The organism is Promicromonospora sp. NPDC057488 (assembly GCF_042802395.1).
In the GTDB taxonomy this organism is placed as follows: domain Bacteria; phylum Actinomycetota; class Actinomycetes; order Actinomycetales; family Cellulomonadaceae; genus Promicromonospora.
Map to the genome: position 1 here is coordinate 1 of NZ_JBHVEG010000033.1, position 45,764 is coordinate 45,764.

General features: G+C 73.1%; 42 protein-coding genes, 3 tRNA genes and 2 pseudogenes. 30 read left to right on the forward strand and 17 right to left on the reverse strand.

What is annotated here, in order from left to right; translation table 11 throughout:
- Positions 1-76 precede the first annotated feature (76 nt).
- Both ACFU5G_RS09425 and ACFU5G_RS09430 read right to left on the reverse strand, forming a co-directional pair.
- Complete coding sequence (locus ACFU5G_RS09425) at positions 77-703, reverse strand: lytic polysaccharide monooxygenase auxiliary activity family 9 protein (protein ID WP_377242998.1); 627 nt, start codon at positions 701-703, stop codon at positions 77-79.
- Positions 704-1,019: 316 nt separating this feature from the next.
- Positions 1,020-2,063 (reverse strand): 3-methyladenine DNA glycosylase, encoded by a 1,044-nt coding sequence (locus ACFU5G_RS09430; RefSeq protein ID WP_377243000.1) that lies wholly within the window; start codon positions 2,061-2,063, stop codon positions 1,020-1,022.
- A gap of 62 nt (positions 2,064-2,125) precedes the next feature.
- Between ACFU5G_RS09430 and ACFU5G_RS09435 the strand changes: the two genes are divergently transcribed.
- Together ACFU5G_RS09435 and ACFU5G_RS09440 are read left to right on the forward strand one after the other, a co-directional pair.
- The gene (locus tag ACFU5G_RS09435) at positions 2,126-3,115 is read left to right on the forward strand and encodes an aldo/keto reductase (protein WP_377243002.1); all 990 of its coding nucleotides are present in this window, start codon (positions 2,126-2,128) and stop codon (positions 3,113-3,115) included.
- Positions 3,116-3,254: 139 nt separating this feature from the next.
- Positions 3,255-4,151, forward strand: a complete 897-nt coding sequence (locus tag ACFU5G_RS09440) for a PhzF family phenazine biosynthesis protein (protein ID WP_377243004.1) — start codon at positions 3,255-3,257, stop codon at positions 4,149-4,151.
- A gap of 56 nt (positions 4,152-4,207) precedes the next feature.
- Here ACFU5G_RS09440 and ACFU5G_RS09445 read toward each other — a convergent pair whose 3' ends face one another.
- On the reverse strand, positions 4,208-5,584 hold the full coding sequence (locus ACFU5G_RS09445) for a heparan-alpha-glucosaminide N-acetyltransferase domain-containing protein (protein ID WP_377243006.1): 1,377 nt from the start codon (positions 5,582-5,584) through the stop codon (positions 4,208-4,210).
- A gap of 463 nt (positions 5,585-6,047) precedes the next feature.
- Between ACFU5G_RS09445 and ACFU5G_RS09450 the strand changes: the two genes are divergently transcribed.
- The 8 genes and pseudogenes from ACFU5G_RS09450 to ACFU5G_RS09485 all read left to right on the forward strand — a co-directional run.
- Positions 6,048-6,818, forward strand: a complete 771-nt coding sequence (locus ACFU5G_RS09450; RefSeq protein ID WP_232216046.1) for a class I SAM-dependent methyltransferase — start codon at positions 6,048-6,050, stop codon at positions 6,816-6,818.
- 90 nt (positions 6,819-6,908) lie between these two features.
- Positions 6,909-7,691, forward strand: a complete 783-nt coding sequence (locus ACFU5G_RS09455) for a fumarylacetoacetate hydrolase family protein (protein ID WP_377243008.1) — start codon at positions 6,909-6,911, stop codon at positions 7,689-7,691.
- 1 nt (position 7,692) lies between these two features.
- Positions 7,693-8,592: an NUDIX hydrolase gene (locus tag ACFU5G_RS09460; protein ID WP_377243010.1), complete on the forward strand. Its 900-nt coding sequence runs from the start codon at positions 7,693-7,695 to the stop codon at positions 8,590-8,592.
- Between the two features lie 7 nt (positions 8,593-8,599).
- Entirely contained in the window at positions 8,600-9,511 is a 912-nt protein-coding gene (locus tag ACFU5G_RS09465; RefSeq protein WP_377243012.1) for a GNAT family N-acetyltransferase, read from the forward strand.
- A gap of 228 nt (positions 9,512-9,739) precedes the next feature.
- A complete protein-coding gene (locus tag ACFU5G_RS09470) occupies positions 9,740-10,186 on the forward strand; it encodes a hypothetical protein (RefSeq protein ID WP_377243014.1) in 447 nt (148 codons plus the stop codon).
- A 9-nt stretch (positions 10,187-10,195) separates the two neighbouring features.
- Positions 10,196-11,695 carry a glutamate--tRNA ligase gene (gene gltX / locus ACFU5G_RS09475; RefSeq protein ID WP_377243016.1) on the forward strand — a complete coding sequence of 500 codons (1,500 nt, stop codon included), beginning with the start codon at positions 10,196-10,198 and terminating at the stop codon, positions 11,693-11,695.
- A gap of 53 nt (positions 11,696-11,748) precedes the next feature.
- Positions 11,749-13,116, forward strand: coding sequence for a CPBP family intramembrane glutamic endopeptidase (locus ACFU5G_RS09480; RefSeq protein WP_377243018.1), 1,368 nt, complete (start codon positions 11,749-11,751; stop codon positions 13,114-13,116).
- 2 nt (positions 13,117-13,118) lie between these two features.
- Positions 13,119-13,739, forward strand: a pseudogene (locus tag ACFU5G_RS09485) (HAD family hydrolase); the annotation flags it as partial.
- Positions 13,740-13,826: 87 nt separating this feature from the next.
- Here the strand turns inward: ACFU5G_RS09485 and ACFU5G_RS09490 are convergent.
- Positions 13,827-14,255, reverse strand: a pseudogene (locus ACFU5G_RS09490) (pentapeptide repeat-containing protein); the annotation flags it as partial.
- A 7-nt stretch (positions 14,256-14,262) separates the two neighbouring features.
- Between ACFU5G_RS09490 and ACFU5G_RS09495 the strand changes: the two are divergent.
- The 3 genes from ACFU5G_RS09495 to ACFU5G_RS09505 all read left to right on the forward strand — a co-directional run bounded on the left by ACFU5G_RS09495 (position 14,263) and on the right by ACFU5G_RS09505 (position 14,603).
- Positions 14,263-14,334 (forward strand) — tRNA-Gln (locus ACFU5G_RS09495).
- Positions 14,335-14,422: 88 nt separating this feature from the next.
- Positions 14,423-14,495 (forward strand) — tRNA-Glu (locus tag ACFU5G_RS09500).
- A 35-nt stretch (positions 14,496-14,530) separates the two neighbouring features.
- A tRNA-Glu gene (locus ACFU5G_RS09505) sits at positions 14,531-14,603 on the forward strand.
- A gap of 423 nt (positions 14,604-15,026) precedes the next feature.
- Here the strand turns inward: ACFU5G_RS09505 and ACFU5G_RS09510 are convergent.
- From ACFU5G_RS09510 to ACFU5G_RS09520, 3 genes are all read right to left on the reverse strand, one after another.
- Positions 15,027-16,241, reverse strand: coding sequence for a PH domain-containing protein (locus ACFU5G_RS09510; RefSeq protein ID WP_377243020.1), 1,215 nt, complete (start codon positions 16,239-16,241; stop codon positions 15,027-15,029).
- 158 nt (positions 16,242-16,399) lie between these two features.
- A complete protein-coding gene (locus ACFU5G_RS09515) occupies positions 16,400-16,570 on the reverse strand; it encodes a hypothetical protein (protein WP_020013705.1) in 171 nt (56 codons plus the stop codon).
- Positions 16,571-16,886: 316 nt separating this feature from the next.
- Complete coding sequence (locus ACFU5G_RS09520) at positions 16,887-17,606, reverse strand: IclR family transcriptional regulator (RefSeq protein ID WP_026365378.1); 720 nt, start codon at positions 17,604-17,606, stop codon at positions 16,887-16,889.
- A gap of 139 nt (positions 17,607-17,745) precedes the next feature.
- On the opposite strand from ACFU5G_RS09520, the gene leuC reads away from it, so the two are divergent.
- Together leuC and leuD are read left to right on the forward strand one after the other, a co-directional pair.
- Entirely contained in the window at positions 17,746-19,275 is a 1,530-nt protein-coding gene (gene leuC, locus ACFU5G_RS09525; RefSeq protein ID WP_377243022.1) for a 3-isopropylmalate dehydratase large subunit, read from the forward strand.
- Positions 19,276-19,289: 14 nt separating this feature from the next.
- The gene (leuD, locus tag ACFU5G_RS09530; RefSeq protein ID WP_377243024.1) at positions 19,290-19,925 is read left to right on the forward strand and encodes a 3-isopropylmalate dehydratase small subunit; all 636 of its coding nucleotides are present in this window, start codon (positions 19,290-19,292) and stop codon (positions 19,923-19,925) included.
- Between the two features lie 54 nt (positions 19,926-19,979).
- On the opposite strand, the gene ACFU5G_RS09535 is transcribed toward leuD, so the two are convergent.
- Entirely contained in the window at positions 19,980-22,088 is a 2,109-nt protein-coding gene (locus tag ACFU5G_RS09535) for an acyltransferase family protein (protein WP_377243026.1), read from the reverse strand.
- A 120-nt stretch (positions 22,089-22,208) separates the two neighbouring features.
- Complete coding sequence (locus ACFU5G_RS09540) at positions 22,209-23,063, reverse strand: LLM class flavin-dependent oxidoreductase (RefSeq protein WP_377243028.1); 855 nt, start codon at positions 23,061-23,063, stop codon at positions 22,209-22,211.
- A 117-nt stretch (positions 23,064-23,180) separates the two neighbouring features.
- Here ACFU5G_RS09540 and rnhA point away from each other — a divergent pair, with 117 nt between their 5' ends.
- The 3 genes from rnhA to ACFU5G_RS09555 all read left to right on the forward strand — a co-directional run bounded on the left by rnhA (position 23,181) and on the right by ACFU5G_RS09555 (position 25,662).
- Positions 23,181-23,654, forward strand: coding sequence for a ribonuclease HI (rnhA, locus tag ACFU5G_RS09545; RefSeq protein ID WP_377243030.1), 474 nt, complete (start codon positions 23,181-23,183; stop codon positions 23,652-23,654).
- A gap of 110 nt (positions 23,655-23,764) precedes the next feature.
- Entirely contained in the window at positions 23,765-25,168 is a 1,404-nt protein-coding gene (gene lpdA, locus ACFU5G_RS09550; RefSeq protein WP_377243032.1) for a dihydrolipoyl dehydrogenase, read from the forward strand.
- Between the two features lie 203 nt (positions 25,169-25,371).
- Entirely contained in the window at positions 25,372-25,662 is a 291-nt protein-coding gene (locus ACFU5G_RS09555; protein WP_377243034.1) for a hypothetical protein, read from the forward strand.
- Between the two features lie 24 nt (positions 25,663-25,686).
- Here the strand turns inward: ACFU5G_RS09555 and ACFU5G_RS09560 are convergent, their stop codons facing one another.
- Complete coding sequence (locus ACFU5G_RS09560) at positions 25,687-27,282, reverse strand: SLC13 family permease (protein WP_377243074.1); 1,596 nt, start codon at positions 27,280-27,282, stop codon at positions 25,687-25,689.
- A gap of 85 nt (positions 27,283-27,367) precedes the next feature.
- Here ACFU5G_RS09560 and ACFU5G_RS09565 point away from each other — a divergent pair, with 85 nt between their 5' ends.
- Both ACFU5G_RS09565 and ACFU5G_RS09570 read left to right on the forward strand, forming a co-directional pair.
- A complete protein-coding gene (locus ACFU5G_RS09565) occupies positions 27,368-28,798 on the forward strand; it encodes an FAD-dependent oxidoreductase (protein ID WP_377243036.1) in 1,431 nt (476 codons plus the stop codon).
- Between the two features lie 118 nt (positions 28,799-28,916).
- Positions 28,917-29,276 carry a VOC family protein gene (locus ACFU5G_RS09570; protein WP_377243038.1) on the forward strand — a complete coding sequence of 120 codons (360 nt, stop codon included), beginning with the start codon at positions 28,917-28,919 and terminating at the stop codon, positions 29,274-29,276.
- A gap of 68 nt (positions 29,277-29,344) precedes the next feature.
- Here ACFU5G_RS09570 and ACFU5G_RS09575 read toward each other — a convergent pair whose 3' ends face one another.
- Positions 29,345-30,742: a glycoside hydrolase domain-containing protein gene (locus ACFU5G_RS09575; protein WP_377243040.1), complete on the reverse strand. Its 1,398-nt coding sequence runs from the start codon at positions 30,740-30,742 to the stop codon at positions 29,345-29,347.
- Between the two features lie 198 nt (positions 30,743-30,940).
- Between ACFU5G_RS09575 and ACFU5G_RS09580 the strand changes: the two genes are divergently transcribed.
- From ACFU5G_RS09580 to ACFU5G_RS09595, 4 genes are all read left to right on the forward strand, one after another.
- Positions 30,941-31,381: a hypothetical protein gene (locus ACFU5G_RS09580; RefSeq protein WP_377243042.1), complete on the forward strand. Its 441-nt coding sequence runs from the start codon at positions 30,941-30,943 to the stop codon at positions 31,379-31,381.
- A gap of 1 nt (position 31,382) precedes the next feature.
- Positions 31,383-32,057, forward strand: coding sequence for a chloramphenicol phosphotransferase (locus tag ACFU5G_RS09585; RefSeq protein ID WP_377243044.1), 675 nt, complete (start codon positions 31,383-31,385; stop codon positions 32,055-32,057).
- A gap of 76 nt (positions 32,058-32,133) precedes the next feature.
- Positions 32,134-33,345, forward strand: a complete 1,212-nt coding sequence (locus ACFU5G_RS09590) for an NUDIX domain-containing protein (RefSeq protein ID WP_377243046.1) — start codon at positions 32,134-32,136, stop codon at positions 33,343-33,345.
- 32 nt (positions 33,346-33,377) lie between these two features.
- Positions 33,378-34,244, forward strand: coding sequence for an aminoglycoside phosphotransferase family protein (locus ACFU5G_RS09595; protein WP_377243048.1), 867 nt, complete (start codon positions 33,378-33,380; stop codon positions 34,242-34,244).
- A 17-nt stretch (positions 34,245-34,261) separates the two neighbouring features.
- Here ACFU5G_RS09595 and ACFU5G_RS09600 read toward each other — a convergent pair whose 3' ends face one another.
- Positions 34,262-34,705 (reverse strand): hypothetical protein, encoded by a 444-nt coding sequence (locus ACFU5G_RS09600; protein ID WP_377243050.1) that lies wholly within the window; start codon positions 34,703-34,705, stop codon positions 34,262-34,264.
- Between the two features lie 114 nt (positions 34,706-34,819).
- On the opposite strand from ACFU5G_RS09600, the gene ACFU5G_RS09605 reads away from it, so the two are divergent.
- Positions 34,820-35,164 (forward strand): hypothetical protein, encoded by a 345-nt coding sequence (locus tag ACFU5G_RS09605; protein ID WP_377243052.1) that lies wholly within the window; start codon positions 34,820-34,822, stop codon positions 35,162-35,164.
- A gap of 117 nt (positions 35,165-35,281) precedes the next feature.
- A complete protein-coding gene (locus ACFU5G_RS09610) occupies positions 35,282-36,001 on the forward strand; it encodes a DUF3592 domain-containing protein (RefSeq protein ID WP_377243054.1) in 720 nt (239 codons plus the stop codon).
- Between the two features lie 71 nt (positions 36,002-36,072).
- On the opposite strand, the gene ACFU5G_RS09615 is transcribed toward ACFU5G_RS09610, so the two are convergent.
- A complete protein-coding gene (locus ACFU5G_RS09615) occupies positions 36,073-36,723 on the reverse strand; it encodes a TetR/AcrR family transcriptional regulator C-terminal domain-containing protein (protein WP_377243056.1) in 651 nt (216 codons plus the stop codon).
- A gap of 128 nt (positions 36,724-36,851) precedes the next feature.
- Between ACFU5G_RS09615 and ACFU5G_RS09620 the strand changes: the two genes are divergently transcribed.
- The gene (locus tag ACFU5G_RS09620) at positions 36,852-37,955 is read left to right on the forward strand and encodes a hypothetical protein (protein ID WP_377243058.1); all 1,104 of its coding nucleotides are present in this window, start codon (positions 36,852-36,854) and stop codon (positions 37,953-37,955) included.
- 47 nt (positions 37,956-38,002) lie between these two features.
- Here ACFU5G_RS09620 and ACFU5G_RS09625 read toward each other — a convergent pair whose 3' ends face one another.
- From ACFU5G_RS09625 to ACFU5G_RS09640, 4 genes are all read right to left on the reverse strand, one after another.
- Complete coding sequence (locus ACFU5G_RS09625) at positions 38,003-39,229, reverse strand: hypothetical protein (protein ID WP_377243060.1); 1,227 nt, start codon at positions 39,227-39,229, stop codon at positions 38,003-38,005.
- A gap of 113 nt (positions 39,230-39,342) precedes the next feature.
- Positions 39,343-40,089: a sulfite exporter TauE/SafE family protein gene (locus tag ACFU5G_RS09630; RefSeq protein WP_377243062.1), complete on the reverse strand. Its 747-nt coding sequence runs from the start codon at positions 40,087-40,089 to the stop codon at positions 39,343-39,345.
- A gap of 145 nt (positions 40,090-40,234) precedes the next feature.
- The gene (locus ACFU5G_RS09635; RefSeq protein ID WP_377243064.1) at positions 40,235-41,545 is read right to left on the reverse strand and encodes a sensor histidine kinase; all 1,311 of its coding nucleotides are present in this window, start codon (positions 41,543-41,545) and stop codon (positions 40,235-40,237) included.
- A gap of 53 nt (positions 41,546-41,598) precedes the next feature.
- Positions 41,599-42,285, reverse strand: coding sequence for a response regulator transcription factor (locus tag ACFU5G_RS09640; protein ID WP_377243066.1), 687 nt, complete (start codon positions 42,283-42,285; stop codon positions 41,599-41,601).
- A gap of 219 nt (positions 42,286-42,504) precedes the next feature.
- On the opposite strand from ACFU5G_RS09640, the gene ACFU5G_RS09645 reads away from it, so the two are divergent.
- From ACFU5G_RS09645 to ACFU5G_RS09655, 3 genes are read left to right on the forward strand one after another with little or no spacing between them, the layout of a single operon-like run.
- Positions 42,505-43,641 (forward strand): outer membrane lipoprotein carrier protein LolA, encoded by a 1,137-nt coding sequence (locus ACFU5G_RS09645; RefSeq protein ID WP_377243068.1) that lies wholly within the window; start codon positions 42,505-42,507, stop codon positions 43,639-43,641.
- Positions 43,638-44,717 carry an ABC transporter ATP-binding protein gene (locus tag ACFU5G_RS09650; RefSeq protein WP_377243070.1) on the forward strand — a complete coding sequence of 360 codons (1,080 nt, stop codon included), beginning with the start codon at positions 43,638-43,640 and terminating at the stop codon, positions 44,715-44,717. The genes ACFU5G_RS09645 and ACFU5G_RS09650 overlap by 4 nt, the downstream gene beginning before the upstream one ends.
- Positions 44,714-45,682, forward strand: a complete 969-nt coding sequence (locus tag ACFU5G_RS09655; RefSeq protein ID WP_377243072.1) for an ABC transporter permease subunit — start codon at positions 44,714-44,716, stop codon at positions 45,680-45,682. Before ACFU5G_RS09650 ends, ACFU5G_RS09655 begins: the two co-directional genes overlap by 4 nt.
- Positions 45,683-45,764: the final 82 nt, after the last annotated feature.

Here is a 45,764-nt window from a genome sequence, read left to right on the forward strand (position 1 = left end):
GTGTCCCGAGGTCGGGACACCGGCCGCTCCGTGCTGCCTCTGCTGTTGTCTCTGCTGTTCGGGCCTCAGCGAGTCGTCACAGCTGCGCGGCGAGCAGGCGTCCTCCGCCCAGCTGCTGGTCGGCGTCGACCGCGGTCTTCGCGGCGCTGGATCCGCCGCCGATGTTCACGTCCATGCAGGCGTAGAACGCCATGGCGGTGTCGTACACGTTCCAGCGGGCGAGGATCGTGTGGTTTCCGCTCGGCAGGCCCGAGAGCGTGTGGGTGACGGTCGCGGGCGGCGTGGCCCCGTTGTCGTTCACGGTCTTGAACAGCCGGCCGTCCACGAAGTACTCCCAGCTGGCCGTGCGGTGGAAGGCGGTCAGCGTCCACTGGAAGGTGTGCGTGCTGCCGATGTTCGTGCGGGGCCAGGCCAGCGAGGCGTTGTCGAGCGTCGTGAAGCGGCTGCCGCCCGAGCAGAGCATCGACCCCTTTGGCGCCTCGACGCTCTGCGGCTCCCATTCGACGCCGTTGCAGGACCAGCTCACCGTCCGCTTGGCGCAGTGGTCCTGACGGCTCGGCGGCGAGACGACCCAGCCGTGGGCCTCGGCCTTGGGGGTCATGGCGTTGGGTGTGGCGACCAGCGCCGTCAGGGTCAGGGCCAGCACGGCGAAGATGCCGAGCACGACTCGGGTGACGGGTGTGTGCGGTGCGGTTGCTCTCATGGCGCTCACCTCGTGATCTGAAGTTGGGAAGTTCCTGGACTACTCCTGAGTGCTTGGGTGCGACGATCTGACGCTAGAAAATGGCGGTACCCGGCGACAAGTAGGGCAACTACGTACTCGGGTGCGGGTACGTGTAAGCAGTTCCGGGCGCGTTTTCGACGGCAGGACGGCAGGACGGCAGGAAAGCAGGACGGCGTGACGGCACAGCGGCGTGACGGGATGGCGGGGCGGCACGACGGGGTGACGGCAGGCCGGCAGGCCGAGGTCGCGGGGCTGATGAGGCCGCGACACCGGTGAGGCGGGGCGCGGGCTACGACTAGCCGGGTCCCGCGCCGAGCACCGCGTCGCAGGCCCGGAGCAGCCGCTGCCGGAGCTCGCCGGATCGCTGCGCGAACTCACGCTGCCGCCGCACGTACTCCGCTTTGCCCTGCGGCGTCTCGATCTCCACGGCCGGGACGCCGTACTCGGAGACGTCGTAGGGGGACGCCGCCATGTCGGTCCACCGGATGTCGCGGGCCAGCTCGAACGCGTCGAGCAGCAGGTCCCCCGGCACGGCCGGGCCCAGCTTGAGGCACCACTTGTAGAGGTCCATGTTGGCGTGCAGGCAGCCCGGCTGCTCCATGCCGACCTGCGCGGCACGGGTGGGCTGGAGCTGGTTGCGCGACGTCGCCTCCGGTGTGAAGAACCGGAACGCGTCGAAGTGCGAGCAGCGCACGGGGTTGGCCTCGACCACGGCGTCGGTGCCCGTGTGCCCGAGCCGGAGCGGCAGCGGGTGCCGCTGGTCCCGGCCCGCCTCCCGGTCGCGATAGACCATCGCCCACTCGTGCAGCCCGAAGCAGCCGAACGTCCCCGGGCGCGACGACGTCGCCGCGAGCAGGTCGCGGACGTACCGCACGGTGTCGCCCCGGTCGGCAAGGAACGCATCGCGGTCGAGCGTGACGTCGCCGTCCGGCCCGGACGTCCGGTGCCACCGCCACGCGGCGCGGTCCTCCGGGTCGGGCGCGCCGGCTCTGTCCGCCGGTTCGGTCGCCCGGTTTCCGGATCCAGTCGGTTCGGTCGTCGGGTTCCAGGATGCAGTCGGTTCGGTCGCTGGATTTCCGGACACAATCGGGTCGGGCGCGTCCCAGCCGTCGGGCAGCACGAGGGCGACGCCCGCACCGGGATGCCAGCGCCGCAGGTGCGCGACACGCGTGGGGTAGTACGTGAACAGGAAGTCCTCGATCGCGTGCTTGCGGCCGACCGCGCGGGCGGCGCGCCAGACCGCGGTGAGCGCGTCGGCACGTTCGGCGTGGGCGGCGGCGAGGGGCAGCCACTCCTCGGGGAGCAGTGCCGCGGTCGGCCCGCCGAGGACTGTGGTCACCGGTCCAGGGTACGGCGGCCGCGGCACCGCCCCGGCCCCGCGCGACGCCGTAGGGTGCGACCATGTCCGACCTTCCCCTGCGCCGCCTCGGGCGCTCCGGCCTGTCCGTTCCCGTCGTCGGTCTGGGGTGCAACAACCTCGGCCGCACCGGCACCGTCACCGAGACCGCGGAGGGCGCCACCGCCCTGATCGACGCCGCCGTCGACGCCGGGGTGACCTTCTTCGACACCGCGGACGCCTACGGTGCCCGTCCCGGGCTGTCCGAGGAGCTGCTCGGCGCCGCGCTGCGGGGCCGTCGCGACGACGTGCTGATCGCGACGAAGTTCGGGCTCGACCTGCACGGCGCGAACGGCCAGGACTTCGGCGCTCGCGGATCGCGCCGGTACATCGTGCGGGCGGCCGAGGCGTCGCTGCGCCGGCTCGGCACCGACTGGATCGACCTCTACCAGCTGCACACCCCCGACCCGGCGACCCCGATCGACGAGACGCTCGCCGCGCTCGACGACCTGGTCCGCGCGGGCAAGGTCCGGTACGTGGGCCACTCCAACTTCCGGGGCTGGCAGGTGGCGGACGCCGAGCACGTGGCCCGCGGGACCGGCGGCGCTGGCGGGATCGGCGGCACGGGCGGCACCCGGTTCGTCTCCGCGCAGAACAAGTACTCGCTGCTGGCCCGCGGCCTGGAGCGTGAGGTGCTGCCCGCGGCGCGGGAGTACGGCATCGGCGTGCTGCCGTACCACCCGCTGGAGAACGGCCTGCTCACCGGCAAGTACACCGGCGGCGCCCGGCCCGACGGCTCCCGTCTGGTCACGACCAAGCAGCAGCTCCTGGACACGGCGCCCTGGGCGGCCCTGGACCGGTTCGGCGAGTTCTGCCGCGAGCGCGGCGTCACCGAGACGGACGTCGCGTTCTCCTGGCTGCTGACCCGGTCCGAGGTGTCGTCGGTGATCGCCGGGGCCACCCGCCCCGACCAGGTGCGCGGGAACGCCCAGGCCTGGACCTGGACGCCGACGGCGGAGGACCTCGCCGAGCTGGACGAGATCTTCCCGGCGTGACGTGACAGCCCCCACCTGACGTCTCAGTCCCACCTGACGTCTCAGTCCCACCTGACCTGTCAGACCTACAGGTCACCCGGGGGACCTGTAGGTCTGACACGACGTTCGCCGGGCGGCGCCGGCTGGGTAGCGTGGTGGCATGAGTCATCCGTTCCGCCAGGTCAACGTCTTCTCCGCGCGTCCGACGGCCGGCAACCCCGTCGCCGTCGTGCACGGAGCCGAAGGCCTCACCGACGAGCAGCTGGCCGCCTTCGCGCGGTGGACCAACCTCTCGGAGACCACGTTCCTGCTCGACCCGACCGAGGCCGGCCGCGCGGCGGGCGCCGACTACCGCGTCCGCATCTGGACCCCCGGCGGCGAGCTGCCGTTCGCCGGGCACCCCACGCTCGGCACCGCGCACGCCTGGCTGGAGGCCGGCGGCGTCCCGCGCGGGCCGGACGTGGTCCAGGAGTGCGGCGTGGGCCTGGTGCGGGTCCGCCGCGCGGACACCGGCTCGGGTCAGCGCCTTGCGTTCGCCGGCCCGCCCCTGATCCGTTCGGGCGCCGTCGACGACGCCGACCTCGCCCAGATCGCGCGCTCGCTGCGCCTCGACGTGTCCGACGTCGTCCGCTCGGCCTGGGTGGACAACGGGCCCGGCTGGGTGGCGGTCCAGCTGCGGGATGCCGACGTCGTGCTCGGTCTGGAGCCGGACCTGGTGGCGATGGGCGACCTCAAGCTGGGCGTCGTCGGCGAGTACGCGCCGGGCCGGGCCACCACCCAGCGGACGGCAGAGCAGGCAGCAGAGCAGAGCGCCCCCGCCGTCGAGGTGCGCGCCTTCGTCCCGTCCATCGGTGTGGGGGAGGACCCGGTGACGGGCAGCCTCAACGCCGGACTCGGCCAGTGGCTCGCCGGCAACGTGCTGCCGTCGTCGTACGTCGCGTCACAGGGGACCGCCATGGGCCGGGCGGGCCGCGTCCACGTCGAGAAGCTGCCCGACGGCGAGGTGTGGGTCGGCGGTGACACCGTCACCACGATCGTCGGCGAGGTGACGCTCTAACTGGTGACGCTCTAGGAGACGACGCTCTAAGAGATGACGCTCTAACTGGTGACGCTCTAAGAGGTGACGCCGGCGCTCTGGACCGTCGGGCGGTCCGGGAAGGCCCGCTTGGCGACCCACCCGAACAGGCGCTCCAGCGGGCCACGGCCCAGCAGCGCCCGCCACGCCGTCGCCAGCACGAGGGTGACCACCACCATCCAGCCCAGGGGCGTGTTGGTCGCGGGGTCGAGGAGGTCCCAGTAGGTGCGCGTCCACCACCAGATGGTGACGATCTGCAGGGAGTAGACGGTCAGCGCCAGCGCGCCGACGGCGGCCAGCGGCGTGGTGACGGTCAGCACGACCCCGCGCGCCGCACGCCGGAGCCCGTTCTCCTGCACACCGTCCTGGTTCTCCTGCACACCGTCCTGCCGAGCGCCCCGGGCCACCGACCCGAGGAGCAGGCACAGCCCGAGCACGCCCAGCGCGAAGCCGCCGGAGCCGAGCGCCTCGAACGTCGTGTCGTCGTGCGGGCCCTCGAGGTACAGCCCGGCCAGGGGCGGCCACGGGTCGGACCAGGCGGGCGCGGGCTGCACGTACTGCGACGACGTCACGGCGACCTGCCCCTCGACGGCGGTCAGCCCGCCGGCGTCGGCCACCATGACCGCCGAGGCGACCGAGGTCAGGGCTGCGAGACCGAACCCGCCCGCCACCAGGCCGAGGTGCAGCGTCGGCGACCGCAGGTCGCAGCGGCCCACCGCGAGCCCGGCGAGCACGTACGCCATCCAGACCAGGGCGGGGTAGTGGCCCGTGAGGAGGAAGTCGGTGGCGCCGCCCGACCCGTCGTGCGGCGCCCGCAGCCCGGCCCGGGCCAGCACCTCGGGCCCGTAGTACACCAGGACGGGCCCGACCACCGCGATGGCCACCGCGATCGCCGCCAGCCGGGCCGGCGGCAGGCGCAGGAACGGCAGCGCGAGCACGAAGTACGCGGCGTAGAAGCCCAGGATGAGCAGCACACGGGTGCCGAACAGGTCGAGCACCGCGACCAGGGCCAGCAGCAGCACGACCCGCACGAGGATCCGGGCGCGCGCCGTGCGCATCGCCTCGCCCGCCAGCGGCCGGGACCCGCCCGTGACCAGTGCCAGCGACAGCCCGGCGACCGTCGCGAACAGGATCGACGACCGCCCGTGCGCCAGGCTCAGCCAGCCCTCGAACGTGGCCAGGTCGTCCGAGGTGACCCCGACGTGCGCCGTGAACATGCCGAGCACCGCGATGCCCCGGGCGATGTCCGCGCCCAGCACCCGGCCCGGGCCGCCGAGCAGGTTGTCGCGCAGGTTGCCGCCCAGCCGGCGACGCCCGCCGCCGGAGGACCCGGCAGGCCGGTCGGACGGCGCCCCGGACGAGGCTCCGGACGACGCCCCGGATGAGGCTCCCGACGGCTGAGCAAGCGTGGACATGCGCGCATCCTTGCGCGTCCCGAGGCGCGACGCTCGTGGGACCCGCCGGGCCAAGCCTGTTGGACAGCCGTCCCGAAGGATGAGAACGCGGATGTGCAGCGTGGCGCGGCACACATACAGTGCGGCCATGACCGGCAGCGCCAACGAGCACGACATCGCTCGCATCGACACGGCCCGAACCGACGCGCCCAGCCACAAGCTCGGCGACTCGTTCGGCGGCAGGTTCCCCTCGAACGAGGGGAGCGGCGGCCCCGCCCGGGACCGCACCAAGCCCGCGGGCACCGACCCGATCGACGCGGTCGACGCCCCCAGCAGCCTGTCGAGTCTGACCCGCGGCGCCGCCGGCACCGCCGGCCCCGGCGGCCCCGGCGACGCCGCCGGGCAGGAGAGCCCCGACAGCCCGGGCGCCGGCACGGACCTCACCAAGGAGTCCGAGTCGTACACGCACGGGCACCACGAGTCCGTGCTGCGCTCGCACCGGCGTCGGACGGCGGCCAACTCCGCCGCGTTCCTGCTGCCCCACCTGCTGTCCGACATGACGCTGCTCGACGTCGGCTGCGGCCCGGGCACCGTCACCGTCGACTTCGCCGAGCGGCTCACGCAGGGCAGCGTCGTGGGCGTCGACGCCTCCGACGACGTGCTGGAGTCCGCCCGCGGCCTCGCGGACGCGCACGGCACCAAGAACATCACCTTCGAGCACGCCAACGCCTACGAGCTGCCGTTCGAGGACGACTCGTTCGACGTCGTCTTCGCCCACCAGCTGCTCCAGCACCTCTCCGACCCGGTGGCGGCCCTGCGCGAGATGAAGCGCGTCGCCAAGCCGGGCGGCTTCGTCGCCGTGCGCGACGCCGACTACGAGGCCATGACCTGGTACCCGGAGTCCGCCGAGCTCACCGAGTGGAACATGCTCTACCACGAGGTCACGCACGCCTACGGCTTCGAGCCCGACGCCGGACGCCGCCTCGCCTCCTGGGTGCGCGACGCCGGGTTCGACCCGGCCACGATCGAACCCGGCGCGAGCGTCTGGTGCTACGCCACCCCCGACGACCGCACCTGGTGGGGCGGCCTGTGGGCCGAGCGCTGCACCGAGTCCAACTTCGCCGTGCAGGCCAAGGACTCGGGTCTCGCGGACGACGTCGCCCTCGAGCAGCTCGCCCAGGGCTGGCGCGAGTGGGCCGCAGCGCCCGACGGCTGGTTCGCGGTGCTCAACGGCGAGGTCCTCGCCCGGGCCTGACCCGCGCCGGCGCCGCGTGCTCCTCGGGAGAACGGACCGCGCGGCGCCCACCGATCCCGGGCAGGGCGGCGTCCGGCATACGCTGAGCCCGTGCGTATCGCGAGATTCACCACCGGAGACGACCCCCGCTTCGCCCTTGTGCAGCAGGAGGGCGACAAGACCTACCTCGCTGTCCTGGGCGGCGACCCCCTCTACATGCCGGCCATGCCGACCGGCGAGCGTATCGAGCTGGGCGACGGCGTCCGGCTGCTCGCCCCGGTGATCCCGCGCTCCAAGATCGTGTGCGTGGGCAAGAACTACGCCGACCACGCCAAGGAGATGGGCGGTGACGTGCCGACGACGCCGCTGCTGTTCTTCAAGCCGAACACCGCCGTGGTCGGCCCGGACGACCCGATCGTGCTGCCCGACTTCACGCAGGAGGTCTCCTACGAGGCCGAGCTGGCCGTCGTGATCTCCAAGGTCTGCAAGGACGTCACGCCCGAGAACGCGCCGTCGTACATCCTCGGCTACACCGTGGCCAACGACGTCACCGCACGGGACGCCCAGCGCACCGACGGGCAGTGGGCGCGCGCCAAGGGCTTCGACACCTCGTGCCCGCTCGGCCCGTGGATCGACACCGACCTGAACCCGGAGGACGTCGCCGTGCGCTCGCGGGTCAACGGCGAGCCGCGCCAGGACGGCCGCACCCGCGACATGGTGTTCGACGTGCCGTTCCTCGTCTCGTACATCTCCGAGGCGATGACGCTGCTGCCGGGCGACGTGATCCTCACCGGCACCCCCGCCGGCGTCGGCCGCATCGACCAGGGCGACCGCGTCGAGGTGGAGGTCGAGGGCGTGGGCGTCCTGGCCAACCCGGTGCTGCGGCGCCGCTGACGTGACGGTCGAGACGGCGAACGAGACGGCGAACGAGCCGGCGAACGAGCCGGCGAACGAGACAGCGGTCGCGACAGCGAACCAGCCTGCGTCCGGCTCCGGTATCGAACCGGGTGCCGACGCGGGCGCATCTCCTGAGACCGGCACAGCCCCTGAAACCGGCACAGCCCCTGAGACCGGCGCATCACCTGAGACCGGCGCTGTCCTGCACCGGGACGCCCTCGCGACCCTGCGGGCGTGGACCGGCGCGACGCCGGAGCAGGAGCGCCTGCGGGCGCGGTACGTCGCGCACCTCGAGGGTTTCCAGGAGGAGGCCGCCGGAGAGGAGGCTGCCGGCAAGGAGGCCGCCGGTTCGCCCGGTCACGGGGTGCTCCGCGACTCCGTCCCGGACCACCTGACGGCCTCGACCCTCGTGCTCTCGCACGACGGCGCGCGCGTGCTGCTCACCCTGCACGCCAAGGCGCGACGCTGGTTCCAGCTCGGCGGGCACCTCGAGCCCGGGGACCGAACCCTGGCCGACGCCGCCGCCCGCGAGGCGCGCGAGGAGTCGGGCATCGCGGACCTCGTGGTCGACGCCGTCCCTGTGCACCTCGACGAGCACGTCGTGCCGTTCTGTCGGCCCGGGACCGGAGACCCGGACCGCCCGGTGCATCACCTCGACGTGCGGTTCGTCGCGGTCGCGGGGCCCGACGCCGAGACCGCGCTGTCGGACGAGTCGCTGGCCCTGCGCTGGTGGCCCGCCGACGCGCTGCCCGACCCCGAGCTGACCGAGCTGGTGCGCCTGGCCCGCGCCCGGACCAGCCTTGACCGGACCCGCCTTGACCAGGGCAGCCCCGACCAGGCCAGCTCTGATCAGGGCAGCCTTGATCAGGCCAGCCCCGACCACTCCGGTGGAGCATGATCGGACGATGATCATCAGGCGCTCCACGGCGCACGTCCGGCCCGGGCTGCTCGACGAGTTCCGGGCGTTCATCGAGGCGGGCACCGTGGGGTTCGCGGCGCTCGACGGGTTCGTGAGCGACGAGATCGTCGTCGGCCCGGACACGCTCACCTACGTGAGCCGCTGGCGGGACGCCGCGGCGCTCGCGGCGTACGCCGGGCCACGGTGGCGTACGGAGCCGGTCGTGCTCGAGGACGAGGACCAGTTCCTCGTCGAACCGCTGGTGGTGCGACACGTGGAGCTCCGGCGCGCCGTCCCGGAGGACGCCCCAGTGATCGCCGACGTCTGGCACGCCGCCTGGGGCGACGGGCACCGCGGGCTGGTCCCGGCTGCCCTGGAGGCGGCGCGGACACGGGACTCGTTCGGGCCGCGCGCCGCGGCCCGGGTGCCGGGGACGACGGTCGCCGTGGTGGACGACCCGGCCCTCGACGACCCGGCCCTCGACAACCCGGTTCTCGACGGCTCAGCGGTGGACAGCCCTGCGGCGGACGGCCCAGCGGTGGAGGGCCCTGCGGTGGACGGTCCAGCGGTGGAGGGCGGAGCGGCGGACCGTCCAGCCGTGGACGGCATGGCCGAGCTTGCGGAGTCCCGCATCGTCGGTTTCGTGACCGTCCGGGGTGAGGAGCTGGAGCAGCTGTTCGTGGCCGCGACCCACCGGGGCTCCGGGATCGCGGCCGACCTGCTGTCCGCGGGCGAGGCTCGTATCGCGGCGGCCGGACATCCCGAGGCGTGGCTCGCCGTCGTGGCGGGCAACACCCGCGCCCGGCGGTTCTACGAGCGGGCGGGCTGGTCCGACGGCGGCCCGCTCGACTACCAGGCGGAGACCCCTGAGGGGCCCGTGCCGGTCTCGACGCGGCGGTACTTGCGCCGCCTGAGGTAGCGGGGCTGGCGCCGGCGCTGACGCCCCCGGGCGTGCGCGGCGGCGTCGGCCTGCCGGCTCTGCCGTCGGCCCGCCCGCCCCGCCGTCGGCCTGCCGCTCCGCCCGCCCCGCCGTCGGCCTGCCCGCCCCTCCAGCGGCTTGCCCGCTCCGCCGTCCGACACATCCCGGCGCGACGCGCGGGCGGCCCAATTCATGGTCACTCCGGAGCCGGGCACGCATCATGGTCCGGTGCAGACAACGCGGCGCTTTCTCGCCCTGACCCCCCTGGCGTTCGGCATCACCGCGGTGGTGCTCGTCTACCTCCAGACGAGCGACGGTTTCTCGTGGGACGGAGTCTCCTTCGGCGTCGTGAGCGCGGTCATCGTCACGGCCGGTGCGCTCCTGACGATCCTCGCCGGTGCCGCGCTGCTCCGGCTGCTGGCGATACGTAACGACTGGGCCGCGCTGGGCACCGGGCTGATCGTCGCGACGGTGCTGCTGGCGGTCTGCTACGCCGCAGTCGCCGCGAGCCTGCCGGCGGGCGACGAGGGGTGGAGCCTGCTCTACGTGGTGGGGCCCGCGTTCGCGTCGATCCCGGTGTGGCCGGCCTACGCCGTCGGGCTGCTGATCCGCGCCTGGCGCGGCCGGGCGTCCCGCCGTCGGCCCGGCTCCGCCGCCGGGCCGCGCAACGCCTAGGCTGTGGGCGTGACTTCCGTGACCGATACCCCCACCGACGGCGCGCCCGAGGGCGCCGCCGTGCGCGTCCGCTTCGCGCCGTCCCCGACCGGCATGTTCCACGTGGGCGGTGCCCGCTCCGCCCTGTTCAACTGGGCCGTGGCGAAGCAGCAGGGCGGCACGTTCGTGCTGCGCATCGAGGACACCGACGCCTCGCGCAACCAGCCGGAGTGGGTGGACGGCATCCTGTCGGCCATGGAGGCGCTCGGCATCCGCAAGGACGACCCGGCGTTCGAGGGCCCGTACTTCCAGTCCGAGAACGCGGGGATCCAGAAGGACGCCGCGCAGAAGCTCTTCGCCGAGGGCAAGGCGTACTACTGCGACTGCACCCGCGACGCCGTGACGGCGCGCACGGGCAACCAGCAGACCGGCTACGACGGCTTCTGCCGCGACCGTGGCCTGGAGTACGCCGAGGGCCGCGCGCTGCGGTTCCGCACGCCCGACGAGGGCGAGACGCAGGTCGTCGACCTGATCCGCGGCAACCCGACGTTCCCGAACGCGAACCTCGAGGACTTCGTCATCGCGCGCGGCAACGGCTCGCCCGTGTTCCTGCTGGCCAACGTGGTGGACGACATCGACGAGAACATCACGCTCGTCATGCGCGCCGAGGAGCACCTGCCCAACACCCCGAAGCAGCAGCTGCTCTGGGAGGCCCTGGGCAAGACGCCGCCGCAGTGGGCCCACATGCCGGTGATCGTCAACGAGAAGCGGCAGAAGCTCTCCAAGCGCCGCGACAAGGTGGCGCTGGAGGACTACTTCGCCGAGGGCATCCTGCCCGACGCGATGGTCAACTACCTGATGCTGCTCGGCTGGGCGCCCGGCAACGACGAGGAGATCCTCCCGTTCGACGAGCTGGTGCGCCGGTTCCGCGTCGAGGACATCAACTCGTCGTCCGCGTTCTTCGACATCAAGAAGCTCACCGCGTTCAACGGCGAGTACATCCGCGCCCTGAGCGTCGAGGACTTCGCGGCGGCCTGCACGCCGTGGCTCCAGGCCCCGGCCGCGCCGTGGACGCCGGAGCAGTTCGACCAGAAGGTCTTCGACGCCGTCGCGCCGCTGGCCCACTCCCGGGTGGCGCTGCTGTCCGAGATCACGGACAACGTCGACTTCCTCTTCCTGGACACCCCGCTGGTGGACGAGGACTCCTGGAACAAGGCGATGAAGGCCGGTGCCGCCGAGCTGCTCGCCGACGTCCGCGAGGCCCTGGCCGCCGAGCAGTCCTGGGCGGCCGAGCCGCTCAAGGACATCGTGACCGTGGTGGGCGAGAAGCACGGCATGAAGCTGGGCAAGGCGCAGGCCCCGGTCCGGGTGGCCGTGACCGGACGGCGGATCGGTCTGCCGCTGTTCGAGTCGCTCGAGCTGCTCGGCAAGGAACGCTCCCTCGCGCGCGTCGACGCCGCGCTGGCCCGCCTCCGTGCGGGTGCTGGCGCGGGTGCCGACGCAGCCGGGGTGCCTGCCGCGGCGGAGTGAGCCAGCGGCGGCGACCCGGGAAGCGGTCAGCGAAGTGGTCTAACGTGAGCGGCGTGACCGACGCCATGACACCTGACGCCGTGCCGCCCACGACCGACCCGGCCGCAGCCGTGCCGCCTGAGACCCTGCCGTCCGAAACTGCGCAGTCGTCGACGCCGCAGCCGATGCCGCAGTCCCCGACACCGGGGGCTGCGGCGTCGTCGTTCCCGGGGGAGGTGCGGTCGGGAGCGCTGGAAGGGCCGGGAGAGCCGGGAGAGCCGGTAGGTCCGGGGGCGCCGGTCGTCGCGGCGGCGGCGTCGGCACCGCGGGAGTACCCGCAGGCCCTGCGCGGGCCGTGGTTCCGGTGGTGGCGGCCGCTGCTCGGCCTGGTCGCGATCGCCGCGTGCCTGGTCGTGTTCTTCGGGGCGATGCTGCTGTACCTGCTCGTGCTGGTCGTCGGGCAGCTGGCCGGACTGGACCTCCCGGACCCGTCGTCGCTCACCGACGCGTGGTTCGTGTCGCCGTCGGGCCTGCTGGTGACAAACCTCGCTCTGGCGCTCGGCATCCCGGTCGCGCTGGTCGCGACCTGGGCGCAGGCGCGGCGCGGAGGCCTCGTGTCGTCGGTGCTGGGCCGCGTGCGCTGGCGCCTGCTGCTCGGCGGGCTCGGGGTGTCGCTGTTGCTCCTGGTGCCGCTCACGCTGGGCAGCAGCATCCTGGTCTCTCGCCTCGGACTGGCCGCCGACGCCGGTTCGGGCGCCGACGACTCCGGGCTGTGGCCGCTCACGCCGGCCGCCGGCTGGGTGGCGCTCGCGCTCGTGATCCTGCTGACCACACCGCTGCAGGCGGCCGGCGAGGAGTACTTCTTCCGCGGCTGGATGTCGCAGTGGATCGGCAGCCTGCTGCGGTGGCGCTGGCTCGCGCTGATCGTGCCCGCCGTGGTGTCCGCGGTGCTGTTCGCCATGGCGCACGGCGCGCAGAGCCCGTGGCTGTTCGCCGACCGGCTGGTCTTCGGCCTGGTTGCGAGCCTGCTGGTGTGGCGCACCGGGGGACTCGAGATCGCCGTCGCCCTGCACGCGGCCAACAACCTGCTGGCGTTCGGTCTCGCCATCGCCTACGACGGGCTCGCGGACTCGCTGCTGATCACCGAGGTGGCGCCCGCCGAGGGCGCGGCCAGCATCAGCACCACCCTGATCACCACGGCGGTGCTGCTGTGGTGGGCGCACCGGCGCAGACCGGCGGTGGCGGTGCCGGAACCGGCGGTGACAGGCCCGGCGGCGACTGCCCTGGCGGCGACTGCCCTGGCGGCGACTGCTCCGGCGGCGACGAACCCTGCGGCGACTGCCCTGGCGGCGTCGGACCCGGTGGTGGGCACGGCGTCGGACCCGGCCTCGATGGAGAAGACTGTGGTGGAGCGCGAACCTGCAAAGGGAGAGACGGCATGACGATGGACGGCATCCTGTTCGACGTCGACGACACCCTCGTCGACACCAAGGGCGCCTTCGCCCGGGCGCTGGAGGCCGTGCGGGCCGAGCACCTGCCGCACGTCCCGGCGGAGCGTGACCCGGAGATCCTGTCGCACTGGCGCACCGACCCGGGCGGCTTCTACAGCCGCTACACGCGCGGCGAGATGGACCACGTGACGCAGCGTCGGCACCGGGCGGCGCTGCTGCACGAGACGTTCGGGGCGGCGCCCGTGACGGAGAAGTCCTTCGAGGCGTGGGACGCGTTGTTCTGGGGCACGTTCGAGCGCTCGTGGGCCGCCCACGACGACGCCCGCGCCGCGATCGACGCCGTCATCGCCGCCGGGCTGAGCGTCGGCGTGGTGACGAACGCCGCCACCGAGCTGCAGGAGCGCAAGCTCAAGGCGGCCGGGCTCGGCGACCTGCCGGTGCTGGTCGGGGTCGACACCCTGGGCTTCGGCAAGCCGGATCCCCGTGTGTTCCTCGAGGGGGCGCGCAGGCTCGGCACCGAGCCGTCCCGGACGGCGTACGTGGGCGACGAGCCCACCGTCGACGCGCTGGCGGCCCACCAGGCGAGCCTGACGGGTGTCTGGCTGGACCGCGCAGGCCATCGCCGGGGCCCGGGCTACGGTGCCCACGCCCAGAACGGCGTCGTCCAGAACGGCGTCGTCCAGAACGGCGTCGTCCAGAACGGCGTCGTCCAGAACGGCGTCGTCCAGAACGGCGTCGTCCAGAACGGCGTCGCCCAGAACGGCGTCGCCCAGAACGGCGTCGTCCAGAACGGTGCTGCAGAGAACGGCGTCGCCCAGCCGAACGCCGCACAGCCGAATGCCGCGCAGCCGAATGCCGCCCAGCCGACCGCCGCACAGCGTGCGGCCCTGGCCGGCGACCCGCAGGATCCCGCGGCGCTGCGGGCGGCGGGCGTCGTGGTGATCGAGACGTTGGCCCAGCTCCCGGCCGCTCTCGGGTACGAAACAGGGCACCGAAACTGACCCGATTCGGCCCGCGTGACGGACGGCACGCCCATTCCGTTTTGCCCACCGTCCGAGGTCAGGTAATGTTCTCCAGCGGTAGGGCCCCCACGGATCACCGGTCGGAGACAGGTGTGTCCAGGCGGTCATACCCCCATGGGGTATGGTGTAATTGGCAGCACGAGTGGTTCTGATCCACTTAGTCTAGGTTCGAGTCCTGGTACCCCAGCGCAGAGCATTGCGCATCCTCGCTGACGCAGGTCAGATGCAGGGTGCGCTACCCTTCTCACGGTGCCGGTCCGTAACCGGTAGTTCAGGCCCCCATCGTCTAGCGGCCTAGGACGCCGCCCTCTCACGGCGGTAACGCGGGTTCAAATCCCGCTGGGGGTACGCAGTCCACCAGCTTCGGCTGACGGATGTTCAAGGCCCCCATCGTCTAGCGGCCTAGGACGCCGCCCTCTCACGGCGGTAACGCGGGTTCAAATCCCGCTGGGGGTACAGCGAGAAAGGCCCGGTCCACACGGACCGGGCCTTTTGCCGTACCGGGCCTTTCGCCGTACCGGGCGCCTGACCTGTCTCGAGGCGCCTGAGGCCCGTCTCGGGCGCCTGTGGGCCTGTCTCGGGACCTGTGGCCGGTCTCGGGCACCTGCGCTGCGCACCGAGCCCAGCGGCGCTCCCGACCGCGCCGCGCGCCCGCAGCCGAGCCGCAGCCGCAACCGCGCCCGCAGTCGAACCGCAGTCGAACCGCAGGCGAACGTAGGGTTGCTCGCTCTCTGAGCGCTCTTGCGGCGACCGAACCTACGTTCGCCTCGCGGGTCGCTTGCGTGTCTCGCGCAGGAGGCAGGCGGGCGTGCGGGTGCTTCCGTGCGGTGCGACTGCTCGCAGAAGCTACTTGCAGAAGCTACTCGCAGAGGCGGAACGTCAGCGGATCTTCGGGTCCTTGCCGCCCTCGATGAACGGGCTCGGCAGCGCGTCGGACCCGTCGGTCGCGGACGTCGGCCCGCCGGGGACGTGATCGCCGCCCTTGCCCCCGCTGATCCGGCCGGGCAGGTTCCCGCCACCCGTCGACGACGCCGCGGTGCTGCCGGTCGGGGACCAGCCGACTCGGGCGGGCTGATCGTCGTCCATGCCTGCACCTGCTCGACCGGTCCCAGCCTGGCCGGTCCCAGCCGGACCAGTCCCAGCCTGACCCGTGTTGGCTGCGCCGCCGGAGACCACCGCACCGGGCGCCGCGTCGTCGTACCCGGCCCGGTCGTACCCGGCCCTGTCGTAGCCAGCCCGGCCATAGCTCGCGCCGGAGCCGACGCCGTCCGCGCCGGCACTGTCCCTGCTGGCATTCTCCGCGCCGGTGCCTGCCGAGCCGCCGACAGGCCCTGCCCCGACCGCGCCCCCCGAACCAACGCCCCCCGAGCCGACTCCACCCGCACCGACACCACCCGCACCGACACCACCTGAGCCCGTCTGCTCGCGCAGCGGCAGCTCGATGCGCTGGGTCGGGGGATTGCTGCGTCGTCCGATCCGCGGCATCAGTGCCGGCGGTGCGGCGGGCGGCGGGGTCTCCGCCGGCGCGACGACCTGCGGCCGGCCGGCCGGGCCGGACTGGGCGGCGGCCTCGGCGTCGGCGGCGTCGGGGTGGAAGAGCGTCGCGATGATGAGGCGGTACCGGGAGTCGGGGCGCGGGACCCAGGTGATGCGGTCGAGCGCCTGGTCCTGGCCCGCGGTCTCGAAGACGAAGGTGCCGTAGCCGAGCACCTGGCCCATCGGGGTGCGCTCGTACCCGAGGTCGGTGACCTTCTCGGAGGGCATCATCGCCACCCGGTGGACCAGGAACCCCGTGAGCAGGATCAGCCTGCGGTCGGTCATGACGAACCACTCGGCCCGCCAGTCCAGCCACTTCCAGAGCAGGCGCGCGCCGAGCACCAGGAACGGGAGCCACACCCACGCGAGCTGGTCGCGGACGTTCGGGTCCACCGCGACCAGGATCGCCAGGCCCAGGGCGAACGCGCCCGTGGTCGTGAGGATCGGCTCCCACAGCCGGGCCCAGTGCCGGCGCGTGGCGATCACGATCTTCTCGTCCGCGAGGATGTACCGCTGCAGGGCGCGATTGCGGATCACGAAGTCCGCTGTTGCGCTCATGCGGGTCTCCCCGGTGCGTTCGGATAGGTCCTGTCAGGAATGTTCCTGTCTGGAATGTTCCTGTCCGGAACGGCCCCGTCGGGACTGGTCCTGACAGGGAAGTTCCAGGTGACGGGTGTGCTCGACGTCGCCGAGTCCCGCCCGCTGACCCTACGTGGTCAGCGGCCGATGGACCCGGTGAAGAGCTCCTCGAAGAACGTGCCGATGTTCGCGATGGCACCCCAGATGACGTCCCAGAGGGCGAGCACGACGTCGGCGGATCGCTCGGGGTCGTTGATGACCGAGTAGAGCAGGAAGATCACCACGACCCAGATGATGATGAGTCTCACCTTTGGCGGCATCAGATTCCTCCGACGTTGGTGCGCACGCACCGGGTGTGCGCACGTCGCGGACGAGACTACTGACACCACCCCGACCTGGGGAATGACCTGGCTCGGCGTGGCGGGCCAACACTCACGGACCGCTCACCGGGCGCACACCCGGTGCGCACGGTCGGTGTGCACGGTCGGGTGCGCCGGGTGTGCCCTGCCGCCGCGTGATGCCGGCGGCAGCAACATTCCGGCGGGAGCCCGGCGACACCCCTCGGGGATGTCGCCGGGCTCCCGCCGGACCCGTTACTCGCCGGACCCGTACTCGCCGGACCCGTTACTCGCCCGACCGGTGCAGCACCTCGGTGAGCTTGTTCGCCGCGGCGACGACGGCGGCCGAGTGCAGCCGGCCGGGCTGCCGCGACAGCCGCTCCACCGGACCGGACACGCTGACGGCGGCGACGACGCGCCCCGATGGCCCGCGCACCGGCGCCGAGACGGATGCCACACCGAGCTCACGTTCCGAGACGGACTGGGCCCACCCGCGGCGTCGGACACCGGAGAGGATCGTGGCCGTGAAGGTCGCGTCCCGCAGGCCACGGTGGAGGCGGTCCGGCTCCTCCCAGGCGAGCAGGACATGGGCCGCGGAACCCGCGCTCATGCTGAGTGTCGCGCCCACGGGGATCGAGTCGCGCAGGCCTACCGGGCGCTCGGCCGCGGCGACGCACACGCGGTGGTCGCCCTGCCGACGGTAGAGCTGTGCGCTCTCGCCCGTGTGGTCGCGCAGCGCGATGAGCACCGGGTTCGCTGCCGCCAGGAGGCGGTCCTCACCGGCGGCCGTGGCCAGCTCGTTGAGGCGCGGGCCCAGCACGAACCGTCCCTGCATGTCCCGTGCCACCAGGCGGTGATGCTCCAGAGCCACCGCCAGGCGGTGCGCCGTCGGGCGAGCCAGGCCGGTGGAGGAGACGAGCTGCGCCAGGGTGGCCGGGCCGGCCTCGAGTGCCCCGAGGACGGACGCCGCCTTGTCCAAGACGCCGACTCCGCTAGTATCGTCCATACCGCGATATTGCCGTCTCGGAACGTGAGATTGCAAGTCGAGGCCCAAAGTTGTTCCGAGTTGTTCCCCAAGTTGTTCCCCAAGTTGTTCCACACAGTTGTTTCTGACAGAGGTAGTTTTGACAGGGAGGCGAACCGCAATGGCCGGCACGCTGGCGGAGAAGGTCTGGGAAGCGCACCTGGTGCGTCGAGGCGAGGACGGCTCGCCTGATCTTCTCTACATCGACCTGCACCTGGTCCACGAGGTCACGAGCCCACAGGCGTTCGAGGGTCTGCGCCTTGCCGGACGGCAGGTGCGGCGACCCGACCTCACGATCGCGACCGAGGACCACAACACCCCCACGCTCGACATCGACCGGCCGATCGCCGACGCGACGAGCCGCACGCAGATCGAGACCCTGCGCTCCAACGCCAAGGAGTTCGGCGTCCGGCTGCACAGCCTCGGCGACGCGGACCAGGGCATCGTCCACCAGGTGGGACCCCAGCTCGGGCTGACGATGCCGGGCCTCACCGTCGTGTGCGGCGACTCGCACACGTCCACGCACGGCGCGTTCGGCGCGCTCGCGTTCGGCATCGGCACGTCCGAGGTGGAGCACGTGCTCGCCACCCAGACGCTGCCGCTCGCGCCGTTCAAGACCATGGCGATCACGGTCAACGGCGCGCTGCCCGCGGGCGCGACGTCCAAGGACATCATCCTGGCGATCATCGCCAAGATCGGCACCGGCGGCGGGCAGGGCTACGTGCTCGAGTACCGCGGCGAGGCCATCCGGGCGCTGTCCATGGAAGCGCGCATGACCGTCTGCAACATGTCGATCGAGGCCGGCGCCCGCGCCGGCATGATCGCGCCGGACGAGACCACGTTCGAGTACCTCAAGGGTCGCCCGCACGCGCCGGAGGGCGCCGACTGGGACGAGGCCGTGGAGTACTGGAAGACCCTGCGGTCCGACGACGACGCGCAGTTCGACGAGGAGGTCGTGCTCGAGGCGGCCGACCTGGAGCCGTTCGTCACCTGGGGCACCAACCCGGGCCAGGGCCTGCCCCTGTCGGCCACCGTTCCCGTCCCGGCGGACATCGCCGACGAGGGGGAGCGCGAGACCGCGGCGAAGGCCCTGGAGTACATGGGCCTGACCGCCGGCACGCCGCTGCGTGACATCAAGGTCGACACCGTGTTCATCGGGTCCTGCACCAACGGGCGCATCGAGGACCTGCGGTCCGTGGCCAAGGTCGTCAAGGGCAAGGAGAAGGCCGCGGACGTCCGGGTCCTCGTGGTCCCGTCGTCGGCCCGCGTCCGGCTGCAGGCCGAGGCCGAGGGCCTGGACGTGATCTTCAAGGAGTTCGGCGCCGAGTGGCGCAACGCCGGCTGCTCGATGTGCCTGGGCATGAACCCGGACCAGCTCGCGCCGGGGGAGCGGTCAGCCTCGACGTCGAACCGCAACTTCGAGGGTCGGCAGGGCAAGGGCGGTCGTACCCACCTGGTGTCGCCGCTCGTCGCCGCCGCAACGGCGATCCGGGGCACGCTATCCAGCGTCGGCGACCTGGACCTGCCGTTCGACATCGACATCACCACGTTCGACGGCACGCCGCTCGACGGCGTGGGTGCCTCGCCGCTGGGTGACTCCGTCGTCGTCGACCTGCCCATCCCCGTCGCCGGCCATCCCGCGCTGCGCTGAGAGGACCGCTGACCATGGAGAAGTTCACCACGCACACCGGCGTCGGCGTCCCGCTGCGGCGCAGCAACGTCGACACCGACCAGATCATCCCCGCCGTGTACCTCAAGCGGGTCACGCGCACCGGGTTCGAGGACGCGCTGTTCGCGGCGTGGCGGGGCGACCCGTCGTTCGTCCTGAACCAGGAGGCGTACTCCGCGGGGTCCGTGCTCGTCGCCGGGCCGGACTTCGGTACGGGCTCGTCGCGCGAGCACGCCGTCTGGGCGCTCAAGGACTACGGCTTCCGCGTCGTGCTGTCCTCGCGGTTCGCCGACATCTTCCGCGGCAACTCGGGCAAGCAGGGCCTCGTCGCGGGCATCGTCTCGCCCGAGGACATCGAGATCCTGTGGAAGATCCTGGAGACCAAGCCGGGCACCGAGGTGACCGTCGACCTGGGGGCCAAGACCGCCACGGCCGACGACGTCACGGTGCCGTTCCAGATCGACGACTACACCCGGTGGCGGCTCATTGAGGGGCTCGACGACATCGGGCTGACCCTCCAGGAAGCCGACAAGATCACCGAGTTCGAGGCGACCCGGGCCTCGTGGCGCCCGAAGACCCTGCCGGCCCGGCACCTGCCGGCCGTCGAGATCGAGGCGGCCCGCCCGGTCTGACGTTCGTGCCGGCTGGACGTTCGTGCCGGTATCACTCTCGCGCCCCTGCTGTGGTCAGCTTCCTGCCCGCAGCAGGGGCGCGAGTGCGTTCGCGACGTAGGGCGCGAGGGTGCCGGCGAAGGTGTCCGACAGGTGGTCGGCGTCCCGGTACACCGTGACGCCGCCGATCACCGGGAGGCACTCGCGGGCGTCGCAGTAGACGTCGGTGAGGTCGACGAGGACGACGTCGGGCCGGTCCAGCCGGTCCACGGCGCCCCGCTGCGGGTCGAACGCGCGCGTCGCGTCGCCGCGCGGGGTGCGGCATCCGGTGGTGAGGTCGACGTCGGGCGCCGTCAGGCACTCGACCACGTCCGGGCGTGGCCTGGGCACGTCGGCGATCGCCGCGACGGGGAGCTTCTCGGTGGCGAGCCGCTGCCACAGGGCGGCCAGGCGGTCCTCCGCCCAGGCCTGGGACGTCCCGGCCGACGTCGCTGGGCGGGGCGGCACCCAGCCGACGCCGCTCATCTGGGAGGTGACCACGAGGTCGTAGCCGCCGTCGAGCAGCACCTGCTCCGTCCGGTCGACCCACTCGACGCACGCGGCGGTCAGCACGTCGTCCTGCACGCGCACCGCGTCGGAGAACGGGCAGCCCGCCTTGGCGTAGATGTCCAGCGACCAGCCCTCGGCGTCCGCCGCGCCCACGAGGGCGCTCGCGTAGTGCGCGGCGTGCGAGTCGCCGACGAGCGCGATCCGGACGCCGCTCGTGCGGTCGCCGCGCTCGCACACGACGGGTTCCGTGGTCTCGCGGCCCGTGCTCGCGCACCTGTCCGTCGCCGACTCCGCGAACGGCGCCGGCAGGTCCTCGGCGACGGAATCCGGGGCCGGCACCGCGGTACCGGCCAGGTCCGGGTTAGCGCAGGGCGCGCCCTGCGGGGGCCGGGCCGCCGCCCCGAAGCACGCGGCGCCGGTCGCCGCCGCGGCGGTCGCCGCATAGAGCTCGTTCCGGACGTGCTCCCGGGCCGTGTACGTCGCGGTGAGCGAGATGCCCGCGACGACGGCGCCGATCAGCGCCGCGCTGACGATGGCGGGCCAGGGCCGCACCCGGCTCCGGCGCCGCCGCACGGGCTCCTCGACCCAGCGCCGCGTGGCCCACGCCAGGACGAGGGTGGCCGCCAGTACCGCGAACTTGTCGCCGGTGCGCAGGTCGTGCCCGGTGACGTACGGGACCAGCACGATCAAGGGCCAGTGCCACAGGTAGACGGCGTACGACACGTCGCCCAGGAACCGCACCGGGGGCAGCCCCGCGAGCCGGCCGGTGAACCGGTCCGACGCCCGCGCCCCGAGGACCAGCACGGTGCCGAGCACGGGCACGGCCGCCCAGGCCCCGGGGAACGGCGTCGTCCCCGTGAAGAGGGTGGCCGAGAACACGATCATGGCGAGGCCCGACCATGCTGCGACGGCCCGGGCCGTGGCGCTCCGGGCCGCCGACGGCGTCATGGACGGCGCGAGCGCGAGCAGCGCCCCGGCGCTGAACTCCCAGGCGCGGGTCGGGGTGATGAAGTAAGCGTAGGCGGGGTCGGCCCCGGTCCAGACGACCGAGGCGACGAGGGAAGCGACGACGACCAGGACCAGCACTCCGACGGCGGTGGCTCGCCACCCGGTCGCGTGCCGGGAGCCGCGGAGCCGGCGGTCGAGCGCCAGCACCAGGACGATCAGCAACGGCCAGAGCAGGTACAGCTGCTCCTCCACCGCGAGCGACCAGTAATGGCGCACGGGGGAGGGCACGTCGCCGGCCGCCAGGTAGTCGACGGCGTCGGCGGCCAGCACCCAGTTCTGCGCGTACAGCGCCGAGGCGGCGATCTCGCGGAACCACTGCCCCCAGTGCTGGACCGGTGCCAGCGCCCAGACACCGAGCGCCGTGACGCCGAGCACCAGCAGCGAGGCCGGCAGGAGGCGCAGGATCCGGCGCGACCAGAACCGGCTGACCGAGAACCGCCCGGCGTCGACGTCCCGCGCGATGTGCGACGTGATCAGGAAGCCCGAGATCACGAAGAAGACGTCGACGCCCACGTAGCCGCCGGTGAGCCGATGGGGCCAGAGGTGGTACAGCACGACCGCCAGCACGGCCGCGGCCCGCAACGCCTGGATGTCGGCGCGCGGGGTGGTTCGGCGCTCGTCCGTCACGTCGTCTCTCCGTCGGCGCAATCTCCCGCAATGCGCGCAATCTGCCGCAATGCGCGCATGCTGGCGCAAGTTGGCCGAGATGTTACCGGCCCCCGGCCCGCAGCAGGAGAGCCCGCCCGTCTACAGAGCCGGCGGTCCCTGGCGCACCTTCTCCAGCAGCGACTCCGGCGAGTCCTTCGACGGGTCCCACCAGGACTCGATCCACCACGTGACGCCGGCGTCGGCCATGGCGCGGGCCTGCTCGGCCGCCTGGCCTGGATCGCTGGACAGCTTGCCCTGCAGGATCACCTCGAACGGCTGGTCCTCCGTCCCGTCCGGCCGGTGCGTCGTGAGCCAGTCGACCAGCGCGGCGATGTCGTTCGTCGTCAGGTCGTCCGCCGTGCCGCGCAGCTGCGGGACGATCCCGTCCCAGCGCAGGGCGCGCAGCAGGTTCCTGGTGGGCGGACGCTCGGCGTCCCACACACCGACCGGCCACACCGGGATGCGGCCGTTCACGGGAGTCTCGGGGAAGCGGAACGGACCCGTGCGGATCTGCCCGTCCGTGGCCTCGAACTCCTCGCCGGACCAGGACCGCTCCAACCAGGCCAGGGTCTCGTCCAGCAGCTCAGCCCGCTCCTTCAGGCCCGTGGCCTGGCCCGGGACGGACGTGAAGCCCCGGTCGTCGGTGACGCCGACGCCGACGGGCAGCACCAGGCGACCGCCCGAGAGCCGGTCCACGGTGAGCGCCCGCTGTGCGAACTCCCACGGCCGGTGCCGGGGCACGGCGAACACCATCGCGCCCAGCGTGATGCGTTCGGTCACGGCCGCCGCGGCCGCCAGCACGGCGAACGGGTCGTAGACCGGCATGGCCCACTCACCGCCCAGGCTGATGGCGTCCCAGGTGAAGAATCCGTCCCAGCCGTGCTCCTCGGTCTCGCGCGCCAGCGCCACGTGCTGGTCGATGGTGCCGAAGCTGCTGATGAATCCGAACTTCATCCGTCCTCCTGATGCGTCGTCGTACCGGGGCCGACTCACACGCTATGCCGGACCACTGACACTCGGCCCGGACAGCCGAGCGCACAGCCGGGTGCGCACCCCGGGCGGGCGGTTAGGGTGAGCCCCGTGACCAGCACGAGCAGCACGAGCACGACGCGCCCGACGGCGGAGATCTGGACCGACGGAGCCTGCAAGGGCAACCCTGGCCTTGGCGGATGGGGCGCGCTGCTGCGTTCCGGGACGCACGAGAAGGAGCTGTTCGGCGGGGACCCGGTCACCACGAACAACCGCATGGAGCTGACCGCCGTCGTCGAGGCGCTGAAGGCGCTCAAGGGCCCGACCGTCGTCACGCTGCACGTCGACTCGACGTACGTGATGAACGGGATGAAGACCTGGATCCACGGCTGGAAGCGCAACGGCTGGAAGACCGCGAGCAAGCAGCCCGTCAAGAACGTCGACCTGTGGCAGGCGCTCGACGCGGAGGTCGGCAAGCACGAGGTGAGCTGGGTCTGGGTGAAGGGCCACGCCGGCGACCCGGGCAACGAGCGGGCCGACGCCCTCGCGAACAAGGGTGTCGACAGCGTGCGCTGACGCACGTTCTGGGCAAGTCCTGGGCAACTCCTGGCACGTCGGGCGGCACGTCCGCCCAACGAGACAGAAGTCACGTCACCACGATTCGCGCGCACCAATACCCTTGACCCATGGCTTCCCACTACGACGTCGTACTCCTCGGTGCGGGCCCCGGCGGCTACGTCGCCGCTATCCGCGCTGCCCAGCTCGGCAAGTCCGTTGCGATCATCGAGGAGAAGTACTGGGGTGGTGTCTGCCTCAACGTGGGCTGCATCCCCTCCAAGGCTCTGCTCCGCAACGCCGAGCTGGCCCACATCTTCACCCACCAGAAGGACTTCTTCGGCATGTCCGGGGACGTCACGTTCGACTTCGGGAAGGCCTGGGACCGTTCGCGCACGGTCGCGGACGGCCGCGTCAAGGGCGTGCACTTCCTCATGAAGAAGAACAAGATCACCGAGCTCGACGGCCGCGGCACCTTCCGCGACGCGAACACCATCGAGGTGGCCCTCAACAAGGGCGGCACCGAGACCGTGACCTTCGACAACGCGATCATCGCGACCGGCTCCGAGGTGCGCCTGCTGCCCGGCGTCGAGCTGTCCGAGAACGTGGTCACGTACGAGAAGCAGATCCTCACGCGCGACCTGCCGAAGTCGATCGCCATCGTCGGCGCCGGCGCCATCGGCATGGAGTTCGCCTACGTCCTGAAGAACTACGGCGTGGACGTCACGATCGTCGAGTTCCTCGACCGTGCGCTGCCGAACGAGGACGCGGACGTCTCCAAGGAGATCGCCAAGCAGTACAAGAAGATCGGCATCAAGGTCCTGACCTCGACGGCCGTGCAGACCGTGAAGGACGACGGCTCGTCCGTCACCGTCTCCTACAAGGGCGTCAAGGACGACAAGCCGGGCGAGCTCGTGGTGGACAAGGTCCTCATGGCCGTCGGCTTCGCGCCGAACGTCAAGGGCATCGGCCTGGAGAGCGCCGGCGTGCAGCTCACCGACCGCGGCGCCATCGGCATCGACGACTACATGCGCACCAACGTGCCGCACATCTACGCCATCGGTGACGTCACCGCCAAGCTCATGCTGGCGCACGTGGCCGAGGCGCAGGGCGTCGTCGCCGCCGAGACCATCGCCGGGGCCGAGACCCAGACCCTGGGCGACTACCGCAACATGCCGCGCGCGACCTTCTGCTCCCCGCAGATCGCGTCGTTCGGCCTCACCGAGCAGCAGGCCAAGGACGAGGGCTACGACGTGAAGGTCGCCTCGTTCCCGTTCATGGCCAACGGCAAGGCGCACGGCCTGGGCGACCCGACCGGCTTCGTCAAGCTGGTCGCCGACGCCAAGTACAACGAGATCCTCGGCGCCCACATGATCGGCCCGGACGTGTCGGAGCTGCTGCCCGAGCTGACGCTCGCGCAGAAGTGGGACCTCACGGCCGACGAGATGGCGCGCAACGTGCACACCCACCCGACGCTGTCGGAGGCGCTGCAGGAGTCGATCCACGGCATCGCCGGGCACATGATCAACTTCTGATCGTCTGACCGGTTCGTCCTGAGACGATCCTGGAAGCGGCGGCTGACCTGCACTTTCGTCCTACGACGTGGTGCGGCGTCGGTCGCCGTTTCTCGTGTACCCCGACGGCGTCGGCCCCGTCCGTGTCCCGGTTCGATAACGGACGTCGCGCAGTGCGCCGGTGATGTGCGCCTGCGGTCGATCGTCGGGGATGATTACTGTTCATGAACGCCGGAAACCCGCTGTCGGGTCTCTACGCCCCGATGCCCGCGGTGGGAACGAAGAAGTTCTGCGTGTTCTGCCGCGAGCCGGTGACGCTGGAGCAGGCGGCATCGGGCTGGCACTACTGGACGGCGGTTGGTGACCCGGTCGACGGCGGCCGGTACTGCCTGGGCGGCATGATGGGCAACGTCCACTCGCCGGCGCTGCGCACGCTGCACCTGCCGCTGGCGGAGTCCGACGACCAGAAGTGGGCCTGGCGGTACTCGCCGGAGGGCGAGGGCCGGCTGCAGTAGCGCGCCGGTTCGGGTTCAGCCCGGTCAGAACGGCCAGATCAGCGGCACGTACAGCACCGCCGCCGCGAGGAACACGAGCGCCAGCGGCAGCCCCAGCCGCCAGAAGTCCCCGAACCGGTAGCCCCCGGGCTGCAGCACCATCAGGTTGACGGGCGTCGCGATCGGGGTGAGGAACGCGGCCGCCCCGACCACCGCGAGGGCCATCATGAACGGCTGCACGCTCACGCCGAGCGTCTGGGCGAAGGACACCGCGACCGGTGCCATGACGAGCACGGTGGCGACGTTCGAGATGAACTGTCCGAGCACGAGCGTCAGCGCGCACACCGCCAGGAGCGCGAGGTAGGGGGAGCCGCTCCCGGTCAGGCGCATCACGAGCCCGGCGATCTCCTCGGCCGCGCCCGACGAGACGAACGCCGCCGACAGCGGGATGAGCGCGCCGATGAGGATCACCGTGTCCCAGGAGATCGCGCGCAGGCCCTGGGGAACGGTGATCACGCGCAGCAGCACGAGGGCCGCCGCGGCCAGCAGCCCGACGATCACCGGCGGGACGGCGCCGGTGGCCAGGAGCCCGATCGTCGCGACCAGCACGCCGAGGCACCGCTTCCAGCCGACGCCGAGCGGCACGCTCCGCTGCAGGCTCTGCGACGCCTCGACAGCGATGACGTCCGGTGACCGGGTGTAGCGGTGCAGCGCCTCCCACGGTCCGCGGACCAGCACGGAGTCGCCGGCCTGCAAGGGCAGAGCCCCGGACGAGGCGGAGGCGTCGGAACCGCCCGGCGAGTCGCTGCCGCGGCGCAGCGCGACCACGACGAGGTTCTCGTCCCGCGTGGTCATCCCGGGGCTGACGCGACGTCCGATCAGGGTCGAGCGCGGCGCGATGAGCACCTCGACGACGCCGGTGGTGCCGGTGAAGAGGTTGGTCGCGTCGAGCTCCTCGGCGTAGCTCTCCTGCCACGAGCGCACGCGTTCGCGCGGGTCGGCGGCGACGTCGGCCAGGCGCTCCGGGACACGCTCCGGCAGGAGACGCTGGCCGACGGTCACGACGAGGACCATCGTGACCAGGACGAGCGGCAGGCCCACCAGCGCGAACTCGAAGTAGCCGAACTCCCGGCCGCCGGCTTCCGCGGCGACCTCGGAGACGATGACGTTCACCGGGGTGCCGGTGAGCGTCAGCAAAGACCCCGCGCTGGCGGCGAACGCCAGGGGGATCAGCATCCGCGAGGGCACGATGCCGGCCCGCGCGGCGGCGACGACGGCGACGGGCAGGAGCGCCGCGACCGCCCCGTTGATGCTGATGACCGCCGCGAGGAGCGCGGTGCCGCCGACCATCGTCGCCAACAGCCCGGTGCGGCCGAACGACGAGCACTTCTCGAGCTGTGCCCCGATCCAGGCCGTGATCCCGGTGGTCTCCAGGGCCGCGCTGAGCACGAACAGCGTGGCGATGAACAGGACGATCGGATCGCTGAACCCGGCCAACGCCTCGCCCAGCGGGAGGACGCCCGTGGCCCACAACGCGACCGGGACGAACAGGGCCACGATCACGAGCGGCACCCGGTTGGTCGCGAAACCGAGCACGGCCAGCGCCAGGATCACGAACGTCGCGACCAGGGGGTCGATCATGAGCTCCACGGGCCCCATCGTCGCATCCGGCCGGTTCACCCATCGCGCGCTGGTGAGGGCCGGCGCCACCCGGCAGGATCGACGCATGACCGACCTCGCTGACGAGCCGACGACCAGCCTGCCCGTCGACCGTGATCGCGACCTCGCCGTCGACCTCGCGGTCGTCGGCTTCGGCAAGGGCGGCAAGACCCTCGCGGCCACCATGGCGCGCCGCGGCGCCCGCGTCGCGATGATCGAGCAGTCCGACCGGATGTACGGCGGTACGTGCATCAACATCGGCTGCGTGCCCACCAAGGCCCTCGTGCACGACGCCGAGAGTGGCGCGGACGGCCTCCCCGGGCCGGACCGATACCGCCGCGCCGCGGAGCGCACCGGCGCCCTCACCACGCTGCTGCGCGGCAAGAACTTCGCGATGCTCGACACGCTGGACACCGTCACGGTGATCACCGGCACCGCGACGTTCGCCGACCCCCACACCCTGGTCGTCACGGCCGGCGACGACACCCTGCGGGTCACCGCGCGGACCGTCGTCGTCAACACCGGCGCCGACCCCGAGCTCCCGCCGGTACCGGGTCTGCGCGAGAGCGCGCGCGTGGTCACCAGCACCCAGCTGCTCGCCCGCACCGAACGGCCCGACGAGCTCGTCGTCCTCGGGGGCGGCTACGTCGCCGTCGAGTTCGCCGCCATGCACGCCGCCTTCGGCGCGCGCGTCACCCTCCTGGCCCGCGGGCCGCGCATCCTGCGCGCCGAGGACGACGACGTCGTGGCCACCGCCACCGAGATCCTCACGACCGCCGGCGTCACGATCCGGACCGGCGCCACCGTGACCGGTATCGAGGACGTCGACGGCGCCGCGGTCGTCACCTGGACGGACCGGGCCGGCGACCCGCAGACGGCGCGGGGCGACACGGTCCTCGCCGCGCTGGGCCGTCGCCCGCACACCGCCGGCCTCGGCCTCGGCGCCGCCGGGATCAAGACCGACGAGCGCGGCGCCGTCGTCGTCGACGAGCACCTGCGGACCACCCAGCCGCACGTCTACGCGATCGGCGACGTCAACGGCGGGCCGCAGTACACCTACGTCTCGCTCGACGACTACCGCGTCGTGCTCGACCACCTGACGGGCGAGGGCCGCCGCACCACCACGGACCGCCGGGCCGTCGCCTCGGCGCTCTTCATGACCCCGCCCCTGGCGCGGGTCGGCCTCACCGAGGCGGAGGCCCGCGCGACGGGGCGGCCGCTCAAGGTCGCGACGCGCAAGGTCGCGGACATGGCGACCGTGCCCCGGGCGCGGATCGTGCACGACCCGCGCGGCGTCATGAAGGCCGTCGTCGACGCCGAGACCGACGAGATCCTCGGGGTCACGATGCTCAGCCACGACGCCCACGAGACGATCAACACGGTCGCGCTCGCCATGCGGCACGGCGTCACCGCGAGCGAGATGCGCGACGAGATCTACACGCACCCGTCCATGACCGAGGCGTTCAACGACCTGTTCGCGAACCTCCGCCCGGCCTGACGGTCCCGAGCCACGCTGAGCCAGGCCGAGTCGAGCCGAACCACGCCGAGCCGAGCCGAACCACGCCGAGCCGAGCCGCCACCGATGAGTTCGGCCCCGGTGCGGCGTCCGTCCTGCCATGAGCGAATTTCTCTCCGACGGACCCGAGCTCTTCGCGGTCGCGTGCGTCCGCGACTACGCGACCGCCTACCCCTGGTGGGAGACGCTGCTGGGCAGCCCGCCCTCCTTCAAGGCGACGCCGACCGAGGCGTTGTGGGAGATCGCCCCGCACCGCTGGATCGTCGTGGAACAGCGCCCCGAGCGCGCGGGACTCGCGACGCACACGGTGTTCGTGGACGACCTCGACCTCAGGGTCGGTCAGATCGCTGGTCGTGGCCTCGAGCCGGACGACCACGAGACCTTCGAGGGCGGCGTGCGCAAGATGATCTACCGCGACCCCGAGGGCAACGAGATCGGGTTCGGCGGCAACTCGCAGTAGGCGACCGGCAGGTCACGGGCAGCAGGTCACGGGCAGCAGGTCACGGGCAGCGGGTCACGGGCAGCAGGTCACGGGCAGCGGGGCACCGGGGCGCTCCAGGTCGTGCTCGACCGGTTCGACACGTAGTAGTCGCTGACCCAGGTCCCGTTGCGGAGCTGGTTCCACACCCTGCTCGTCCGGATCAGGGTTCCTACCTTCTGGCACGTCACGTATGCCAGGGCCCCCCGGGGCAGCGGGCTGCCCGCGGCCGGGTAGGAGGTGCCGGGACCGGTGCGCGCGGTGAGCATGCCCACGGTCACCTGACCGGGGTAGGCGCACCGCGGCAGCACCGACGTGAACCCGGTGCTCGACGGGGTCGAGACGAAGCGGTCGCTCACCCAGGCGCCGTTGGTCAGCCGGTCCCACACCGCGGTCGAGCCGACCTGCTGCCCGGAGCCCTGGCACACCACGGACAGCGTCGCGCCCGGCGCGTAGGTGGTCACGACGGGGTAGGACGCCGCCGGCCCGCTGCGTGCGTTCAGCGACGTCGAGCTGGTGACGGAGTAGTTCCGAGCGACCGTGGCGACCGGCGCCCGGACGTTGTCGGAGTCGATGTTGATCGTCACCCCGCCCCAGGTCTCGTTGTGGTCGCCCTCGTACTGCTTCGCGCGCTGGTAGTACGACCACTGCGAGTCCGGCGCGGTCGGCCAGCCCGTGAGCGAGCTGTTGCCGTCCCAGCGGGCCATCCAGACGGCGTCGGGCCGGGCGTAGGTGCTCGAGTCGTAGGAGTCGGAGAGGTCCCGCAGCCCCGAGTCCTGGTGCACGTAGACGCCGGCCAGGTACCCCGAGCGGTGCAGGGCCTTGGTCCACGCCGCGACGTACTTGCGCACCGCCGTCCTGCAGGACGCGTCGGTCCGGTCGTAGTGCTCGACGTCCGCGTAGAGGCCGCTCCCGGACCGCAGGCCGAGGGCCTTGGCCTGCGCCACGGCGTCGGCGCCGTCCGAGCCGCCGCGGGCGGTGGCGTTGTCGGAGGTGTAGCGGTTCGGCTTGCTGCCGAACATGCAGCTCGGCTGGTACCCGAAATAGGTGGGCAGCAGCTTCCAGCCTGCCGCGACGGCCCCGCGCACCCAGGTCGGGGTGAGGTTCGGCTGGGCGCAGCCACGGTTGATGCCGCCGAAGTAGATGTTCACCACGTCGTACGGCGATGTGCCCCGCCAGGCGTTCAGCGCCGCGAGCGAGGGCGCGGTGCAGGTGTCGAACCCCAGGCCGTTGGCCCGCGTCGCCGTCGAGCCCGAGGTGTAGAGCACCGGCGTCTCCGGCTCGGCGGCGGCCGGGAGGGCGAGGCCCGCGACCAGAACCGCGAGGGCGCCGACGGCGGCGGCCAGTCCTCGGCCGATGTGCTGCCTGCTGCCGGTGCCGTGCCTTCTGTCGAGGCGCCGCCCTCTGCTGTTGTGCTGCCCACTGCTGTTCTGCTGCATGGCGGACATGGCGTACCTCCGTGGACGATCCAGTCGCCTACCAGGCAGTTTCCGTCCGCCCGGGGTAGTGCGTCAGGGACTTTGGTCCCGGATGCCGGGTGAGGTGGCGGGGCCGTTCTCCGGGTGCGGACCGGGCTCCGGGCACGGGTGCGTGCGGGCTCCGGAAACGGGTACGGAGACGGATACGGGGACGGGTAGGGTCCGGGCATGGTCGGACCCCGGCGGTACCGCGACGTGCGCTCGATGCTGATCGACGCCCCACCCGACGCGGTCTGGCAGGCCGTCCTGGACCAGGTCGAGGTGCTCGGGCGCCCGGCCTTCTACGTCCGCCTGATCGGCTGCCGCGACCAGCGGCACCTGGGCCCGCGCCCGCTGACGGCGGGCTCGGTGGTGCCCGGCTTCCGCGTCATGGCGGCGGACCCGCCGGCCCGGCTCGTGCTCGACGGCGTCCACCGGTTCTCGGTCTACACGCTCACGTTCGCCCTGCTGCCCGACGACGGCGGCACGCGGCTCGAGGCACACACCGACGCGACCTTCCCCGGGGTGCTCGGGGCGGTGTACCGGCTGCTCGTGATCGACTCGGGCTTCCACAAGCTCGCGACCAGGAGCATCCTGACCCGCGTCCGGCGTCGGACGGTGGTGGGCTGACATGGGCCAGACCGTGCCGCCCCTGTGCGTCGTCATCAACGGACCCTCGGCCGCGGGCAAGTCGACCCTGACGACGGCGATCCAGGACCGCGCGGAGCGGCCCCTGCTGCGGTTCGGCGTCGACGAGCTGTTCCGCATGATCCCCGACCACTGGGGCGGCGGGCTGCCGGGTGCGCGACACTCCGACCTGGGCTTTCGCTACGAGTCCGTCGAGCTCGCGGACGTCGAGCCCGATGGCGTCGGGGCCGGCGGCCGGGAGGGCGTGCGCCGCATCCGCACGGGCGCGGACGGCATGCGGATGCTCGGCGCGATGAACGTCGCCGTCGTGGCGATGCTGCGCGCCGGCCAGGGCGTGATCGTGGACGGGCAGGCGTTCGAGCCGGAGGCCAACCGGGACCTCGAGTCGCGGCTCGCCGAGCTGGCCCGGGACGGCGCGGCGGCCGTGGCGATCGTCGAGCTCCGGACGGCCGACGGCGACCTCGAGGACCGGCAGCGCCGCCACGAGCACCCGGTGGGGCTCTCGCTGTTCCACAACCGCCAGCCGCCGCAGTCGCCGGACCCCGACCTGGTCATCGAGACCACCGGGCGGGACGCCACGCAGGTGGCGGACGTGCTCTGGGACTGGCTGGTGGAGTTCTACCCCGCGATCGAGACCGGTCAGTCCGTGGGCGCCTGATCGCTCCTGGCGTACCGCCGTCCTACTTCACGAAAACGGGTGTTCCGGCCGCGCGCCGTGCGCAAGGATGACGGGCGTGGACCCGCGAGCTGACGCTGCTGCCCTGGTGGCCGACCGTTACCCCGAGGCCCGGTGGGCGCTGCTCGCCGGCAGCGTCCTCGACCCGGGTTCCCGGACCGCGGGTTCGGACCTCGACATCGTCGTGTGCCTGCCGGACGACGCCGTCGGGCACCGGGACGCGCTGCGCTGGCGCGGCTGGCCCGTCGAGCTGTTCGTGAACACCGAGGCCGGGCACCGCTGGTTCATCACCACGGAGACGGCGCGGCGCAAGCCCACGCTGGCGCGGATGATCGCCACGGGCGTGCTCGTGGCCGGGCCCGCCGGCGCCGTCGACGACCTGCAGGCCGAGTGCGCCGCGCTGCTCGACGCCGGGCCCGGTCCGGCGTCCGACGCCGCGCTGGAGGACGCCCGGTACGTCGTGACCGACCTGCTGGACGACCTCGCCTACGCGCGCGACGGCGGCGAGGCCGACGTGGTGCGCTCCGTGCTCTGGGAGCGGGTGGGGCACCTCGCCCTGGCGGCGGCCGGGCGGTGGGACGGCGGCGGAAAGTGGCTGCTGCGCGAGCTGCGCACCTGGGACCTCGGTTACGCGGCCCGCTGGGTGGCGGCGCGGCACGACGACCAGGCCATGGTCGACGTCGCGCGGGCCACCCTCGACGCCGCCGGCGGCCCGCTGTTCGAGGGATACCTGCGCCAGGCGCCCGTGGTGGACGAGATCCACGCGACCCGGACCATCCCGCCGGCGGTCGTGAGCCGGTCGGCGCGCGCGGTCCTGCTCGACGACGCGGGCCGGCTGGTGCTCATCAAGCGCACCGTCCGCGGCCGCGCGCCGTACTGGGTGACGCCCGGCGGCCGCGTCGAGCCGGAGGACGCCTCGGTCGAGGCCGGCCTGCACCGCGAGCTGCTGGAGGAGCTGGGCGCCACGGCGGACGTCGTCCGGCAGGTGTTCCTGACCTCCCAGCCCAAGGACGCGGGCGTCGCGGTGCACCACTACTTCCTGGCGCGCCTGGCGTCGCTGGACCTGGCGCTGCGGTCCGGCCCGGAGTTCGAGGAACCGACCCGGGGCACCTACGAGGTGGAGCGTGTGGACCTGCGCGACGACGCCGCGCTGGCCGGCCTCGACCTGGTGCCCGCCGCGCTCAAGGCGTTCGTCCGGACCAACCGGCACGCGCTGCTCGCGGAGGCAGAGGATACCGAGGCAGAGGACACCGTGGCGGAGGACTCCTGAGCGCGATCGAGGTCCCCGCGTCGTTCCTCGCGATGCCGCGCTGGTGGACCGCCACGACGGCGGAGCAGCGGTGGCTGACCGACCTCCCGCGCCTCGTGGACTCCTGGTGCGCGCGTTGGTGCCTCACGGTCGACGGGTCGCCCCGGCACGGGTCGAACGCCCTGGTCGTCCCCGTCCGCCGCGCCGGACGGCCCGCCGCGCTGCGCCTGGCGCCCCCGGCCGACGACGTCGCGGCGCTCTCGACGGCGCTGGAGTTCTGGCGCGGCCACGGCGTCGTGGCGGAGCTCGACGCCGACCCCGCGGCCGGTGCGCTCCTGCTGGACCGGCTCGACCCGGACCGCGCCCTCACCGGTGAGCCCCTTGCCGTCGCGATCCCCGAGATCGGCCGGATCGCGCGCCGCCTCGCTGTCCCGGCGGGCGACGACGTCGCGGCCGGCGTCGGGCACACGACGGACGACGTCGCGACGCTGACCCCGCTGCAGCGACCCGTATGGGACCGCCTGGGCCGGCCGTTCGACGGGGGAGTCCTCGACCGCGCGGCGGACGCCGCGGCCGTGATCCTCGCCGGTGACCGGGACCCGGTCGCCGTGAACGCCGACCTGCACTTCGACCAGGTGCTGCGGGACGGCGACGGCCGGTGGTGCGTCGTCGACCCGGTGCTGCGGCGCGGCGACGCGGAGCGGACGGCGGTGAACGTGCTCTGGCACCGGGTCGACGAGATGTCCGACCGGGAGATCCCGCGCTGGTTCGACGTGCTGGTCGACGCCGCCGGGCTCGACGCCGGCCTGGCCCGGGCGTGGGCGGTCTGGCGGATCACCGACTACCGGCTGTGGGGCCTGGAGCACGGCCTCACGCAGGACCCACCGCGGTGCGCCCGCCTGCTCGACGCGCTGCGGTGATGACGACGCTGCGCTGATCACACGGAGAACCAGCAGTACATCTCCCGCCCCTGCACCACCGCGCGCCGCGCGAGCCCCGACATGCCGCGCAGAAGTTCCGCGACCTCCTCCTTGTCCGCGTCCGGCCCGAACTCCTCGGTGCTGCCCCAGGTCGCGGCGACGTCGGGTACGCGGCCCGGGGCCAGGTCGGCGAGGGCGGTGGTGAGCGTGCCGCGCACCCGCACGATGCCGGACTCACCGCTGTCGCCCATACCCACCGGCGACGTCCGGTCCCCGGAGATCTCGGCGTACGGCAGCTCGGTCAGTGCCGCCTCGAGGGTGCCGAGCATGACGAAGGGGTCGATGCCCTTGGCCTCCTGCAGGTCGTCCTGGTCGAGCCCGGCGCCGTAGACGCCGCCGTCGAGGAACCGCGCCGCCTCGGTGTCGGAGCCGGCGATGAAGTAGTCGGTGATCAAGCCCATGGGCACCGAGCATGCCATCCACCTCTGACACCCCGCCAAACCCGTCCCGGCTGCGTTCGCGACCTCCCGCACGGTGGCCCAGGATGGTGGCGACAGGCACCGCGATCAGGGGCGGTGCCGCGAGGACCGGAGGACGTCGTGGGCTCCAGCAAGTCGGGCAGCGGCCAGGACAAGCACCGCGGAGGCGGCCTGAAGCGGCTCGTCACCCTCGTGACCATCGGCCTGGCGGTCGCCGCGGTCGTCAAGGAGCTGCGCCTCCCGGAGGAAGAGCGCACGTGGAACGGCAAGGTGGCGGCCGTGGTGCCGTACGACTTCCGGTTCCCCACGCTCGAGCGCGCCAAGGAGCGGCTCTGGGACCCCGAGGCCGAGCACGTGATCGGGCCGCGCGTCTTCGGCGTCGGCTGGGCGGTCAACGTGGGCAAGGTCGTGGCGCTGGTCCGCAGCCGGCTCGACGTCTAGCCCCGGTCCCTGCACGCCGGCCGGGCGCACGGCCGGTCACACAGCTGGGCGCCCGGCCTCGCACGCCGCCTCGCACTTTGCTTCGCACGCGCCGACGGCCCGTGGTTCGATGCCCGGATGAGATCTCGCGCCCTGCTCCTCGTCGCCGTCGGACTGCTGCTCATGGCGGCGGTGTTCGGCACGGTCGCGGGCTTCCTCGCGGTGCGCACCGCGAGCTTCCTGGCCGATGCACGCCCGGCCGACGGCGTCGTCATCGGGCTCGACGAGCAGTACAGCAGCAGCGACAACGGCTCCGCGCGCTACACGTACCACGCGGTCGTGGCGTACGACGTGAGTGGCCGGGAGTACGAGCTCACCGACCGCACCGGCACCAACCCGCCCCGGTACGACGTCGGCCAGGCGGTCACGGTCCTGTACGACCCCGCCGACCCGGGCGAAGCGCGCCTCGACGCGAGCTACGGGTACTGGCTCGAGACCATCTTCGGGCTGGTCGCCCTGGCGCTCGCGGGCGCGGGCATCCCGGTGCTGCGCGTCTGGGTCCGGAAGTCCGCCCGCGCGCGGCTGGCCCGGACCGGCGAGCGCGCCACGGGTACGGTCACCGAGGTCCGGCCGGCGGGCAAGGTGGTCTACAACGGCCGGCCCCGCACGGCGACGACGGTCCGCTGGCGGCACCCGTTCGCGGGCGAGCAGACGCTCACCGAGATCACCTGGGGCGCCGCGCACGCCGTCGGCGATCAGGTGGGCCTCCGGTACGACGCCGACAAGCCCGCCCGGGCACTCGTCGAACCGCCGGCGGAGCCCGAGCCGGCGCGCGGGACGGACGAGCTCACGGTCTGACCGCGTTCCCGGCGTCCGGATCGCGGCGCCGGAGCGACCGCGCCGGCCGTCAGACGCCTGGCGACCTGGGCTCAGGCGTCCCGCGGCGCCAGGCCGCGTACGAGGGCGGTGAGCCCGGCCTCGAACTCGTGCTCGGGGCCCAGCTCGGCGACGGCCTGGACGGCCCGCGCGAGCCGGTCGGCGCCCTCGACGGCTCCGGTGTCATCGGCGTCGTCGGTGTCGTCGTCGGCGTCGGCCAGGATCGGCTGCCCGCTGGGCGTCGTCTGCTCCTCCAGGGTCGCCCCGATCGTGTACCGGGAGACGGCGATGAACGCCAGGACGGCGTCCGGCCCGCTGAACCCCTGCGCCTCCAGGTGGGCGACCTGGGCGACCGAGTTGGCGAGGTTCGGGGCCCGGGGTCCGGTCGAGGCGATCAGGCGGGCGCCGTCGCGCACGGAGAGCATGGCGCGGCGCAGGCTGCGGGCGTTGCGCAGCAGGAACGCGTCCCAGCTCTCGTCGGGTCCGGGCAGCCGGTCGGTGTGCCTGCGGTCGAGCACCTCGGCCGCGACGGCGTTCAGCAGCTCGGCCTTGTTGCGGAAGTGGTGGTAAAGCGCGGGCTGCTGCACGCCGAGCCGGCGCGCCACGTTGTGGCTGGACAGCCCGTCGAGGCCGCGCTCGTCCAGCGTCTCGATGGCCGCGGCGACGATCGTCGGGCGGTCGAGTCCGGGGCGGGTGCGTGGCATGGCCCGACTCTAGCCAGAGGTTCCTTATCAGTGATAATTTATCGGTGATAAGTTCAGTGACCGGGTGGGACATCGGCATGACACCGGCCTGACAAGAGCGCGACACGGGCACGACAAGGGGAGCGGCGATGACCGACGAGCGGACTACGGCACGGGCCGGGCTGGACGAGGTGCCCGAGCGGCCTGAGCGGCCCGAGGAGGCGCCCGGACGGCGGCCGGTGCGGCACCGCGGCGCCGCCTGGACGCTCGTGGTGCTCACCCCGCTGATCGCCGAGCTCGCCCTGGGGTCGACACCGGTCCGGATGGCGTGGCTCGTGCTGCTCTGGATGCCGGTCTACGGCGCGGGGGTGCTGCTGATCCGCGAGCTGGTCGCGCGGCGCGGTCGCGGCTGGCCGAGCATCCTGCTGCTCGCCCTGGCCTACGAGCTCGTCGAGGACGGGATCGGCCTGCAGGCGCTGACCAGCCCGCACCTGTACGACGCCGCGTCGTGGGGCGCCCGCGTGCTCGGCGTCAACCTGCCGTACTTCGAGGCGAACGCGATCTACCACGCCGTGTTCACGGTCTGCATCCCGATCGCGCTGACGAACCTGCTCTTCCCCGCGCACCGCGGCCGGCCCTACCTCGGCGTGCCGGGGACGGTCGTCGCCGCCGTCGTCGCGGTGCTCGGCGTGGGACTGCTCCGCACGGTGACGCTCTCGGAGGACCCCGGCTACCAGGCGCCGACCGCGTTCGTGCTCGGCGTGGTGGTGCTGGTGCTCGTGCTCGGGGTCGTCGCCCTGTTCGTCGTGCCGGCCCCGCGCCCCGCCTCGTCAGGCCCGGCCGTCCCGCCGGACCAGCCCGTCCCGCCGGACCAGCCCGGCACAGCGGCGGTCCCGTCCCTCGGCCTCCTCGCCGTGGCGTCCGCCCTGGCGACCCTGGTCTTCTTCGGGCTCTCGTTCCCCGTGTTCGGGGCCCGGCAGCCGGCCTTCACAGAGGGCCTGATGGTGCTGGTCCCGATGGCGGTGACCGTGATCGGCGTCGTGGCCTGCTACCGCTACCTGACCCGGACGGCGTCCTCCCCGGCCTGGACGCCGCGGCACACGCTCGCTCTCATCGGTGGGGCGCTCGTGGCCCACTCGGTGGGCGGGCTGGTGATCATGGCGCACACCACCGTGGACCGGGTCGGCCTCGTGGTGATCATCGCGCTGACCGTCGTGGGGCTGCTGCTCGTCGACCGGCGGCTGCGCCGCTGACCAGCCCTGCTGCTGACCAGCCACGCCGCTGACCAGCCCCGTCGCCGTCAGTGCTCGGCGTCCCACGTCGCGATCTCGGAGCCCTTCGCCCCGCCGTACATGTCGACGACCTCGCCGTCGGGGTCGTAGGTCACCGAGGCGTCGTCGTAGGGGCCGGAGCCCCAGACGGTGATCTCGTAGGGCAGGCCGGCGTCGTCGAACGTGGCCGACGGCACCCGGACCTGCACCGTGACCAGGTCCTCCGGCTCGAAGCCCGCCTGCTGCGGCAGCCGGTCGGCCAGCTCCTGGAGCGCGGCCCAGTCCACGTCGGCGGCGTCGAACGTCCGCAGCGGCAGGTCGGTGTCGCTCGGCTGGATGGACGACGGCTCGTGGCGGGTGATGTCGCCGTGCGCCCACCAGAGGTCGTCCGTGTTGTCCGAGCCGGGGGCCGTGGGCACGGTCGCGGTGGCGGTCGTGCTGCCCAGGCCGACGGCGGTGAGCTCGCTGTGCCCGGCAGCGGCGACGAACGCGTCGACCACCTCCTGGGCGCGCGCCGGGTCCAGGGTGCTTGCCTCCCGATCGACGCGCCGTTCCTGGGCCGCGGAGACCTCCAGGAGCGGGGTGCCGGTGAGTACCGCGGTGATATCCTCGCGCACGGGGTAGAGCCGGGCGGCGAACCCGACGAGCACCAGCAGGGCGAGCACGGCGGCCGGGATCTTCACGAGGCCGCGCGCGTCCCGGCCGGTGGGCACGGGCGCGGCCCACTCGGGCGGCTCGTCCATCCGGGCGACCGAGTCGGCCTGCGCGGCCTTCTCCCGCCAGGACTGCGGCGGCGACTGGAGCAGGGCCACGCCGGGGGCGTCCGTCTTCTCCTGCAGCACCACGACGACGGCGCCCGGCTGGAACTGCGGCAGCCGCGTCCGGTCGATCAGCGCGCGCGTGGTGGTCGTGTACCTCGCGCGGGTCCGGGTGTCGACGGCAAGCCGCAGCTCGGCCACGGGGTCGTCGTTGATCTCGGTGCCCGTCGAGGAGATGTCCAGCACCTTGGCCAGGTGCAACCGCCCCTCGCGCTCGGCGGTGACCACGACGTCGACCGACGGCGTGGTGCGCAGAGCGTTGGTCCCGCCGATCCCCAGGAGCACGGTCGCCACGGACGTCAGCGCGACCGCGAGGGTGCTCACGACCAGGGCCACGGGCAGCCACCAGCCCGGGGCGCCGTGGTCGAGCCGGAGGCCGATCAGCAGGATGCACGCGAGGGCGAACCCCACGGCGAGGGAGCGGACGATTCGGATCACGCGGTCAGTATTCCGGACACCACTGACACTCCCGCACGTGTCAGACGCACAGGTCACCCGGGGGATCTGTACGTCTGACACGTGCGGGCGCGGAACCCTCGGGCAGGGCGCCGTCAGAGGGTGAGGAGGCCCCGGGCCAGCGCCGTCACGGCGCCCGCCGTCGCCACCGTGAGGGCCGTCCGGGACGCCGCCCGGGTCGAGATCCGCAGGGCGAAGATGTTTCCGACGGCCACGCCGGCCAGCACCGCCGCCAGCAGCACCGGCCAGACCCACCACGCGGGTGCGAAGCCGGACGGGATGGCGCCGAAGCCCAGCTTGGTCGCCACCGACATGGCGTTCATGACCACGAGCAGCGGCTGCATCGTCGCCGCGAACGACCGGTGGTCCCAGCGGGTGGCCAGCGCGTACGCGGTCCAGGCGGGTGCGGCGACGCCCGAGGTGGTGTTCATGAACCCCGCCGCCAGCCCCGTGGCGACGGCCACCGAGCGGCCCTGGATGCGCACGCGGCGCCGCAGGATCGCCGAGGCGCCCAGCGCGAGCAGCACCGACCCGCCCACGATCACGTCGAGCCACGCGGGGTCGGCCTCGCGGACCGTGAGCGCGCCGAGCACCGAGCCCACCAGCATCAGCGGCAGGATCGTGACGACGCGCCGCCAGTCCACGCCGTCGCGCAGCGCGCGCAGGATGAGCAGGGCCGTGACGATCGCGGCGACGTTGCTGAGCAGCACGCCCACCGAGGCGCCCAGGAACACGGTCAGCACCGGCGCGGCCACCATGCCGACGCCCATCCCGGCGATGCGCTGCAGCCCGGCTCCGAGGACGACGGCCACGCACGCTGCGATCAGGGCCGTCGTCTCCACCCCGTCACGCTAACCCTGATCAGGGGCGGTTCCGGTGCGAGGAATATCACCCTCGGCCGGCTCGCGCCGACTGGTTCACCCGAGCCGGTTCACCCGAGCCGGTTCACCCGAGCCGGTTCACCCCGACCGGCTTACCTCAGCCGGCTCACCGCGCCCGGGGCCAGACGACCGTGAACCGGGCCCCACCGTCGGGCGACTCGCCGACGGCGACCTCGCCGCCCCGGCGCCGGACCAGCTCGGCGACCAGCGCCAGCCCGAGCCCGGCGCCGCCAGAGGTCCGGGCGCGGTCGTCCGACACCCGGTAGAACCGGTCGAACACCTTGGCGCGGTGCTCCGGGGGCACGCCGGGCCCGTCGTCGTCGACCAGCACGCGCACCGTGGACCGCTGCGCGAGGACCGTCACCACCACCCGCGTGCGGGTGTACCGGGCGGCGTTGCGCAGCAGGTTGTCGAGCACCAGCTCGGTCTCGGTGTGCGCCGCGGCGGCCCAGGCCCGGTCGGTCAGGGCATTGACCACGATCGGCACGGGACCGCTGCCGGCCCGCGCCACCGCCGACCGCACCTCGTCGACCAGGTCGATCGACTCCGCGGGCGGCAGCTCGCCGGCGTCCGACCGGGCCAATGCCAGCAGGCCGTCGAGCAGCGCGGACAGCCGCTCGGCGTCGGCCAGGACGTCGGCGTGCACCTCCTGCGAGAGCTGCGGGTCGGGGCTGGCGACGGCGACCTCGGACTGCACGCGGATCGACGCGACGGGGGAGCGCAGCTCGTGCGCGGCATCGCCCGTGAACCGGCGCAGCCGCTCGGCGGTGGCGTCCTGGCGGTCCAGCAGCACGTTGAAGTCGTCGGCCAGGGCGTGCAGCTCGCGCGCCGCCCCGCCGGGCACCGCCACGCGGGCGCCGGGCGCGAGCCGGCGCACCGACTCCCGCATGCGGGCGACCGGCGCCAGCGCCGAGCCGACGGCGAACCAGATCGCGACCCCGGCCACCAGTGAACCGACCAGCGCGGTCACCAGCAGCCACCGGCCGCCCGACGCCTTCGCGGCGGCCTGCCCCACCAGCCCCGTGCCCGCGACGACGAGGCGCTGGCTGCCGTCGGGCGCGGTGGTGACCACGCCGTGCCAGCGCACCGGCTGCGCGCCGCCCGCGGTGACGGGGGTGCCGGCCTTCAGGGCGCGCACCTGGTCCCGCGTCAGGACGGGCGCCGGGGCTGCCCCGGCGGTGTCCTCGACGACGTCCCCGGCGGTGTCCAGCACGCGCACCGCCAGCCCGTCGGGGGAGTCCGGCGTCCGGCCTGCCGCGACGTCGCCGGCCGCCGTGGTCAGCGCCACGTGCAGCTCGTCGTCCACGGCGTCCGTCAGGACGGGGCCGAGGCCCCGGCCGGCCGCCGTCGCCAGGCCCAGCAGGCAGGCCAGCGTGACGGCCGTGGCGAGCAGGGTGATCCGCAGGCGCAGAGACACCCCGGACCAGCGTCCGCCGGCCCGTCCGCCTCCCTGCACGCTCGGTGGCGCGCTCACCGGCGCGCGTCCCCGAGCTGGTACCCGTGCCCCCGGACGGTCCGCACCAGGTCCCCGGCGCCGACGGCGGCCAGCTTGCGGCGCAGGTAGCCCACATACACCTCGACGACGTTCCGGGTCGCGGCCTGCTCGTCGCCCCAGACCTCGGTCAGCAGCTCCTGCTTGGTCCACACGGTGCCCGGCCGCGAGGCCAGCGCCTCCAGCAGGTTGTACTCGCGCGGGCTCAGCGGGATGCCGACGTCGTCGTACCGCACGGTGCGTGAGGCGCGGTCGACCGTCAGCGGCCCGATCAGGATGCGGGTCCGGACGGCGCCCGCCGCCGTCCGGCGCAGCAGGGCGCGCAGCTGGGCGAGCAGCACCACGAACGAGAAGGGCTTGACCAGGTAGCCGTCGGCACCGAGGTCCAGGCCGTCGGCCTGGTCGATCTCGCCGTCCTTGGCCGAGACGAACAGCACGGGCGTGGTGATCCCGGCGGCGCGCAGCTCCTGCAGCACGCGGTACCCGGACAGCCCGGGGATCATGATGTCCAGCAGGATCGCGTCGAACGACCCGGTGCGGGCCAGGCCCAGCGCCGTCGGCCCGTCGGCGGCGAGGGTGACGTCCATGCCCTCCGCGCGCAGGCCGCGGTCCAGCGCCTTGCGCACGCCGGGTTCGTCGTCCACCACGAGGATCTGCGGCCTCATGCCTGCCAGCATGCCGCACGGCCGGCTCCAGCGGGTGTGCCGCCGGGCTGTGTCGGCCCGGCCGCCAGGCTGTTCCGTACAGCTCTCAGCGCGGTCTCAGCAGCGAGGGCGCATGGTGGAAGAAGCCAGGCAGAAGTCAGGAAGAAGTCAGGCACGACGTCACGCACGACGTCACGCATGAAGGGGCCGGGTGCGGTCCACGGGAGCGAAGGAGCTGACATGAGGCCGAGGACGAAGGCGCTGGTCGCCGCGGGGTCGGGTATCGCCGTGGGGCTCGCGGGCCTGGCGCTGACCACCCTGCCCGCGGGCGCGGACGACGATCCGGTGCTCCCCGCGATCGAACCGGAGGCCCTGGTCGAATCGGCCCTGGCGGCCGAGCCGCAGGCGTTCTCCGGCGAGGCCGAGGTGAGCAACGAGCTCGGCCTGCCCGCCCTGCCGGGCACGGAGGACCTCGACTTCGAGTCGGCGCGGGTGTTCCACGACGGCCAGGAGAGCGCCCGGGTCCAGGTCGAGAAGCCGACGTCCGAGGTGACGTTCGTGAAGAACCCCGACGAGGCCTGGGCCTACGACTCGCAGGAGCGCACGGCGGAGCACCTCACCTGGGACGACGCCGACGCCGCGGCCGCCCGGAAGCACGCCGAGGCCCAGCTGGCGGACCCCGCCCGGGCCGCGGCCCAGATCATCGAGCAGCTCCGGCCGACGAGCGAGATCACGGTGGACGGGACGGCGCGCGTCGCCGGCCGCGCCGCGTACGAGCTGGTGCTGACGCCCAAGCCGACGGAGAAGACGCTGCTGCGTGAGGTCACCGTCGCGATCGACGAGCAGACCCGCATGCCGCTCGCGTTCGACGTGTACGCCAACGGCAGGTCCGAGCCCGTGCTCTCGCTCGGTTTCGTCGAGCTCGACCTCGGCGCGCAGGACCCGGCACTGTTCGACTTCACGCCGCCGCAGGGCACGAAGGTCGAGACCACCGACGTGGGCGACGCGGCTGGGCACCGGGCCGGGAAGGACAGCGCCGGGAAGGACGGGGCTGCCGACCACATGACCGAGCAGGGCAGGACGACGGTCGGCGACGGCTGGGACACCGTGGTGATCGCCGAGCTCCCGACCGACCTGCCGAAGATGCCCGGCGGGATGTCCGACGGAGCGTCCGGCGACCTGCCCGGCGCGTTCGCAGGCGGCGATCAGGACCTCACCGGGGCGCTGGAGCAGATCGGGCAGCCGGTGTCCGGCGAGTTCGGCACCGGGACCCACGTGCAGATCGCTGTCGGCGGCGCGATCGTGACCGACGACGGCCGGGTCGCGGCCGGCGCGGTGCCCCAGCAGGTTCTCGTCGACGCCCTGGACCAGCAGTGACCGCAGGCGGCGCCGAGCCGGCGCCGCTGGTCACCGGCGCTGACACCGGCGCTGACACCGGCACCGACTCCCGCAGCGGCCCGGCGGGTGTCGCCGTCGGCGCGGACGCCCGCCCCGCCTCCCGCCCCGCCCTCGCCGCCCGCACGCGCGGGCTGCGCAAGGTCTACCGCGGCACGGTCGCCGTGGACGGCGTCGACCTGGAGGTGCCGGAGGGCGCCGTGGTCGGGATGCTGGGCCCGAACGGCTCCGGCAAGACGACGACGATCCGGATGCTGCTCGGGCTCGTGCAGCCGACCGAGGGCGAGATCGAGCTGCTCGGGGCGCCCGTGCCGGGGGCGGCCGACCGGGTGCTCCCGCACGTCGGCGCCCTGGTGGAGAGCCCGGGGTTCCACCCGTTCCTGTCGGGCCGCGAGAACCTGCTGCGGTTCGCGGCCGCTGAGCCCTTCCTGTCCGGCCGGGGGCTGTCCGGCAAGGCAATGGACGGAGCCGTGTCGGCCGCGCTGGAGCGCGTCGGCCTCACGGACGCCGCCCGGCGCAAGTACCGCGCCTACTCGCTCGGCATGAAGCAGCGCCTGGGGCTCGCCTCGGCGCTGCTGGTGCCGCGTCGGCTGGTGGTGCTCGACGAGCCGACGAACGGCCTCGACCCGGCCGGCACGCAGGAGATCCGCCGGATCATCGCGGAGCTGCACGCCGGCGGCGTGACGGTGCTCGTCTCCTCGCACCTCCTGGCCGAGGTCGAGGCGACGTGCACCCACGTGGTGGTGCTCAACGAGGGCGTCGTCGTCGCGCAGGGCGCGCTGGACGATTTGCTGGAGTCCGGCAGCCCGGCGCTGCTCGTCTCCACGCCCGACGGCGAGCGGGCCGTCGACGTGCTGCGGGACCGCCGCATCCCCGCCCGGCTCGCCCCGGACGGCGTCCGCGTGGACCTCGCGACGACGCCGCCGGCCACGGTGATCGAGGTCCTGGTGGGCGCGGGCGTCGGCGTGGACGAGGCCCGGCGGGAGCGCACCGGGCTGGAGGAGGTCTTCGCGCGGCTCACCCACGACGTCGGCGCCGGATCGGGGGCCGACCGATGACCGCCCCGCAGTCCCCGGCCGCCGGACCGCACGCCGCCCCTCACGCCACCCCTGACGTCGCCGCGAGCCCCGGCCTCGACGCCGACGGCGTCCTGCCCGCCCGCCGCCGCGCGCCGCTCGGCCGCCTGCTGCGCTCGGAGCTGCGCTGGGTCTTCCGGCGGCCGCGGACCCTGGTCGTGCTCGCGCTGCTCACCGTGCTGCCGGTGATCACCGGCATCGCCGTCGACCTGACGTTCGACGGTGCGGCGGCACCCGACCCGGCCGTCGGCCCGGGCCCGGGCGGGAGCGGCCCCGGCGAGGGGCCGCCCATCTTCGTGACCATGGCCAGCAGCGCCTTCGTGCTGCCGCTGGGCTCGCTGATGACGCTGCTGATGCTCCTGCTGCCGCTCACCGTCGCCATGGCGAGCGGCGACGCGCTGGCCGGCGAGCAGTCCACCGGCGCGCTGCGCGGCTGGCTGCTCGCCCCCGTCGCCCGGGGCCGGCTGCTGCTGGTCAAGGCCGTGGGCGTGCTCGTCGTCGCGCTGGTCGCGGCCACGCTGGTCGCCACGTCCGGGCTGGTCACCGGGCTCGTCCTGTCCGGGACCGACGGCCTGGTGTCGATGTCGGGCACCCAGCTCTCGGTCGCGGACGTGCTGTGGCGGCTCGCGATCGCCGTCGCCTGGGCCACGGTCTACCTGATGGCGGTCGGGGCGGTGGCGCTCGCGATCTCGGCGTCGACCGAGCACCCCATGCTCGTGGTGGTGAGCGTGCTGGGCGGCCTGATCGTGTCCGGGGTGCTGCTGCAGATCTCGGCGCTGGACTGGCTGCACCCGTACCTGCTGCCGACGTCGCTGGCGAGCCTGGCCGACCTGATCCGGGACCCGCTGGCGTTCGACGGCCTGGCCGAGGGCGCGTTCCGGTCGCTCTGCTACCTCGTGATCGGCATGTCCCTGGCCTACGCCCGCCTCACCACCCGGGACGGCTGAGAGAGCGGGCTGAGAGAGCGGGCTGAGAGAGCAAGGTGACCGCGAAAAGCGAGACGCCGCCGCGCGCCTCCCGTACGGGAGG

What these genes read in the sequence shown, in the direction of transcription:
- ACFU5G_RS09425 (WP_377242998.1), bottom strand. Translation starts at nt 703, where the DNA reads ATGAGAGCAACCGCACCGCACACACCCGTCACCCGAGTCGTGCTCGGC.
- ACFU5G_RS09435 (WP_377243002.1), top strand. Translation starts at nt 2,126, where the DNA reads ATGTCCGACCTTCCCCTGCGCCGCCTCGGGCGCTCCGGCCTGTCCGTT.
- ACFU5G_RS09440 (WP_377243004.1), top strand. Translation starts at nt 3,255, where the DNA reads ATGAGTCATCCGTTCCGCCAGGTCAACGTCTTCTCCGCGCGTCCGACG.
- ACFU5G_RS09445 (WP_377243006.1), bottom strand. Translation starts at nt 5,584, where the DNA reads ATGTCCACGCTTGCTCAGCCGTCGGGAGCCTCATCCGGGGCGTCGTCC.
- ACFU5G_RS09465 (WP_377243012.1), top strand. Translation starts at nt 8,600, where the DNA reads ATGATCATCAGGCGCTCCACGGCGCACGTCCGGCCCGGGCTGCTCGAC.
- ACFU5G_RS09510 (WP_377243020.1), bottom strand. Translation starts at nt 16,241, where the DNA reads ATGAGCGCAACAGCGGACTTCGTGATCCGCAATCGCGCCCTGCAGCGG.
- ACFU5G_RS09520 (WP_026365378.1), bottom strand. Translation starts at nt 17,606, where the DNA reads ATGGACGATACTAGCGGAGTCGGCGTCTTGGACAAGGCGGCGTCCGTC.
- leuC (WP_377243022.1), top strand. Translation starts at nt 17,746, where the DNA reads ATGGCCGGCACGCTGGCGGAGAAGGTCTGGGAAGCGCACCTGGTGCGT.
- leuD (WP_377243024.1), top strand. Translation starts at nt 19,290, where the DNA reads ATGGAGAAGTTCACCACGCACACCGGCGTCGGCGTCCCGCTGCGGCGC.
- ACFU5G_RS09540 (WP_377243028.1), bottom strand. Translation starts at nt 23,063, where the DNA reads ATGAAGTTCGGATTCATCAGCAGCTTCGGCACCATCGACCAGCACGTG.
- lpdA (WP_377243032.1), top strand. Translation starts at nt 23,765, where the DNA reads ATGGCTTCCCACTACGACGTCGTACTCCTCGGTGCGGGCCCCGGCGGC.
- ACFU5G_RS09555 (WP_377243034.1), top strand. Translation starts at nt 25,372, where the DNA reads ATGAACGCCGGAAACCCGCTGTCGGGTCTCTACGCCCCGATGCCCGCG.
- ACFU5G_RS09560 (WP_377243074.1), bottom strand. Translation starts at nt 27,282, where the DNA reads ATGATCGACCCCCTGGTCGCGACGTTCGTGATCCTGGCGCTGGCCGTG.
- ACFU5G_RS09565 (WP_377243036.1), top strand. Translation starts at nt 27,368, where the DNA reads ATGACCGACCTCGCTGACGAGCCGACGACCAGCCTGCCCGTCGACCGT.
- ACFU5G_RS09570 (WP_377243038.1), top strand. Translation starts at nt 28,917, where the DNA reads ATGAGCGAATTTCTCTCCGACGGACCCGAGCTCTTCGCGGTCGCGTGC.
- ACFU5G_RS09575 (WP_377243040.1), bottom strand. Translation starts at nt 30,742, where the DNA reads ATGTCCGCCATGCAGCAGAACAGCAGTGGGCAGCACAACAGCAGAGGG.
- ACFU5G_RS09580 (WP_377243042.1), top strand. Translation starts at nt 30,941, where the DNA reads ATGGTCGGACCCCGGCGGTACCGCGACGTGCGCTCGATGCTGATCGAC.
- ACFU5G_RS09585 (WP_377243044.1), top strand. Translation starts at nt 31,383, where the DNA reads ATGGGCCAGACCGTGCCGCCCCTGTGCGTCGTCATCAACGGACCCTCG.
- ACFU5G_RS09595 (WP_377243048.1), top strand. Translation starts at nt 33,378, where the DNA reads ATGCCGCGCTGGTGGACCGCCACGACGGCGGAGCAGCGGTGGCTGACC.
- ACFU5G_RS09600 (WP_377243050.1), bottom strand. Translation starts at nt 34,705, where the DNA reads ATGGGCTTGATCACCGACTACTTCATCGCCGGCTCCGACACCGAGGCG.
- ACFU5G_RS09610 (WP_377243054.1), top strand. Translation starts at nt 35,282, where the DNA reads ATGAGATCTCGCGCCCTGCTCCTCGTCGCCGTCGGACTGCTGCTCATG.
- ACFU5G_RS09615 (WP_377243056.1), bottom strand. Translation starts at nt 36,723, where the DNA reads ATGCCACGCACCCGCCCCGGACTCGACCGCCCGACGATCGTCGCCGCG.
- ACFU5G_RS09620 (WP_377243058.1), top strand. Translation starts at nt 36,852, where the DNA reads ATGACCGACGAGCGGACTACGGCACGGGCCGGGCTGGACGAGGTGCCC.
- ACFU5G_RS09640 (WP_377243066.1), bottom strand. Translation starts at nt 42,285, where the DNA reads ATGAGGCCGCAGATCCTCGTGGTGGACGACGAACCCGGCGTGCGCAAG.
- ACFU5G_RS09645 (WP_377243068.1), top strand. Translation starts at nt 42,505, where the DNA reads ATGAGGCCGAGGACGAAGGCGCTGGTCGCCGCGGGGTCGGGTATCGCC.
- ACFU5G_RS09655 (WP_377243072.1), top strand. Translation starts at nt 44,714, where the DNA reads ATGACCGCCCCGCAGTCCCCGGCCGCCGGACCGCACGCCGCCCCTCAC.